The 57,671-nt window shown below is 34.9% G+C and carries 46 protein-coding genes and 1 tRNA gene (2 of these 47 cut by a window edge); 29 read left to right on the top strand and 18 right to left on the bottom strand.

What is annotated here, in order from left to right; translation table 11 throughout:
• A protein-coding gene (locus MG292_RS04705) for a carboxy terminal-processing peptidase (protein WP_264533861.1) crosses the window boundary here: on the bottom strand, positions 1-518 show its 5' portion. Its footprint begins 1,750 nt before the window's first position; 518 of the gene's 2,268 nt are visible here — the first part of the coding sequence; the start codon lies at positions 516-518; its stop codon lies beyond the left edge, outside the window.
• 183 nt (positions 519-701) lie between these two features.
• On the opposite strand from MG292_RS04705, the gene MG292_RS04700 reads away from it, so the two are divergent.
• The 3 genes from MG292_RS04700 to MG292_RS04690 all read left to right on the top strand — a co-directional run bounded on the left by MG292_RS04700 (position 702) and on the right by MG292_RS04690 (position 4,245).
• Entirely contained in the window at positions 702-977 is a 276-nt protein-coding gene (locus MG292_RS04700; RefSeq protein ID WP_264533862.1) for a hypothetical protein, read from the top strand.
• A gap of 27 nt (positions 978-1,004) precedes the next feature.
• Positions 1,005-2,117 carry a lipid-A-disaccharide synthase gene (gene lpxB / locus MG292_RS04695; protein WP_264533863.1) on the top strand — a complete coding sequence of 371 codons (1,113 nt, stop codon included), beginning with the start codon at positions 1,005-1,007 and terminating at the stop codon, positions 2,115-2,117.
• 94 nt (positions 2,118-2,211) lie between these two features.
• On the top strand, positions 2,212-4,245 hold the full coding sequence (locus MG292_RS04690; protein WP_264533864.1) for a ComEC/Rec2 family competence protein: 2,034 nt from the start codon (positions 2,212-2,214) through the stop codon (positions 4,243-4,245).
• 5 nt (positions 4,246-4,250) lie between these two features.
• Here the strand turns inward: MG292_RS04690 and MG292_RS04685 are convergent, their stop codons facing one another.
• Genes MG292_RS04685 through MG292_RS04670 form a run of 4 tightly spaced genes read right to left on the bottom strand, consistent with a single transcriptional unit; the run spans position 4,251 to position 10,121 of the window.
• A complete protein-coding gene (locus MG292_RS04685; protein ID WP_264533865.1) occupies positions 4,251-4,712 on the bottom strand; it encodes a thioredoxin family protein in 462 nt (153 codons plus the stop codon).
• 34 nt (positions 4,713-4,746) lie between these two features.
• On the bottom strand, positions 4,747-6,234 hold the full coding sequence (locus MG292_RS04680; protein ID WP_413614217.1) for a peptide MFS transporter: 1,488 nt from the start codon (positions 6,232-6,234) through the stop codon (positions 4,747-4,749).
• Positions 6,221-7,915: a peptide MFS transporter gene (locus MG292_RS04675; RefSeq protein WP_264533866.1), complete on the bottom strand. Its 1,695-nt coding sequence runs from the start codon at positions 7,913-7,915 to the stop codon at positions 6,221-6,223. The genes MG292_RS04680 and MG292_RS04675 overlap by 14 nt, the downstream gene beginning before the upstream one ends.
• A 34-nt stretch (positions 7,916-7,949) precedes the next feature.
• Positions 7,950-10,121: a S9 family peptidase gene (locus MG292_RS04670; RefSeq protein WP_264533867.1), complete on the bottom strand. Its 2,172-nt coding sequence runs from the start codon at positions 10,119-10,121 to the stop codon at positions 7,950-7,952.
• Between the two features lie 177 nt (positions 10,122-10,298).
• Here MG292_RS04670 and MG292_RS04665 point away from each other — a divergent pair, with 177 nt between their 5' ends.
• On the top strand, positions 10,299-11,615 hold the full coding sequence (locus MG292_RS04665) for a hydroxymethylglutaryl-CoA reductase, degradative (protein WP_264533868.1): 1,317 nt from the start codon (positions 10,299-10,301) through the stop codon (positions 11,613-11,615).
• 5 nt (positions 11,616-11,620) lie between these two features.
• On the top strand, positions 11,621-12,532 hold the full coding sequence (locus tag MG292_RS04660) for a GYDIA family GHMP kinase (protein ID WP_264533869.1): 912 nt from the start codon (positions 11,621-11,623) through the stop codon (positions 12,530-12,532).
• 35 nt (positions 12,533-12,567) lie between these two features.
• On the opposite strand, the gene MG292_RS04655 is transcribed toward MG292_RS04660, so the two are convergent.
• The 6 genes from MG292_RS04655 to MG292_RS04630 form a co-directional block, all read right to left on the bottom strand.
• A complete protein-coding gene (locus MG292_RS04655; protein ID WP_264533870.1) occupies positions 12,568-13,170 on the bottom strand; it encodes a hypothetical protein in 603 nt (200 codons plus the stop codon).
• A 176-nt stretch (positions 13,171-13,346) separates the two neighbouring features.
• Entirely contained in the window at positions 13,347-15,446 is a 2,100-nt protein-coding gene (locus tag MG292_RS04650) for a peptidylprolyl isomerase (RefSeq protein ID WP_280158235.1), read from the bottom strand.
• A gap of 147 nt (positions 15,447-15,593) precedes the next feature.
• Entirely contained in the window at positions 15,594-15,791 is a 198-nt protein-coding gene (locus MG292_RS04645) for a hypothetical protein (protein WP_264533872.1), read from the bottom strand.
• Between the two features lie 9 nt (positions 15,792-15,800).
• Positions 15,801-16,355 (bottom strand): LPS export ABC transporter periplasmic protein LptC, encoded by a 555-nt coding sequence (gene lptC, locus MG292_RS04640; RefSeq protein ID WP_264533873.1) that lies wholly within the window; start codon positions 16,353-16,355, stop codon positions 15,801-15,803.
• A 40-nt stretch (positions 16,356-16,395) separates the two neighbouring features.
• Positions 16,396-17,646, bottom strand: a complete 1,251-nt coding sequence (gene bamG, locus MG292_RS04635; protein WP_264533874.1) for a BamG family beta-barrel-assembly machinery protein — start codon at positions 17,644-17,646, stop codon at positions 16,396-16,398.
• Positions 17,639-18,373 (bottom strand): type III pantothenate kinase, encoded by a 735-nt coding sequence (locus MG292_RS04630; RefSeq protein ID WP_264533875.1) that lies wholly within the window; start codon positions 18,371-18,373, stop codon positions 17,639-17,641. The genes bamG and MG292_RS04630 overlap by 8 nt, the downstream gene beginning before the upstream one ends.
• Before the next feature lie 98 nt (positions 18,374-18,471).
• Here MG292_RS04630 and MG292_RS04625 point away from each other — a divergent pair.
• From MG292_RS04625 to acs, 10 genes are all read left to right on the top strand, one after another.
• Positions 18,472-18,544: transfer RNA gene (locus MG292_RS04625), tRNA-Phe, on the top strand.
• Positions 18,545-18,990: 446 nt separating this feature from the next.
• The gene (locus MG292_RS04620) at positions 18,991-19,410 is read left to right on the top strand and encodes an IS1/IS1595 family N-terminal zinc-binding domain-containing protein (RefSeq protein WP_264533876.1); all 420 of its coding nucleotides are present in this window, start codon (positions 18,991-18,993) and stop codon (positions 19,408-19,410) included.
• Positions 19,411-19,515: 105 nt separating this feature from the next.
• Complete coding sequence (locus tag MG292_RS04615; RefSeq protein WP_264533877.1) at positions 19,516-20,796, top strand: hypothetical protein; 1,281 nt, start codon at positions 19,516-19,518, stop codon at positions 20,794-20,796.
• Positions 20,797-20,828: 32 nt separating this feature from the next.
• Positions 20,829-22,391 (top strand): MFS transporter, encoded by a 1,563-nt coding sequence (locus tag MG292_RS04610; RefSeq protein WP_264533878.1) that lies wholly within the window; start codon positions 20,829-20,831, stop codon positions 22,389-22,391.
• Between the two features lie 32 nt (positions 22,392-22,423).
• The gene (locus MG292_RS04605) at positions 22,424-22,645 is read left to right on the top strand and encodes a DUF6814 family protein (RefSeq protein ID WP_264533879.1); all 222 of its coding nucleotides are present in this window, start codon (positions 22,424-22,426) and stop codon (positions 22,643-22,645) included.
• Between the two features lie 66 nt (positions 22,646-22,711).
• Positions 22,712-22,906: a hypothetical protein gene (locus tag MG292_RS04600; protein ID WP_264533880.1), complete on the top strand. Its 195-nt coding sequence runs from the start codon at positions 22,712-22,714 to the stop codon at positions 22,904-22,906.
• Positions 22,899-25,604, top strand: coding sequence for an ATP-binding protein (locus MG292_RS04595; protein ID WP_264533881.1), 2,706 nt, complete (start codon positions 22,899-22,901; stop codon positions 25,602-25,604). The genes MG292_RS04600 and MG292_RS04595 overlap by 8 nt, the downstream gene beginning before the upstream one ends.
• Positions 25,605-25,608: 4 nt before the next feature.
• Positions 25,609-25,974 carry a response regulator transcription factor gene (locus tag MG292_RS04590; RefSeq protein ID WP_264533882.1) on the top strand — a complete coding sequence of 122 codons (366 nt, stop codon included), beginning with the start codon at positions 25,609-25,611 and terminating at the stop codon, positions 25,972-25,974.
• A 29-nt stretch (positions 25,975-26,003) separates the two neighbouring features.
• Positions 26,004-27,902 (top strand): acetate--CoA ligase, encoded by a 1,899-nt coding sequence (locus MG292_RS04585; RefSeq protein WP_264533883.1) that lies wholly within the window; start codon positions 26,004-26,006, stop codon positions 27,900-27,902.
• 35 nt (positions 27,903-27,937) lie between these two features.
• Positions 27,938-29,845 carry an acetate--CoA ligase gene (gene acs / locus MG292_RS04580; protein ID WP_264533884.1) on the top strand — a complete coding sequence of 636 codons (1,908 nt, stop codon included), beginning with the start codon at positions 27,938-27,940 and terminating at the stop codon, positions 29,843-29,845.
• Positions 29,846-29,930: 85 nt separating this feature from the next.
• Here the strand turns inward: acs and MG292_RS04575 are convergent, their stop codons facing one another.
• From MG292_RS04575 to MG292_RS04555, 5 genes are all read right to left on the bottom strand, one after another.
• Complete coding sequence (locus MG292_RS04575; protein ID WP_264533885.1) at positions 29,931-30,635, bottom strand: glycoside hydrolase family 78 protein; 705 nt, start codon at positions 30,633-30,635, stop codon at positions 29,931-29,933.
• A gap of 4 nt (positions 30,636-30,639) precedes the next feature.
• Positions 30,640-33,978: an alpha-amylase family glycosyl hydrolase gene (locus MG292_RS04570; protein WP_264533886.1), complete on the bottom strand. Its 3,339-nt coding sequence runs from the start codon at positions 33,976-33,978 to the stop codon at positions 30,640-30,642.
• Between the two features lie 78 nt (positions 33,979-34,056).
• On the bottom strand, positions 34,057-35,208 hold the full coding sequence (locus MG292_RS04565) for a SusE domain-containing protein (protein WP_264533887.1): 1,152 nt from the start codon (positions 35,206-35,208) through the stop codon (positions 34,057-34,059).
• Positions 35,209-35,264: 56 nt separating this feature from the next.
• Entirely contained in the window at positions 35,265-36,869 is a 1,605-nt protein-coding gene (locus tag MG292_RS04560) for a RagB/SusD family nutrient uptake outer membrane protein (protein ID WP_264533888.1), read from the bottom strand.
• A gap of 11 nt (positions 36,870-36,880) precedes the next feature.
• Positions 36,881-39,799: a SusC/RagA family TonB-linked outer membrane protein gene (locus MG292_RS04555; RefSeq protein WP_264533889.1), complete on the bottom strand. Its 2,919-nt coding sequence runs from the start codon at positions 39,797-39,799 to the stop codon at positions 36,881-36,883.
• A gap of 222 nt (positions 39,800-40,021) precedes the next feature.
• Here MG292_RS04555 and MG292_RS04550 point away from each other — a divergent pair, with 222 nt between their 5' ends.
• From MG292_RS04550 to MG292_RS04515, 8 genes are all read left to right on the top strand, one after another.
• Positions 40,022-41,047 carry a LacI family DNA-binding transcriptional regulator gene (locus MG292_RS04550; RefSeq protein WP_264533890.1) on the top strand — a complete coding sequence of 342 codons (1,026 nt, stop codon included), beginning with the start codon at positions 40,022-40,024 and terminating at the stop codon, positions 41,045-41,047.
• A gap of 192 nt (positions 41,048-41,239) precedes the next feature.
• Positions 41,240-42,577, top strand: a complete 1,338-nt coding sequence (locus tag MG292_RS04545) for an MFS transporter (RefSeq protein WP_264533891.1) — start codon at positions 41,240-41,242, stop codon at positions 42,575-42,577.
• Positions 42,578-42,587: 10 nt separating this feature from the next.
• Entirely contained in the window at positions 42,588-43,241 is a 654-nt protein-coding gene (gene pgmB, locus MG292_RS04540) for a beta-phosphoglucomutase (protein ID WP_264533892.1), read from the top strand.
• Between the two features lie 81 nt (positions 43,242-43,322).
• Complete coding sequence (locus tag MG292_RS04535) at positions 43,323-45,626, top strand: glycoside hydrolase family 65 protein (RefSeq protein ID WP_264533893.1); 2,304 nt, start codon at positions 43,323-43,325, stop codon at positions 45,624-45,626.
• 143 nt (positions 45,627-45,769) lie between these two features.
• Entirely contained in the window at positions 45,770-46,678 is a 909-nt protein-coding gene (locus MG292_RS04530; protein WP_264533894.1) for an alpha/beta hydrolase, read from the top strand.
• An 11-nt stretch (positions 46,679-46,689) separates the two neighbouring features.
• Complete coding sequence (locus tag MG292_RS04525; RefSeq protein ID WP_264533895.1) at positions 46,690-48,525, top strand: glycoside hydrolase family 13 protein; 1,836 nt, start codon at positions 46,690-46,692, stop codon at positions 48,523-48,525.
• Positions 48,526-48,533: 8 nt separating this feature from the next.
• Positions 48,534-50,192: an alpha-amylase family glycosyl hydrolase gene (locus tag MG292_RS04520; RefSeq protein WP_264533896.1), complete on the top strand. Its 1,659-nt coding sequence runs from the start codon at positions 48,534-48,536 to the stop codon at positions 50,190-50,192.
• 198 nt (positions 50,193-50,390) lie between these two features.
• Complete coding sequence (locus tag MG292_RS04515; protein WP_264533897.1) at positions 50,391-51,617, top strand: BaiN/RdsA family NAD(P)/FAD-dependent oxidoreductase; 1,227 nt, start codon at positions 50,391-50,393, stop codon at positions 51,615-51,617.
• A gap of 22 nt (positions 51,618-51,639) precedes the next feature.
• Here the strand turns inward: MG292_RS04515 and MG292_RS04510 are convergent, their stop codons facing one another.
• Positions 51,640-52,116, bottom strand: a complete 477-nt coding sequence (locus MG292_RS04510; RefSeq protein WP_264533898.1) for a TspO/MBR family protein — start codon at positions 52,114-52,116, stop codon at positions 51,640-51,642.
• A 109-nt stretch (positions 52,117-52,225) separates the two neighbouring features.
• Here MG292_RS04510 and MG292_RS04505 point away from each other — a divergent pair, with 109 nt between their 5' ends.
• The 6 genes from MG292_RS04505 to MG292_RS04480 all read left to right on the top strand — a co-directional run bounded on the left by MG292_RS04505 (position 52,226) and on the right by MG292_RS04480 (position 56,859).
• On the top strand, positions 52,226-53,317 hold the full coding sequence (locus MG292_RS04505) for a diphosphomevalonate decarboxylase (RefSeq protein WP_264533899.1): 1,092 nt from the start codon (positions 52,226-52,228) through the stop codon (positions 53,315-53,317).
• A 2-nt stretch (positions 53,318-53,319) separates the two neighbouring features.
• Positions 53,320-53,538: a hypothetical protein gene (locus tag MG292_RS04500; protein ID WP_264533900.1), complete on the top strand. Its 219-nt coding sequence runs from the start codon at positions 53,320-53,322 to the stop codon at positions 53,536-53,538.
• Positions 53,538-53,840 carry a type II toxin-antitoxin system RelE/ParE family toxin gene (locus tag MG292_RS04495; RefSeq protein WP_264533901.1) on the top strand — a complete coding sequence of 101 codons (303 nt, stop codon included), beginning with the start codon at positions 53,538-53,540 and terminating at the stop codon, positions 53,838-53,840. The genes MG292_RS04500 and MG292_RS04495 overlap by 1 nt, the downstream gene beginning before the upstream one ends.
• A 12-nt stretch (positions 53,841-53,852) precedes the next feature.
• A complete protein-coding gene (locus MG292_RS04490; protein WP_264533902.1) occupies positions 53,853-54,791 on the top strand; it encodes a mevalonate kinase family protein in 939 nt (312 codons plus the stop codon).
• A 30-nt stretch (positions 54,792-54,821) separates the two neighbouring features.
• Positions 54,822-55,775 (top strand): geranylgeranylglycerol-phosphate geranylgeranyltransferase, encoded by a 954-nt coding sequence (locus tag MG292_RS04485; RefSeq protein ID WP_264533903.1) that lies wholly within the window; start codon positions 54,822-54,824, stop codon positions 55,773-55,775.
• A 160-nt stretch (positions 55,776-55,935) separates the two neighbouring features.
• On the top strand, positions 55,936-56,859 hold the full coding sequence (locus MG292_RS04480) for a pseudouridine synthase (RefSeq protein ID WP_264533904.1): 924 nt from the start codon (positions 55,936-55,938) through the stop codon (positions 56,857-56,859).
• Positions 56,860-57,018: 159 nt separating this feature from the next.
• Here MG292_RS04480 and MG292_RS04475 read toward each other — a convergent pair whose 3' ends face one another.
• On the bottom strand, positions 57,019-57,671 hold the 3' end of the coding sequence (locus MG292_RS04475) for a M3 family metallopeptidase (RefSeq protein ID WP_413614237.1). It continues 1,414 nt past the right edge of the window; 653 of the gene's 2,067 nt are visible here — the last part of the coding sequence; its start codon lies beyond the right edge, outside the window — the gene reads right to left on this strand; its stop codon occupies positions 57,019-57,021.

Raw genomic sequence — 57,671 nt, 5'->3', positions numbered from 1 at the left:
GACAATTTAATTTGCTTGCGCCATCTTTCATTTAACTCCGCTGCATTTTTTGCATAAGGCATTTTCTCATAATTCGTATTGAACGATTCGTCTACTTTATAATCAAATGGTTTACTCAATACTGATTTATAAATAGCTTTACTCTCCTCCATACGTTGCATTAAACGAGTATAAGTCAAATCAAAAAATGTCAAATCTTTATTCTGAATTTGATTATCCAATTCCAATTCGTATTTTGAAAACTCATCGATATCCGACTGCAAGAAAAAGCGTTTTGATGGATCTAAAGCCTCAATATAATCTTTGTAAACTCCTTTAGAAAATTCATCATCCATTGTTGCAGGACTATAATGCCCTTTTTCTAGAACAAAAGTTAATAGTTCTATCAAAAGTTTATCTTTTTCTGGATCAGAAGTATTGACAGTATTTAGCCTAAAAGCAAACAAAGTCAATGACAAAAAAGTAACACCTAAGAGTATTTTATAGTTTCTTTTCATAAAGGTAATTATAGTATTCATCAAGTTTTTTGTCTAAATTACTGTAAAAATAATACCAACAATTATAAGGACAACATAATTTTTTGTTAAAGATATAAAATTGTTCTTTTTACCAAAGATTAAATAGTTGAAGTTGGTATTTTTTGTTTTTCTTTGTTCAGTATTTTTGATGAAATTCATTTAATAAAACTAATTTATATCCTTTTGAAAAATAAAACCGACTTACTTCTTGGATTTGTAATTGGACTAATCACTTCTTTTTTAGGATGTTTTCTATTCATTAGCTTATTCACTGAGTATACTTTCGTTACTGGAATCGAATTATTACACGCAGATGGTAAATTAGGCAAGATAATCACTCTTGGGACCGTCTTGGATTTAATCGTTTTTTGGGCCTTGTTAAAATCATACAAAGAGTTCATGGCACGCGGTGTAATTTTGGCCGTTATCGTCTTAACCATTATCACTTTATTTGTATAACTTTCAGAAAAATACGCAATAAAAAAGATGAAATATTACATTATAGCAGGAGAAGCTTCGGGCGATTTACACGGATCCAATTTAATGAAAGCCTTATACCACGAGGACCCGAAAGCCGAGATTCGCTTTTGGGGAGGCGATTTGATGCAAGCTGTTGGCGGAACTTTGGTAAAACATTACAAAGAACTCGCTTTCATGGGATTTATTGAAGTGCTTTTCAATTTAAAAACCATTTTAAACAATATTACCATTGCTAAAAAAGATATTTTGGAGTTCCAACCTGATGTAATCGTTTTTATTGATTATCCCGGATTTAACTTGCGTATTGCCAAATGGGCAAAAACCATAAATATCAAAACCCACTATTACATTTCGCCTCAAATCTGGGCTTGGAAAGAAAATAGGATCACCGATATCAAGCGTGATGTGGATGAGATGTATGTGATTTTGCCTTTTGAAAAAGAGTTTTACGAAAACAAACACCATTACCCGGTTCACTTTGTGGGACATCCTTTGATTGATGCCATCCACAACCAACCATCAATTGATTCCCCTATTTTTAGAAAAGAAAACAACTTGAGCGACCAACCCATTATTGCTATTTTGCCGGGGAGTCGAAAACAAGAAATAACCAAAATGCTCTCCGTGATGTTAAGTGTAGTCAATGATTTTCCAGACTACCAATTTGTGATTGCGGGTGCGCCAAGTCAAGAATTTTCTTTTTACGAAAAGTTCATTACCAACTCCAACATCAAATTCATCTCGAATAAAACCTACTCGTTACTGCAAATAGCCACAGCTGCTCTAGTAACTTCTGGAACGGCTACATTAGAAACGGCTCTTTTTAAAGTTCCTGAAGTGGTATGTTACAAAGGAAGCTGGGCTTCGTACCAAATTGCAAAACGTATCATTACTTTGAAATATATTTCGTTAGTCAACCTCATCATGGATAAAGAAGTGGTAACCGAATTAATTCAAGACGACTGTACCACGAAACGCATCAAAGAGGAATTAGCTAAAATTCTAGAAGGCGACCAACGCACCCAACTATTAGCCCATTACGACCAATTAGAAGAAAAACTAGGTGGTATTGGCGCGAGTCAAAAAACAGCACAGTTAATTGTAACTAATTTAAAGTAGTTTTAAAATATATACTAAAAAACTTCCAAATTTAAAAGACTGGAAGCTTTTAAATTTTATATAGTTCGCTTTTAATTTTTTGTATTTTAGTAACATGAAAGTTTTGCAATTCCCCCTAGCAAGAGTTACATTGGTTTTTATTGTAGGTATTGTATTTGCCTATTATAAACAACCTAGTCCCAATCTTGTGTTCGCCTCTCTCTTTGTGGCTACCCTATTATTGGGTGGTGTTTATTTTTGGTGTACCAAAAAACCAAATCTTCTTCGTTATTTTGGCCTGACTGTTTACGGACTTGCTTTTGCCATTGGTGTAAGTACCCAAACCATTCATACTGATTCCTATCAAAAAAATCATTTCACCCAAATTCAAAACGTTTTTGAGCAACAACACGCCTTTACGTTAGTACTCAACGAAAAATTAAAAAGTAGTAATTCTAGTCAGCGGTATGTGGCTTTGGTAAGCCAAATAGACAAAACCCAATGTTCTGGAAAATTACTGCTCAATATCAAAAAAGACAGTTTGCATCATGTTTTTGTTATTGGCAATCGGCTCCAAATCCAAGGCAGTTTGTATCCCAACAGCAGTCCTAAAAACCCCAACCAATTTGATTATGGGAAATACCTAACGAACAAACAAATCTATGGCCAGCTGTATGCTGATGCCTCTGACATCAAAGTAAGTTCTCTGATTGAAAAAGATAGTTGGTATTATGCTGCCCAAATTCGGAACACCATCATTAACAATTTAAAAAAAGACGGTTTTCACTCCACTGAACTGAATGTAGCCGTTGCTTTACTGCTCGGTCAGCAACAAGACATTGACCCTGAAATTATCCAAGACTACCAATATGCAGGCGCAGTCCATATTTTATCCGTTTCTGGGTTACACATCGGATTTATTTTATTGTTTGTTACTTTTATACTAAAACCTGTCCCTAACAATAGAAAAGGCTCGTTGTTGAAATTGATTGTCATTTTATGCTCGCTTTGGCTGTTTGGAATCTTGGCAGGATTAGCACCATCAGTAGTGCGTTCTGTAACCATGTTTTCGTTTGTAGCCATTGGGCAACACCTTCGCCGAAGCGTGAATATTTACCACACTTTATTGGTGTCTATTTTACTAATTTTGTTAGTACAACCCGCTTTTCTATTTGATGTAGGATTTCAACTAAGCTATTTGGCGTTATTTTTTATCTTGTGGTTTCACCCTCTATTATCAAGCCTTTGGGAACCCAAAAACAAAATCTCAAAATACATTTGGGACATTCTTAGCGTTTCATTTGCCGCACAAATAGGAACACTGCCTTTGAGTTTGTATTATTTTCATCAGTTTCCAGGATTGTTTTTTATAACTAATTTGGTTATCATTCCTTTAACAGGATTCATTATGGGGTTAGGCGTGTTAGTAATGGTATTGGCATTTTTTGACCAATGTCCTTTTTTCGTATCCAAAGCATTGGAATGGAGTTTGTTTGTAGTGGACAAAATCATCCACACCATCGCAAATGCAGAACAATTTATCATTAAAGATATTCCGTTCACGCTAACTTTTCTCTTGAGTAGTTATGCGGTAGTTTTCAGTACAATTCTTTGGTTTAAGAAACCGCAATTTCAACGTTTGGTTGCTGTCTTAGTTTCGGTTATTGTAGTACAAATAGCTTTTTTATGGAACAAATGGCAAGTGACAAACCAACAAGAATGGGTAGTATTTAATTCAAAAAAGAACACCTTGATTGCCGAACGCAACGGGAGAACGGTTACACTTTACGCAAATGATAGCCTCCAAAAAGTCGGTGCAAAAAACAAGACACTCAACGCTTATCTTGTGGGTAATTTTAGTCATTTGGCCGCAGCCAAAGAATTAAAAAACACCATTTACTTCAACAAAAAGCGTATTTTGATTATAGATAGCACAGGGGTTTATCCGGAAAATCACCCTGATATTATTGTACTCACTCAATCACCTAAAATTAATTTAGAACGACTCATTCGAATAAGTCAGCCTAAAGAAATTGTCGCCGATGCGTCGAATTACAAAACCCTACAGAAACTTTGGAAAGCCAGTTGTGAAAAAGAAAAAATCCCTTTTCACTCCACAAGTGAAAAGGGATTTTATATCCTACGTTAAAGTATTTATTTTTTCTTCAAAATTCCGTCGGCAACTGCTAACCACGCCTTAGGCCCACCAGCAACATACCCTGTATTTCCCAAAGCTTGAAAGTTAATTTTACCAGCCGATTCTTGTACATTGCTAAAAAACACAGTTGGATATCCTTGAATACCGAAAATTTGTTGTAATTGTGCGTTTTGTTGTTTGATTTCGTTGGTTTGAGCTTTTGCTCTTGGATAATCCAATTCAACCAAAACCACATTATCCTTTGCCCAAGTAGCAAATTCAGGTGTTTTCAACACTTCTTTTTGCAAACGAATACACCAACCACACCAGTCACTTCCCGTAAAAAATAACAACAATGGCTTTTTAGTTTTCTTAGAAACTTCAATGGCTTTATTTACATTAGTTTCCCAATACAATTCTTGTGCTTGTAGAGAAATTGAACCTAAAACAAATACTAAGGTGATAATTATTTTTTTCATTTTGTTGTATATTTATGAAATCAAAATTAGTGATTTATTTCACTTCCTGCATTAATTTTTTTATCAAAGGTGTAATCACAATTAAAAATACACCTGCAATAATGGAATAAATAGCCAATTGATAATAGCCTTCGGTGTACGATTGCAATTTAGACACTAATGTATTCCCCGTATCTGAATTGGACATAGCAGCGCCTAATTTCCCAGCGGCTAATTGACCAAATGCGCTAGCCAAAAACCACAATCCCATCATCATCCCGAAGAGACGTTTTGGCGAAAGCTTTGTAATAATTGACATCCCAATAGGACCCAAACACAATTCGCCAACGGTAGTTACCAAATAAGCAAATGTAAACACATTCAAAGAAGCAACTCCTTTCACGTTGGCAAAAAATCGAGTGAGATAAAAGATATAAAACGAAGCGCCAAGGAATAAAAATCCGATTCCGAATTTGACAATAGTATTGGGTTCTATTTTTCTCTTCCCTAACCACAACCATAGCAACCCAATTAGCGGACTCAATACAATTACAAAAAAAGTATTGGAACTATTGTTAACTACATTGGGATCGATATGAAAGAACAGCAAACTATCATTCAAATTGTCTTTGGCAAAAAGAGATAATGAACCACCACTTTGCTCGTATATCGCATTGAATAAAAAGTAAAAAAAGATGAATAAGAACGCTGCAATTAATTTTTTTTGCAAAGCACTATTTTTCAAATTGACTGTCTCGAATACAAAATAGAGAACTGCTAATACTCCTATGGAGTACATAAAATAATCCGTGTAATCCGTGTTTTTTACCATTAAAAATATCAATGGAATACTCAACAACGAACCTATATAAACTAAAATTTCACGAATTTTTCTTTTATTTGAAGTCAGATGTAATAAAGGAGAATTGCCAATAGGTCCTAACTGTTTTTTGGTCAACAAAAATGTAATCAAACCCAAAAGCATCACAATCGCCGCCGATAAGAAACACCATTGCCAGGAATAATATTTACCTAAATAAATACATAATGCGCCTCCTAAAAGTCCGCCTACATTAATTCCAGCATAAAACATTCCGTAACCTGCATCGCGTCTGTTGTCATTTTCATGATACAATTCACCCACCATAGAAGAAATATTCGGTTTAAAAAAACCTGTTCCAATAATTGAAAACGCTATTCCATAATAAAACAAAGTTGCTGGAGAAAAAGCAATTAATAGATTGCCTAAAATCATCACGATTCCTCCAAACAATAACGATTTTTTGAACCCTAAAATTTTATCAGCAAAAATCCCTCCGATAAACGTGAACGCGTAGACAAAAGCTTGAATAGCTCCATATTGCAAATTAGCCGCTTCATCTTTTAAGAGTAATTGATCTACCATAAAATAGGTCAAAACTCCACGCATTCCATAAAAACAGAAACGTTCCCACATTTCTACTAAAAACAAATACCACAATTGCTTGGGGTATTTGCCTTCAAAGTTTTGAATTTTTTCTATGGTTAAATTATCGGACACCATGCATCATTTTTTTCAATACTGGAGTCAACGCAAACAAAATTAAGGATGCAATTCCTGTCAACACCACAAACACCATGAAGAATTCAAATAGATTGTGAATTTCAAAACCAGCAAAAATTGGATTATGATCGCTAATTTGATTATCGGCTAACAACTTCAATTGCTCTGCTGTTGGCGTAATTTTTTTATCTAAAATAGCTTGTAAATCAATCCCAAGATTTTTTGCTTTATCAAATTTATCTCCTGTCGCCGGCAAGATAGAACCTAATGTCCCCCCTAATGCATATCCAGAAGCATTCGACAAAAAGAAAACACCATATAATAAAGAAGCAAAACGCTTTGGTGATAATTTCCCAACTAAAGACAAACCTATTGGCGACAAGCACAACTCAGCACATGTATTTAAGAAATACAATAAAATCAACCATTTAACTGCTAATAAGCCTGAAGTTCCTAAGCCTTTAACTTGATTAGCAATCATAAAGAAACTCACTGTAATTAAAAATAAGCCTAACGCCAATTTGAATGGAGAAATAGGTTCTTTATCTTTAGCTCTTAATCTGTCCCATAACATACTAAATGGAACCGCTAAAATAACAACGAAAAGTCCATTAAAAATTTGCACCATCGAAGCTGGCATTTGCCATCCAAATAAAAACGTTCTGTCGGTTTGATTATCGGCAATAAAGGTCAAAGAAGAACCTGCTTGTTCAAAAGCGGCCCAAAAGAAAATGATAAAGAACGATACAATATAAATGACTAAGATTCGGTCTCTCTCTATTTTGGTCAACGAACTATCAGATAAAATTAATCCTGCTAAGGTAATTCCACTCGCATAAATTATTGGATAAATAATCGTCTTTACTACATTATCCCCTTCAACCGAAGAATGGAACAGGAAAAATAAGCCTACAAAACAAAGTGCAGCAATGAATAATGCTTTTGGAGTGAATACTGCTTTTTGCGCTTCTCCTTCTTCGTAATCTGAGGATTCATTTTTAGAAGGCAACCCGCCAATTGGTTTTCCTTCTGGCGAAACCACATATTTGTCTTTTAAAAAGTAAAATAAAATAGTCCCTAAAAGCATCGCAATCGAAGCGGCAAGGAATCCCCATTTGAACGCATGAATATCTCTAATTCCAGCGGAATCTTTAACATCTCCTAATAATGGACAAATAGATTGCCCTAAGAAAGCTCCAATGTTAATTCCCATATAAAAAATAGTAAATGCCGTATCCAATTTATTTTTTTCTTGTTTTGGGTACAAACTTCCCACCATAGAAGAAATATTCGGTTTGAAGAATCCATTACCTAAAATAATGGCTCCCAAACCACTGTACATAATGGTTGTTGCCAAAGGTAAATTATCACCAAAAACACTCGCACTGGTAAATAACAACAACTGACCAATGGCCATGATCAATCCACCCAACAAAATACAATTTCTATTGCCTAAAAACCGATCGGCAATAAACCCGCCTAACATTGGTGTTAAATAACAAAGCCCTAAGAAACCTCCATAAATTAAGGACGCATCTTCCTCGTTCATTACCAATGAATTCACAAGGAAAAGCACTAATAAAGTTCGCATTCCGTAGAAATTGAATCGTTCCCACATTTCTGTTCCAAACAATACCCAAAGCCCTTTTGGATGCGCTGTTTTCGATTGAGTTGCTGTCATAAATTTATTTTTTGGTTGTAATTATTGGTTCGTTTTATAAATTTTCCTTGATAAAATTAGTCATTTTGGTAAACAACTGGATTCTGGTTTTACCTCCGTAAATTCCGTGATTTTTGTCAGGATAAATTTGAGAATCAAATTGTTTGTTGGCTTGAATCAAAGCTTCCATCATTTGCATTGAATTTTGAACATGCACATTATCATCCCCTGAACCATGAATCAACAAGAATTTTCCTTTCAATTTATTCACATGGTTGATTGGCGAATTTTCATCATAGCCACTTGCATTCTCTTGAGGTGTTTGCATATAACGTTCCGTATAAATACTATCGTAAAAACGCCAGTTAGTTACCGGAGCCACTGCAATGGCCATTTTGAATACATCAGCCCCTTTCATAATACAATTCGACGCCATGAAACCTCCATAACTCCAACCCCAAATTCCAATTCGAGATTTATCTACATACGGATAATTTCCAATTACTTTAGCCGCATCGATTTGGTCTTCTACTTCGTATTTTCCTAACTCCTTTTGCGTTACTTTTTTGAAGGCAGCACCTTTAAATCCTGTTCCACGTCCGTCAACACAAGCTACAATATAGCCTTGTTGTGCTAACATTTGGAACCAATAATCATCATTTGAATTCCAATCGTTATTCACTTGTTGCGATCCTGGACCAGAATATTGGTACATAAAAACCGGATATTTTTTGGTTGGATCAAAATCTTTTGGTTTTAAAATCCAAGCATTCAATTCGTTTCCTTTAGCTGTTTTTAACACAAAGAACTCTTTAGCAGGCAAATTATATGCTTTTAATTTGGATGCCAATGCTTCGTTATTCTCAATTACTTGTACTTGCGCTCCTGTTTTAGCTTCATTCAAAGTGTAAGTTGTAGGCTGAGTAGCACTAGAGAAAGTATTGATAAAATATTGAAAATTTGGACTAAAAGTAGCAGCATTTGTACCAGTCTTTTTAGACAAACGCACTTTGTTTTTTCCATTCAAATTGATGCTATATACATCTCTATTAATCGACCCATTCTCAACTGATTGGTAGAAAACTGTATTTGTTTTTTCGTCAAAACCATAGTAATTGGTTACTTCCCAATTGCCTTTGGTCACTTGATTTTTTAATTTTCCCGTTTTATCATACAAGTAAATATGATTGAAGCCGTCTTTTTCACTAGTCCAAATAAAGCTATTGTCTTTCAAGAATGTTAGGTTGTCAGTAACATCTACATACGCTTTGTCTTTTTCATTCAACACCACTTTAGCAGCTCCTGAATTTCCATCAACGAACAACAAATCCAAATTATCTTGGTGACGGTTCAATACTTGAGCCGAAAGTACATTTGCTTCATTCGTCCATTGCATTCTTGCAATGTAAAAATCAGCATATTGAGATAAATTTACTTTTTGAGTTCCTCTAGAAGCTATATCATAAATATGCAAGGATACTTCGGAGTTTTTCTCACCTGCTTTTGGATATTTAAACGTTTCTACCGTTGGGTACAAATCCTTTTTAAAAATAGACATCGAGAATTCAGGAACTTGACTTTCGTCAAAACGAATGTAGGCTACTTTTTTACTGTCTTTGCTCCAATCAAACGCACGAACAAAAGCAAACTCTTCTTCATACACCCAATCCGTAATTCCGTTAATTACGCTGTTCTTTTTTCCATCAGTGGTAATGGCAGTAGTTTGTTTACTTGCAATATCGTACACATACAAATTGTTTTCTCTAGCAAAAGCAATCTTTTTACCATCTGGCGAAAAAGTAGGCTCTTGTACTTGGAAATCAAATAACTTAGATACGCTCTTAGTAGTGGTATCATACAAATAATAATCAGCGGTAAAAGAATGGCGGTAAATAGAATTCGAATTATTAGCTATCAAAATTAATTTCTCATCAGGAGAGAATGTGTAGCTGTCAATACCATCCGTTAATACGGAATGATTTTTAGTATCAATTAACGTACTTACTTTTTTTAAAGTAGCAAAGTCAAACAAATCAATTTGCATGCTTCGTGAAGGAGCATCATAATTCAAAACCGTGTATTGATTGGTATTTTTCATGGACTGCAATTCGTCCATTCCTTTGGCTCTAAAAGCGCCCGAATAAATTTCTTCAACAGTAATTTTTTGTTGTCCAAAAACTGCCATTGTGAACACAAAAAACAGAACAAAAGATAAGTTTGATTTCATAATTTAAATTTGGTTATAACAGACCCCAATTTTAGTGAAAAATTTACAATTATTTCACATTTGAGTTGTTAAATGTTAAACCAAAAAATAAATCCCTCATTTATTGGATACAAGGAGTTATAAAAAAAACGTTCTAAAAGTGTATCTTTGCTAGGAAATTATTATAATCAATTGAGAATGAACCAAGCCGTAAGTGGATTTTCTAAATTATCCAAAGAAGAAAAAATAGCCTGGATTGCCCAAACCTATTTTTCAACTCCAAAAGATGCTATTCAATTATTGAAAAACTATTGGAATTCAGATGAAAAAATCCAAAAACTACACGACGAATTCATCGAAAATACGATTTCTAATTTCTACATTCCTTTGGGTGTTGCGCCTAATTTTCTAATCAACGGAAAATACAAAACCATTCCGATGGCTATCGAAGAAAGTTCGGTGGTAGCAGCCGCTTCCAAAGCCGCTAAATTTTGGTCTACTCGTGGCGGATTTACCACCCGAGTAATTGACACGGAGAAAATTGGTCAGGTACATTTCATTTTCAAAGGGGAAACTGAAAAACTACATACTTTCTTTGCTGAAATCAAATCCGATTTATTTACAGAAACCGCGAGCATTACTAAAAACATGCAAGCTCGTGGCGGTGGTATCCTAGATATTGTTTTAAAAGACAAAACCGATTTAATTCCAAACTATTTTCAGCTTCATGTGAGTTTTGAGACTAAAGACAGTATGGGAGCTAATTTTATCAATTCGTGTTTAGAGCAATTTGCCAAAACCTTAAAAGAAAAGGCTAACCAATACGAATTGTTCTCGGAAACCGAAAAAGACATTCAAATCGTAATGAGTATTTTGTCAAATTACGTTCCCAATTGCATCGTCCGTGCTGAAGTTTCGTGTCCTATTGCCGACTTAGAAGAAAAACACATACCGAATCCGCAGGAGTTTGCCGAGAAATTTGTGCAAGCCGTTCGCATTGCCGAGGTAGAACCTTTCCGTGCCGTAACGCACAACAAAGGGATTATGAATGGAATTGATGCAGTAGTATTGGCAACCGGAAATGATTTTAGAGCCATCGAAGCAGGCGTTCATGCTTATGCATCTCGCAACGGACAGTATTCTAGTTTATCGCATGCCAAAATAGAAAATGGTGTTTTTAGCTTTTGGATGGAAATTCCCTTGGCTTTAGGTACTGTCGGCGGATTGACCTCTTTGCATCCATTGGTAAAATTAGCTTTGGAAATGCTCGAAAAACCTTCTGCTCAAGAGTTAATGCAAATTGTAGCAGTAGCAGGCTTAGCCCAAAATTTTGCTGCCCTGCGTTCGTTAACTACAACAGGAATCCAAGACGGACACATGAAAATGCACTTGAATAATATTTTAAATCAATTTGACGCAACAGAAGACGAACGTATAGCAGTACGAAAACACTTCAAGCACCAAACCGTTTCCCATAGCGCGGTAGTCGAATTTATGAACCAATTGAGAAACTAATTGGAATGCAAAAGACCTTCTATAGCAACGGCAAATTATTAATTTCAGGAGAATACCTCATTTTGGATGGCGCCAAAGGATTGGCTTTACCCACTAAAATGGGACAAAATCTCATTGTGGAAGATACAAGTACAGGTGCTATTCATTGGAAAAGTTATGATTTTAATGGAAGTGTTTGGTTTGAAGATACTCTCTCGTTTGAAGAAATTCAAGACAATAACATTACTACAGAATCAGTAAAAGCGACACTCATCAAAATTTTGCAGGTCGCTGATGCGATGAATCCAAGTGTGTTTTCTAATTCAGCTGGTTTTAGTATAACTACACAATTGAGTTTTCCACGAAATTGGGGTTTAGGCAGTTCGTCCACCTTGATTAACAATATAGCGCAATGGTTTCAAATAAACGCTTTTGAATTGTTGCATAAAAGTTTTGGTGGCAGCGGCTATGATATTGCTTGTGCGCAAAACAACAATCCTATTACTTATTCTATTGCAAATGGGAAACCCAAAGTAGAAAAAGTAGCTTTTAAACCTGAATTTAGTCAAAATCTCTATTTTGTGTATTTGAACCAAAAACGCAATAGTAAATCGGCCATAGCGGAATATCATTCCAATAAAACCTCCCAATTATCGAACTACATTGCTACGATTGATTCCTTAACTCAAGACATTCTTGCCGCAAAGAACATTGATGTTTTTGCGCAATTACTACACCAACACGAAAGCGTTTTAAGTGCGCTTTTAAAAACAGAAACAGTGAAAAATACCTTATTCCCAGACTTTGAAGGTGCTATAAAAAGTTTAGGCGCTTGGGGTGGCGATTTTGTTTTGGCAGTTTCAAAAGAAAATCCAAAACCATATTTTATTGCCAAAGGATATGAAACGGTGATTCCGTATTCAGAAATGATTTTGTGATTTAAAATAAATTAATTTTTATACTAAAATTAATACTATCTATAAACACCATCACTAACTTTTTCAAGAACACTCCATTTTCCGTTGATTTTTACCATAACTACTATGAATATGTCATCAATATATTTATTATCAGTTGTTGTGGATGTTACACTAAAAGCAACATATTTATGATGTTTGTAATAAATAGGTTTTGAAAACGAAAATACTTTATAATTCTCTTTAAAGTCGAAAACTTCATATTTCCCAGGATCTGGAAATTTTTCCTGTTTAATAAAAACAATATTTTTATGATTAAAATCATTGATCGTCCAATAATCCCCTTTTACCCAACGATCTTCAATATATTTATTTTCATACTTACATTTCATTTTTTCCCAATACTTCTCATTAAATAAAGGCTTTTCAACACCCTCATATCTTTCATATTTGGATGTAAATGGTTCAAAATAAATTTGTCCTTTAAATATATCAATAGTCACATTATTATTAATTTTCTCTTCAATTACCATAATAGTATCTGAATCTTTTAAATTAAGACTCGATACATAATCATTGATAGGAGTTAACTGAAAACTTACGGTTTTACAACTAAACAATAATTGACAAGCAATAAAAAGAAAAATAAAATTTTTCATATATAAGATTGTTTACACAGATTTTAAATTCGATTATTACTAAAATATTTATTTTTACTATCAAATATAATGAACAATAACCATATAAAATTATACTACACAATAAGCAAATAAATTTAAACCATAAAAAAAGCCAAGACAATGTCTTGGCTTTTTTGTATAGTGAATTTTACTTCTTAGTAATTGAACTTACTTCTATTGTCTTCAATAGTAGCATTGGCTTTCAATGCTGGAAGAATTCTACCCGCATCCCCTGCAGTTTGTTGTTTTAATTTAGCTACATAAGCAGCGTGGTTTTTCAAGGCTGGTGCTTTTACTGTACTTACATTTTTCACAACATACACACCCGTTACTCCTTCAATAGGTGCTGACACTTTATTAGCAGCCAGGGCAAAAGCTGTTCCTACTACTACTTTTGGCTCAGCCCCAACTAAACCTAAAACTGGATTTTCCATAGTAAGGTTAGCCGCTTGCTCTACTTTAGATCCCGCTGATTTTGCAATCGCTTCTAATGAAGAACCTGTCATTTTCGCTTTGATTAACTCTGCTTTTTTCTTATTTTTAAGGATTGGCTCCACATAGGATCTTACTTGAGAAACTGGCACTAAACCTGAATTATCTATTGATTTTACTCTCGCAATTACGTGACCAATATTAGCTAACTCAAATCGTTTGATTGATCCTACTTTAGAATCTTCTTCAAAAGCCCATCTTACAATAGCTCTTTGATTTCCTAAAGACGCAAATTGTTCTTGCATCCCTGTCACTGTTACAGCAGGAGCAATTGTTAATTTCATGTCTTTTGCCAATTTAGCAAAGTCTTTGCTAGCAGCATCCATCTCAAATTGAGTAGCTTGAGTAAATATTTTATCTGAAGTAGCTTCTGATGGCTCTACTTTTTGAGCTACAGTTGCTAAACGTACTCCGTCTTGTTTATCTGTAATTCTGATGATGTGGAATCCAAAAGGTGTTTCTACTAATCCAACTTTTCCAATTGGGTTACCAAAAACAAAATCGTTAAATGGTTTTACCATTTGGTTTGGGCCAAAATAACCCAAATCACCCCCTTGTTGTGCCGAAGAATCATCTGAGTTAGAAAATGCTAACATCATGAAGCTATCTGGATTAGCATTCACTTGTGCTAAGATAGCTTGGGCTTTTGCCAAGGCTTGTTCTTTAGTTCTTTTTTCTCTTTTGTTAGGTACTTGAGTCCCTTCATAACTAATTAAGATATGGCTTGCTTTGGCATTAACTCCTGCTCTTTTACCAAATGATTTAGAAATACAGTAGTAATTTCCAAATTTATAAGGACCATAAACCGCTCCAGGAGCTAAATTGAATAATTGATCTGCATCAATTGCTGGTAAATCTTTTTTGGCTACAAAAGAAGAGTCATAAGGCACATCAGAATTTGAGTTTACAAACTCAATGGCATTCGGAGCATTTTTAAATCCAGGCAAAGTATCGTTTTTACCTGTTTTTTGGTTGTATACCACACTTCCTGACAATAAAGACGTGATTTTTGCTCTCACCTCAGCCTCATCTTCTTTAGATGCTTTGTCTTCTATTAAAACATACTCAATTTCTCTTGATTCATCTGCTTTGTATTTTTTTTCATTTTTCTTCATGAAGTCTACAATTTCAGCATCAGTTACTTTAACTTGGCTGTCTTTGATAGTTGAATACAATCCCGCAACATAAGCAAAATTTACTTTATTAGCCTCCATTTCATATTTCAATTTCCCTTCGGCTTCAGTTGTATATAAAGCTGATTTTACCATGGTATTGTAAATTTGAAACTTTGCATTCAATTCTGCAGATTTTTCTCTTTCTTGTAAAAAAGCAGCTTGTTCAGGATTAGCCTTAAAATAGTCTTTAAACTTTGCTAAATCAAATAGTCCTGCAGCATTTAAAAATAAAGGATTACTTCCAATATTTTGATCTGCTTTTAAAACCTCGATCAAATGTTTCTCTCCAACTCTTAAACCTAATTTTTCAAATTCAGAGGTCAACAAAGCAATCGAAACTTCTTGGTCCCAAACTTGATTAGCAGCTTGAGTCGCTGTTATTCCTTGACCACTCTTTTCCACATTACTTACTTTAATTCTAAAGTCTTCAAAAGAAATGTCTTTATCATTAATAGTTCCCACATCTTTTGTATTTTGCCCAAGACCGCCTTTACCGATTAAATCTTGTATAATAAACGCAAATAAAGCCAATGCAATTGCACCAATTAATAATGCAGAACGTTTTCTAATTTTTGCTAAAACTGCCATTTTTATAGTAATTAATTTTATTTTCAGTTTGCGAAAATACAATTATCTAATTAATAATTATACTCGTCGCGTTTTATTTTGAAAGTTTTTTTTAATTTCTAAAAAAACTTCCAAAATATTCTTTCGTCTAACGCACTCTAATTCTATTTAATTTTTATTATTTCTTCGTGATTCGAATCGTTTAGCATAGCGCCTTCTAAAAGCAAATAGAAAGAAAGCTAAGCCAGCAAAAATTAAAGTTAAACCCGAATTACCAGCTGGATCATTCCATTTTACGATGGAATCAATCACTAAATAAACGCCTAAAATAAGGTACAAATACGGAGTGTATTTAAGGTATGTCATAATTAAATCTTATTGGTTTGAATCTACTTCACCTGTTATTCTTTGTGAATTGATTACTTTAAAATCTTTACTAAAATCTATTCCTTGGCCATTTGAAATTCCTTTAGGAGAAGTAAATTTAAATTTTCGTTCAGTAAAAAACCAAGCGTTTTTTTGATCATAGTACAATTGTTGTGTTTCTAACATCTGGCCGTCATCAGACACTATTTTTACCTTACCCTGCAAATCAATAATTCCAGTTTGTTTGTATGAAATTGCATAATCGGATGTAACTTGTGTTTTTTTGGCCTTCTTGTCATAAAAAGTAGCATGAATTCCTTTTGGAAACTCAGTAAAAGGAAAATCTACTACTGCATAATCCTTCATTTTATCACTAATTAAAATAGCCGTAATCTTTCCGGAATCCGTGTATTTCAAATTGATTTTATCCGCTTCGCTACTAGGTACAAAATCTGAAAAATTATCTTTCTGAATTTCTTTAAAATTACTCTCGCAACCTAGAATCAATAGAAAAAACACTATTGATAAACCTTGAATTAGTTTATTTTTGCTGAAAAAATTCATACTTTTTTAAACTTAATAAAAGCAGCTAAGCTAGTTTTAATTAATTGTACTTTCTTTTCTGAAACCATTTATCATTTAATGATAAACTCAAACAAAAATTCATGTAATTTTCTTGAACTAAGTTAGATTGTGTAGTCCCTTTTTTACCCAACTCTAAACCAATATTAGCATTGGAAAAAGAACCTGTAACCGGAAAACCAATTCCTAAAGTCAGACCTGTGTCTTGTATTGATTTTGAATTCACAACCAATCCTGTTTTTTCATATTTCAAGCCAGCCCTATATACCAAACGTTTACCATAACTAGCAAATGAACTATAATTAGGAATAAAATAACCTCCTACACTATATTTCTGATATTTTTCATAAGAAACATTATTAAATGAATTGTAGGTATTGGCTAATGAGGCAGCATCTCTAGTGCTTAGCTGTGCTGCAATTAACCATTTTTTAGACGCACCAATTCCTAAACCGACTGTGAGCTTACTCGGAATTTTTAAATTAGCATTGGTAACTACATCACTTGCCGCATCTACCAGTGTGGTATTGAACTGCGCATCAATCAAAACAGTTGAAATAGCACTAGTGTTGGTAGACTTCAAAGTACTTTCACGTGCATAATTCAAACTAGAGTACAAGTTTATTTTTTTGGTAAGACTCTTTTGAAATAGTAAACCCAAATTAAAATTAAATCCAGAAAGAATCGCATTATTGGTTTCTCTTGTCCCTACTGGAATACCCGATAAAAATTCCAAATTTGAAGTTTCTATTTTTCCAAAATTATAATGCGCATCGGCTCCAAAACTTAAAGAAGGTGAAATAGCATACCCTACACCAAAAAACACTTTGTTAAGCCCTCCTGAACCATCAAAACGTTTACTGTTTTGTGAAGCATCTGGAGCTATTGACTGTATTTTATAACCCACCGACGAAAAAGGAATCAATCCAAAACCAACACCCAATTTTCCCATGGGTAACCCAACAGCCAAATAGTCCAAAGTAACCCTTTGAACTCCTGACGAAGTGGATGCATTTTTTAATTGAGTGGTAGCTAGACTACCTCCTAAAGCAAATGTAGTTAACTTAAGTGAGGCAAAACTAGCTGGATTGTCCAAATTAATATGAATACTATCTTGTTCCACACCTATACCTGCCATAGATCGCATTTCTGCTGTTCCTTTATAGCGAACATCACCAATTCCAAAAAACGAATACGGAGAAGCAGTTCCTTCTTGTGCAAAAGATACGAATGAAAAAAGCAAACAAGTGCTTACTATAATTTTTTTAATCATTTTTGATTTTATATTGAAAGGTTTGGTTCAAACTCTCTAAAAGAAAATTTGAATTGGCAAATATGGTATTTTTTAATCGTTTAGCCAAAAATTCTGCGTCGCCACCCGTTAAAATTATGATAAAATTTGAATAGCGTGTGCGATACTCTTCTATAAAGCCATCTATTTCATGTGCCAAACCATTTACTACACCCGAATGAATAGAATTTGCTGTGGAATTCCCAATGAAATAATCCGGACATTCTGATGCTAATAAAGGGAGTTTTGCCGTATAATTGTGTAACGATTCATACCTCAACCGCAAGCCCGGGGAAATGGCTCCTCCTAAATACACATCGTCTTGACTGATGAAATCATAAGTAACACAAGTTCCCACATCAATTACCAAGCGGTTTTGAGCTGGATAACACAAAGTAGCGCCTGCAGCCAAAACCATTCGATCAATTCCTAAGGTTTGCGGGGTCGCATACGCATTCAAAAACGGAAAAGCATCCGTATGTGTTACAAAATGAATGGATACCTTAGTAGCTAGACTTGAAAAAGCTTCCTCTCCTAATTTTCCAACACTAGCCACTACCAAATGAGTGGTGTCTGGGTATTGTATTAAAATATTTTCAATTGCATTTTGCAACGCATTCGGTTCAAAAAGGAATTGTTCCAAAAAGGTATCGTTCTCAAAAACAGCACCTTTAATTCGGGTATTGCCTACATCTATTGTTAGAATCATATTTTATAGTTTGACCATGCGAAGATACGAATTGATTTTTTTTACTATTTGTTTTGGATAAATTAAAAATGGTTCTATATTTGCACCCGCATAAGCAAGGTACCTTAGCTCAGATGGTAGAGCAATGGACTGAAAATCCATGTGTCCCTGGTTCGATCCCTGGAGGTACCACAAAACCCACTCAAACGAGTGGGTTTTTTGTTTTTATACCTTTGTGTAAACCTATTTCAGGACAAGACAGCAACTTACATTATATATCGTCCCTACGGGACTTTTTTCAGCTATACAAGGCTTTTATTACCAAGATGCAACTCCTAACGGAGCCTGATTCTGTAAATAAATCCCCTGCACGCGAATCCTTTCGCCCCTACTACAGCGCGAAATGAAATTCGACGAAGTCAGTCCTTTCGCGAGTGATAACCAAAATAACGATTACCTAAAATCTAGTTCCCTCAAGCCCCCTACTCTTATCTGTTTTTCATTTCAATAGATTTTACTATCAATCATTCATTATTCGTCCTATAAAAATAAAGGTTTTGTAATTTTTTTTAAATTTTATTACAAATATTGAATTAGTATATTTGCTAATTTATTATATTTATGCAAAATTTATATATATGGAAATTGTATCCTGCCCAAAATGCCAAAATAACCACATCATCAAAAGTGGCATTATCAACAACAAACAAAGGTATTTATGTAAAAAATGTAACTATTTTTTTACGGTCAATAAAATGGGTAAAAAGATAGATGATTATTATGTTACCAAGGCATTACAATTGTACTTAGAAGGTTTAAGCTATCGCGAAATAGAGCGTATTATTGGGGTTTCGCATGTTACTATTAGCAACTGGGTAAAAAGCTTTAATATCAAAAAACCTTCTCATACTGACTACCATCCTACTTATAAGATATTTAATCATTTAGAACTCGTAGAGTATTTAAAAAATAAAGAATTGTTATCAGGAGCAGGTATGATTATTACCGAACTAGGTGATAAATTTATGCTTATAAAATGGGAGCGATTCAAAGATTAACTATATATTTTTACACTTATATATATAATAATTTTTTTTAATGTAAAAATATTTGAATTTGGCCCTGTTAAAATTAACCATTTTACTAACCAAACCAAATACATTATGAAAAAACGCTATTTCATCCTTTTAGCAGCTATTGCTTCTTTCAAAGGATATTCCCAAACTCCAACCGCAGCTGCCCCAGCGGCCAATGATTACAGTATCTCTTGGTACGGTTTCATTCGAACTGATTATATGTGGGACACCCGCAAATCTGCTCAAGTAAGAGAAGACCATTTAAATTTATACCCGTTAGACAAGTCTATCAATGCAGGAGATGGTAAAGATGCTAATGCCGTGGGGCAATCTAACTTTTTATCGGTAGTTTCCCGTTTAGGTGTTAAAGTAAAAGGGCCTGACGTATGGGGTGCTAAAGTAAGCGGAACACTTGAAGGCGATTTCTTTGGAAACTTCGAAAATGCTTCAACAAGCACAACTACTGTAGGTTTATTAAGACTACGTCATGCCTACGCACAATTAGATTGGAAAAAAACTTCCTTGACCATGGGACAAACTTGGTACCCAACTTTTATTCCTGAAGTTTTCCCTGGAGTGGCTAATTTCAGTACTGGAATTATGTTTAATCCTTTTGGATGGGCATCTCAAGTGAAATTAAAACAAAATTTAAGCAAAGATCTTTCGATTAGTTTTACTGCGTACAAAGAACGTGAGTTTACAACTACAGGTCCTGGAACTCAAAATTCAGCTTCAATCAACTCAGCTATTCCTTCTATTAATACTCAACTACAATACAAAGGCAAAAACCTTTTTATGGGAGCTGGAATCGAAGTTAAATCGCTACAACCAAGAACCGATAATGGCTTAACTGGTAGTGCTAAGAAAAACACAACAGAAAAAGCAAACAGCACAAGTATTTTCGGATACGGTAAATATTCTAATGATGATATCACCATCAAAGCATACGGAATTTCTGGAGGCAACTTATTCAATATGGTAATGCTTGGCGGGTATATAGGATCTACTGCAAACGGTATCGAATCCTATGAAGCTACCAAAACATCGGCTTTTTGGATTGATATTGCTAGCAATGGAAAATCAGTTGCTCCTGGTATTTTCTTTGGAAGAACTCAAAATAATGGTGCAGACAAAACCGGTACTGTTGCTTATGGAAGAGGTATTGGAGTTAATGGCGCCAGAATGGTTGACAATGTATGGAGACTTTCTGGACGTATTGACTTTAAGAAAAATAAATTTAGAGTATCCCCAGAGTTAGAACTAACATCAGCTGATTGGGGTGCTGCAGATGCTTATGGAAAAGTAACTGGAGCTTTAACAAACGTAAGTAATTTTAGAACAATGATTTCTTGTGCTTACACTTTCTAACACATATTAATTAACCAACCAAATATTAAATTATGAATCAACACAAAAAAAGCTCCTTATGGACTGTAATTGGAGCATCTTCAGTAGGTACCATGATCGAATGGTATGACTTTTACATCTTTGGTAGTTTAGCTACTATTATTTCAACTAAATTTTTCCCTTCAGACAATCCAACAGCTGCCTTCCTTTCTACTTTGGCAACATTTGCTGCAGGTTTCGTAGTGCGCCCTTTTGGAGCGTTATTCTTTGGTCGCCTTGGAGACTTAATTGGACGTAAATACACGTTCATGGTTACTCTATTATTAATGGGTGGGGCTACCTTCATGATTGGATGTATTCCTAGCTATGAAACTATTGGTTTTATGGCACCAACATTAGTATTAATTTTACGTTTACTTCAAGGTCTTGCTCTTGGTGGAGAATATGGTGGTGCTGCTACTTATGTAGCCGAACATGCTGGTCCAGGACAAAGAGGTTACTGGACTTCATGGATTCAAACTACGGCTACTATTGGTTTATTTGTTTCTCTTTTTGTAATTATGGCTACAAAAAGCTCCATGACTAAAGAAGCCTTTGAAGATTGGGGATGGAGAGTACCGTTCTGGGTTTCTATCTTAATGATCTTGGTTTCTTACTTAATTCGTAAAAACATGAGTGAATCTCCTGAATTTGCGAAAGTAAAAGCAGAAGGAAAAACCAGTAAAAACCCATTAAAAGAAAGTTTTGGACACAAATTAAACTTCAAATTTGTATTATTAGCTTTATTTGGACTTGTGATGGGGCAAGGTGTAGTTTGGTACACTGGACAATTCTATGCGATGAGTTTTATTGAAAAAACGATGGGACTTGCAGATCAAAAGGGAGATATTATGATGATTGCAATTTTAATGGCAACTCCATTCTTCGTGTTTTTCGGTTGGTTATCTGACAGAATTGGTAGAAAATGGTTAATGCTTGTTGGGATTTTGATCGCTGTTGTATCTTACAGACCCGTTTACAAAGCAATGTACGAAACTACAAGCATCAAAAACAAAACTGAAATCGTAGAAAAAACAGTTGTAGTAGCTGAAACAAAAGAAAATAAAGAGGCATTAGATTCTGTTTATACTACTACTAAAGAATTTACAGATGGTGCTACTTGGAAAGAAGTAAAAACCGTTGCCTTAGAAAACGGAGTAGCTAAAATTGTTGATGGAAAACCAAAAGTAGACAAAGTAACTACAATGGTTGTTAACGATTCTGACAAATGGATGGTAACTTTATTAGTTTTCTTCCAGATCTTTTTAGTAACTATGGTATACGGGCCAACAGCAGCTTTCTTAGTAGAATTGTTCCCTGCAAAAATCCGTTATACTTCGATGTCATTACCGTATCATATTGGAAATGGAATCTTTGGAGGATTATTACCAGCTATCGCTACATCATTAGTTGTAAGCGCAGGTAAATTAAATGATGCTGCAGTTGCTGCAGGAAATGAACCTGTGGTACAAGACGCTTATTTAGAGGGGCTTTGGTATCCAATTATTATCGGAGCTATCTGTTTTGTAATTGGAGCTATCTATGTTGATGGTAAAAGTACCGCTCATAAAGAATAAGTAATTTTAATTAAACTAAAAAACATCATATTATGAATGCAATAAAAAGAGTATTAGGCATTGTTTGGATTGCTACAGGAATTGCAGCTGCATATTTCCTTTTGATTGATCAAGCAATTCCAAAATTTGAAACAGGAAAACAGGAAGATTTAATTCCTGCCATTATATATACTTTTATCTTAGCTCCAATTATTGTGGGTGGTTTAGGCATCTTTGGATACTATTCACTTACAGGAGAGTTTGATGAGAAATAAAAATTAATATCATTTTTTATATACAATCGCTGTCATTTTTGGCAGCGTTTGTATATTTTTATAAGTATGAAAAAGAGACACGAACAAAAACTAGTTATACTTTCAATGCTAATGCTATTAGCCTTGAATATGCCTCTTTTATTACTTTTTGACAGCTCAAAGCCTATTCTTGGATTCCCTGTCATTTATATCTATGTATTTTCTACTTGGTTATTCACGATTGGCACTACCTACCTAATTATTAAACGTTATTATGAGTAGTTTGGGTCTTTTGTTTATAGTAGCATTATACATGCTTATTCTTTTTTACATTGCTTATTGGGCAGAGAAAAGAGGTCATTCCAAATGGTCAAATAACCCTTATATTTATTCCCTTTCTTTAGCCGTATATTGTACCGCTTGGACCTACTACGGAAGTATTGGTGTTGCTGCCAACTCAGGTTTAGGCTACCTCCCTATTTATTTAGGACCTATCATAATTATTCCAACATGGTTAATTATCTTAAAAAAAATTATCCGTATATCAAGAGTAAATAAAATCTCGAGTATTGCTGATTTTATTTCGTTGAGATATGGCAACGACAGGTTTTTAGGCGCATTAGTTACTACGATATGCATCTTTGCTATTGTACCCTATATTGCCTTACAACTTAAGTCAATTTCTGACACCTTTCATATTGTTACCGAAACTGAATCCAGTTCCAATATATTTTACGACACCACTACTTATGCGTGTATCGCATTAGCTTTATTTACTTCCTATTATGGAACGCGCTACGTAGATGCTTCCGAAAAAAGACGCGGAATCGTCACTGCCGTAGCAATGGAGTCTATTTTAAAACTTGTTTTCTTCCTCATTATAGGTATTTATGTAACTTATTTTGTATTTGATGGATTTGATGATATATATACTAAAGCATCTGTGCTAGAAAATTTTCATAAAAAAAATTCAATAGGAGGCTTATCTGGTAGTATCAATTGGTTTTTTCTGTGCATTTTATCTATGTTCGCTATTTTCCTTTTACCAAGACAATTTCATACAGCTATTGTCGAAAATAACAAAGAAATTCATATCCGAACAGCCATGTGGTTGTTCCCTTTATATTTATTACTCTTCAATATTTTTGTATTCCCAATAGCTTGGGGTGGCAACATCTTATTTCATGGAAAAAGTCTAAATTCAGACACCTACTCCTTGTTAATTCCTCAATTTTTTGAGAATAATACTCTTACTGTACTTGTTTTCCTTGGAGGCTTCTCAGCAGCGATTTCAATGATAATTGTTTCGTCAATTGCATTAGCAACCATGTTAAGTAATAACTTATTAATCCCTTATGGATTTGTAGGGTCTTTACAAAATAAATCACAAGAAAAAAACAACCAACGCATTATTCGAAGTAGAAAAATCGGAATCTTTTTATTGATTATTTTGGCCTATGCCATTTACCGAATCTTTATTTTAGACTACTCATTAGTCTCTATTGGACTGGTTTCATTTGTAGTAATTGCACAATTAGCTCCTGCTTTTTTTGGTGCTCTTTTTTGGAGAAGAGGCTCTAATAAAGGGGCTATTACTGGAATTATTATTGGTTTTATCGTTTGCTGTTATACCTTATTAATCCCATACGCTTTAGGAATTACAAATTCAACTAGCTTATTCATACAGCAAGGCCCTTGGGATATTGAATTACTTAAACCATTCCAACTTTTTGGTTTGGATTATCTTCAACCTATTCCTCATGCCTTATTTTGGAGTTTATTCTTTAATTTAATGAGTTTTGCTGCTGTTTCTGTGAGTTTTAGAGGCAATTATAGAGAACGCAATTATGCCGAAATGTTTGTCGACATTGACAAATACATTACCAATCACGAGGATGCTTTTGTCTGGAAAGGTACCGCATATGTATCCGATATTGAACGCGTTTTACAACGGTTCTTAGGGGAAGAAAGAACCAAACGTGCGCTATCCATTTTCAACTTAAAATACAATATTGACAAAAATGTAGCTACTGCCGATGCTCGTTTTATCAAGTTTGCCGAAAATTTATTGACGGGGCATATTGGCACGGCTTCTGCCAAAATATTAATTGCTAGTGTAGTGAAAGAAGACGAAATTAGTTTGCCTGAAGTATTACGAATTTTAGAAGAATCGAAAGAAAACATAATCATCAATAAAAAACTTACAGACACTTCTAATGAATTGCAAAAAATATCCGAACAGCTAAAAATTGCTAATGAAGAACTTGTGAAAAAAGACATTCAAAAGGACGAATTTTTAGATACGGTTACACACGAATTACGTACACCAATCACTGCTATACGTGCCGCAAGTGAAATTTTGCACGACGACGAAGAGGTGCCATTTGAAATGCGCAAACAGTTTTTGCAAAATATTATTTCTGAATCCGATCGTTTGAATCGTTTGATTGATAAAATTTTGGATTTAGAGAAATTTGAAACCGGAAAACAAAAAATATATCTCTCTAGAAACAACATCGTAAAGACAGTCGAAAAAACTTTAGACTCTCTGAAACAACTCATCAACAACAAAAAAATACAGATAGAATTTGAAGATGCCGGCAAAGAAATCAGAGCATTTTATGACGAAGAGCGCATCATTCAAGTCATTCATAATTTATTGTCTAATGCCATCAAATTTTCAGCTGAAAAAGACGGTTTAATTAGCATACAAATTATAGAAAATGAATCTAATGTTGCCGTAACAATTCACAACAACGGCAAAGGAATTAAAAAAGAAGATTTTGAAGCCATTTTTGATAAATTTTACCAGTCGAGAAATCAAAATGTAAAAAAACCTATTGGTAGCGGATTAGGATTAGCCATTTGTAAACAAATTATAGAACATCATAAAGGCGCTATTTGGGCCGAAAACAATGTAAAAGAGGGAGCCACTTTTGTCTTCACATTACCCAACTACAACACAACAGAAAACAACTAAGAGGATGAAAAAAATAGTAATTGTAGACGACGAACCCAATATCGTAATGGCTTTAGAATATACTTTCAAAAAAAATAATTTTGAAGTATTCATTGCCCGTGATGGGAAAGAAGCGCTGGAAATCATAGAAAAACAACTACCAGACGTCATCATTCTCGATGTAATGATGCCTATGGTAGATGGATATGCTACTTTAGAAGAAATAAAAAAAGACGACCGTTTAGCGCATTGCAAAGTCATTTTTCTTTCAGCAAAAAACAAAGACAAAGACATTGAAAAAGGTTTAGCATTAGGAGCAAACTTGTATGTCGTCAAACCTTTTTCTGCTAAAAAATTAGTAGAACAAGTACACGAATTGATTGAAAACTAATCCCATTTCTTATTTTAAAATACTTTACCATGAATTATAAAAACACCTACGCCGCAAGCACTGAAAATCCAGAAACTTTTTGGAAAGAACAAGCCCATAATATTCATTGGTTTACACAACCAAAAACAATTCTATCTTCGGATGAAAATGGGTATCCGCTTTGGTACAAAGACGGAGAATTAAACGTGTGCTATTTAGCATTAGACAAACACATTGAAGAGGGTTTTGGTGACCAAGTGGCTTTAATTTATGACTCACCCGTGACTCAAACTGTTAAAAAATATACTTTTTTAGAAGTAAAAACCGAAGTTGCAAAATTAGCCGGAGGTATGCAATCTTTGGGATTGAAAAAAGGAGATACTGCAGTTATTTATATGCCTATGATTCCACAAGCCGCATTTGCCATGTTGGCTTGTGCGCGAATTGGCGTTACTCATTCAGTAGTTTTTGGAGGATTTGCTCCTCACGAATTAGCCATTCGAATTGATGATTGCAAACCTAGAGCTATTATCACCGCTTCTTCTGGGATTGAAATCGACCGATTGATTGCTTACAAACCGTTGGTTGACGAAGCCATTCAATTAGCAGAACACAAACCTAAAAAAGTAATTATTCTGAATAGAAAATTAGGTGCCAAAGTGCCGTTCAAGAAATACGATGTGGATTATGATGCTTTGGTTTACGGATCTGAAGAAGCCGAGTGTGTACCGTTGAACTCCACACATCCTTTGTATGTTTTGTATACATCCGGAACTACTGGTAAACCAAAAGGGATTGTGCGTGATTCTGGCGGGTATGCCACTGCTTTGAAATATTCCATGCAAAACGTGTACAACGCCAAAGAAGGCGAAGTATTTTGGGCTGCATCGGATGTGGGTTGGGTTGTAGGGCATAGTTATATTGTATATGGCCCACTAATCAATAGAAATACAACTATTATTTTTGAAGGAAAGCCAATCAAAACACCGGACGCGAGTACGTTCTGGAGAATGATTGAAGAGCATAAAGTAAGCGTTATGTTTACGGCTCCAACGGCCATTCGTGCTATTAAAAAAGAAGATCCAAACGGAGAATTCATAAAAAAACACGATTTAAGTTCGTTGAAAATTCAGTTTTTAGCCGGAGAACGTTGCGATGTAGCCACTTTAGAATGGTACCAAGAACATATTCCGGTTCCGGCAATTGACCACTGGTGGCAAACAGAAACGGGTTGGCCAATTGTAGCCAATATGATGGGAATTGAATATTTACCAATCAAACCAGGATCTGTTGGAAAAGCAGTTCCAGGATACGATATTAAAATTTTTAGTGAAAACGGAACTGAAGTAGGACCTAACGAAGAAGGATATGTAGTGATCAAATTGCCTCTACCTCCAGGAACCTTATTGGATTTATGGAAAGACAACCCAAGATTCAAAGCAGGTTATTTGGAAAAATTCCCAGGATACTATTTTTCAGGTGATGGCGGATTCAAAGATGATGATGATTATATTTTTATTACCGGTCGTGTGGATGATGTAATCAATGTAGCGGGTCACCGCCTTTCTACTGCCGAAATGGAAGAAATTGTTGCTTCACATTCGTCTGTGGCAGAGTGTGCCGTTATTGGAATTAATGACGAACTTAAAGGTCAAATTCCATTGGCACTAGTAGTAATAAAACACGGAGAAGATATTGAACATTTCCAATTGGAACAAGAAATCGTAAAATTAGTGCGACAACAAATCGGGGCAGTAGCTTCGCTACGAAATGTGGTAATTGTGCAACGTTTACCAAAAACCCGTTCGGGTAAAATTCTTCGCAAACTAATGCGAAGCATCACTGATGGTGAAGAATACCAAATCCCATCTACTATTGATGACGAAGCTATTGTAGGTGAAATCATTGAAGTATTAAAAAAATATAAAATTGGAATTTATAGTAAATAAAAATAACCGAATAACAACATATTAAATAGAATACCATGAGTTATTACAAAATTGAAAATCTAGAAGAATATTTTAAACATTACAAAAAATCAATTCGTGAACCTAAAAAATTCTGGGACAGAATTGCTTCTGAAAACTTTACTTGGTACCAAGAATGGGACAATGTAATTGATTTTAATATGGCTGAAGCCGAAATCAAATGGTTCACCAATGCCAAAGTTAACATTACCAAGAACTGTATTGACCGCCATTTGGCTAAAAGAGGAGATAAAACGGCGATTATTTTTGAACCAAACGATCCATCGGAAGCAGCACAACACATTTCGTATAATGAATTGTACGAACGAGTCTCAAAAATGGCCAATGTGTTGCGAGAGCAAGGCATTAAAAAAGGAGATCGTGTTTGTATTTATTTACCAATGATTCCAGAATTAGCCATCTCATTATTAGCTTGCGCTAGAATTGGAGCCATTCACTCTGTAGTTTTTGCAGGATTCTCTGCCTCTGCGGTGGCTTCAAGAATCAATGATTGTGAGTGTAAAATGGTCATTACCTCTGATGGAAGTTACCGTGGTAACAAAGACATTGACTTAAAAGGCATTGTTGATGAAGCATTAGAAAAATGCCCTTCTGTTGAGAAAGTATTGGTTGCCAAAAGAACCAACACCAATGTCAACATGAAAGAAGGTCGTGACCAATGGTTGCAACCCCTTTTAGATGACGCAATGAACACCAACGTCGCTGAAATCATGGATGCTGAAGATCCATTATTTATCCTTTATACTTCAGGTTCTACAGGGAAACCAAAAGGAATGGTACACACCACAGCAGGATATATGGTATATACTGCCTATACTTTCAAAAATGTATTCAGTTACGAAGAAAATGACATTTTCTGGTGTACTGCCGATATTGGTTGGATTACAGGACACTCATACATTCTATACGGACCTTTATTAAACGGTGCAACTACCGTAATTTTTGAAGGAGTTCCTTCGTATCCAGACTTCAGTCGTTTCTGGGAAGTGATTGAAAAACACCAAGTAACTCAATTCTATACTGCCCCAACAGCTATTCGTGCTTTGGCAAAAGAAAGTATAGAATATGTTCAAAAATACCCTCTACAATCATTAAAAGTAATTGGATCAGTAGGAGAGCCTATTAATGAAGAAGCTTGGCACTGGTACAACGACCACGTGGGTGGAAAAAGATGTCCAGTAGTCGATACGTGGTGGCAAACCGAAACAGGTGGAATTATGATTTCGCCTTTAGCTTTTGTAACACCCACAAAACCAACCTATGCTTCACTTCCATTACCGGGTATTCAACCGGTATTGATGGATGAAAAACGCAACGAAATAGAAGGCAATCAAGTGACTGGAAGTTTGTGCATTAAATTTCCTTGGCCTAGTATTGCTAGAACCATTTGGGGCGATCACCAACGTTATAAAGAAACCTATTTCAGTGCTTTCCCTGGAAAATATTTTACAGGAGACGGTGCGTTACGTGACGAAGTAGGTTATTACCGAATTACAGGTCGTGTGGATGATGTGGTGATTGTTTCTGGACACAATTTAGGAACAGCACCAATTGAAGATGCTATCAATGAACACCCAGCAGTAGCCGAGTCAGCTATTGTAGGTTTCCCTCACGACATCAAAGGAAATGCGTTGTACGGATTTGTTATTTTGAAAGAAACAGGGGAGTACCGTGATAGAGATAACTTGAGCAAAGAGATTAACCAACATATTTCAGACCATATTGGACCAATTGCCAAATTGGATAAAATCCAATTCGTTTCAGGTTTACCAAAGACACGTTCTGGAAAAATCATGCGTAGAATTTTGCGTAAAATAGCCGAAGGTGATTTCTCTAATTTTGGAGATACTACCACTTTATTGAATCCTGAAATTGTAGATGAAATTAAAAATGGGAAAATTTAGTTTTTAGTTTATGTGTTAATTGTAGTTGAAAAAAGCTACTCCTTTCGAGGAGTAGCTTTTTTGTTTGTAATACTATTTAAAACAATTAATTAGTTCTAAAATTCCAAACTTGACCTCTTGTTTCACCCCCTTTATTGTCTTTAACCACTATTCTCCAATAATACTGTGTAGCTGCTTGTAATGAAGTAGCCTCAAAAATTGAAGATGTACTATTTTCTAAAACTTTTACGGTTGGTGGATTTACAGTTCCTAAGTAAACATCGTAAGTTAAAACATCCGCTACATCAGCATCAGAAGCAAACCATTTTAAGGTTGCTATAGTTCCCGTAATAGTGGTATTTGTTTCTGGCTGGATTATTTCCGGCAAAAAAGGTAAATGATTCGTTACACCTATTCCTTCAGTATAAAAACTATACGTTCCTGAATAAGCACTAGAAGCATTTTTACTATCAATAGCTTTTACTCTCCAATAATAGGCTTTCCCCTTATCTAATGTAAAAGTTTGAGTACGCGAAGATACATCAGCAGTACTTACAATTTGTACAAATTGATTATCTGTTGCAATCTGAATCTGATACGTTATGGGATTGTTTTCTGCATCCGTTGATGTACCCCATTCAAAATTCACTACGTTATTAATGCACAATAAAGCATTTGTTGGAGCTACCAAAGTTGGAACAGTTGGTGCTGTATTTGCCGGTTCAGGTGTTGGAGTTGGCCCATCAGAACCTCCACCTCCACATGAGATAAACAAAAGGGATATACAAAAAAAACATATACTATTTCTCATCTTTTTACTCTTTTACAATTGTTAAACTAATTGGAGTTTCTAAATGTACTTTTGCAAAATATATTCCGGCTGATTCCTTTTCTAAATTAAGCTGAACCTTCCCATTTATTACGGAATACGTATCTTTTGAAATCAATTGTCCATTCAAATTATATAATTCAACGGCTATTTCTGTTTGAAGAGTTGGTACAGCTATTTCAATTAATCCATGTGTCGGATTTGGGTAAGCTACACAACCATGTAATGGATCCATAATACTCGTTGCAAAAACTCCTTCACATGTTTTAGCGGTTTTTATCTCAAGAAAATCCCCTTGTTTTACTGGCAGATTAAAACTTGTTGCAGTAGTTTGAAATTGAGGTAATCCATTTACAAATACTTCAAAAGGGGCAGTCCCTTCGGATATTTGGACTGAAGCCACATTAGAAGATACGGTTGTTTTACCTGTTAAAGAAGAGCCTCTTGCAATAGTCAAGCTATAACACTGTTCAAAGGTTTTACCAGGAATTGTAATACAAACTGAATAAGTCCCAGGGGCTAAATTAGAAAGAGTCAAGCTATTATTGGTGAAATTATACGATGTTCCATTGATAGTAGCAACATAATTATACGTTTGAGCACCCGTAATAACTATTTCTCCATTATTTTTATTCAAACATGATTCAGCTTTAGCTTCAACATTAAAATTATCTGATGGTAATGTAAAAGGTGCGTTAGCTCCAAAAGCTTGTTTGTTCCCATAAATTTTAAATTGTCCTGGTAAAACCGTAATTGGATCATTAACATTAATCACATTCAAACTCGAATTGTCCATTAAATTAAACCATTCTCCAGCATACGGAAATCCTGTTGGTACACTTTTACTTGTGACATCAAAATTTGCGATAATTATAACATCTTTCAAACTTGTTGCTGGTAAATTGGTATCGGTAATTTTGATGGTTTGCAATAATGAACTCACATTAGTTATTGTCGCAGTTCCTGAAAAAACAGGCTCTTCTGTTTTTAGACGAATCATTTTGGCCCAATCCGAATAGATTTTAAATCTATTAGCATTAGCTAACCAATTATTCGTCCATTGCAATTGTGGTTTGGTATCTAACTTACAATCACCTGTTGCAGCATCTGAAGAAGTATTTACCGTCCCATTATTACAGGTAAAAATTGAATCGTCATACCCTAGTTCTCCAAAATGCCAAATCATTTTTGGTCCAGGAACCAATAAAGAAACTGCTCCAATCGCTGACATTCTTGACAAAGCTGTGTTTAATGTTTTAACATTATGAGCTGAGTTAGCACTATTACCATATTGAATATTTTTATACATCAAACGTTCTTCGTCGTGACTTTCTGCATATCCTATCAATCTGTGATTGGCAAATCCTCTACTAGCACTATTCATTCTGGAAATATTTGATACATATCCCATTGAAAGTTCATTATATTCATAGTTCATTTTACCCCACAACATTATTCCTTTGCTAGGCGACTCAGTTATTCTATAATTTGCCCATTCTTTCTCTTCTGCATCCGTTCCTAAATGTTCAAAAATGGTATAATGAGTAGGGTCTAAACTCCAAGAATAATCGGCATAGGTTTTTAACACTGCAACACGATCTGCTCGATAAGCATTAGTACAGGTTTCATCTCCAGCGGTGCATTCTTGCGTAAATCCTTTAGTCAAATCCCAACGGAACCCATCAATTTTAAATTCCTCAATCCAATGTTTTATGACACGTTTTGTGTAATTTTGAGTTCGTAATTGTTGATGATTAAAATCTTCCCCTACACTGTAACTATGCTTAGCCACGGTATTAAAATATGGATTTTCAGTCGAAGGACTCCCCCAACCGTCGCCATCAGGGTCATTCATCCACATTCGAATCATTGGATTTCTACCAAAAGCATGATTCAAAGCCACATCTAAAATGACCGCAATACCTTTTTGATGGCATTTATCAATTAATTCTTTCAGTTTGTCAGATGTCCCATAAAACTTATCTAAAGCCAAATGAAAAGCTGTATTGTATCCCCAACTTTCATTACCTTCAAACTCCATTACAGGCATAAGTTGAATCGCATTAATTTTCAAATTTTTAAAATAATCTAATTTATCAATCACTGCCTGAAAATTTCTACTAGCGTCAAAATCTCGAACTAACAATTCATAAACAACCAATTTTTCTTTAGCTGGTTTTACAAAATTAGTAGTAGCTGTACTCCAATTATAAGGTGTTTGACCTGTTTGTAACACTGTAACTTCACGTTCCTGTCCTGTTGGGTAAACAGGCAAATTAGGGTAGGATGCAGAGGGGATAGAGGGATCGTCATAAGGAGACAAAACCAAAGTAGAATAAGGATCGGCAGTTTTTACCATAGCAGGTGTACCAGCTATTGGGGTGGCATCTACCACCCAATATTGATAGGTATATTTTGTTCCTGAAGTCAAACCTGTCAATTCCAACCAAAATTTATCCGAATTGGTATCCTTTTTCATAGCATAGGCATTAGTGGGTTGCCAATTATTAAAACTTCCCGCTACATATACAAAATCTTTAAAAGGAGCATCTAAAACCAAAGTAGCTTTTGTCGCATCGTTAGGATCATAATTAATTCCTTCAACTAAATTAGATGGTAAAGCTTGACTGTTATTTCCAGGATTGACAATAACCGAAAACTTTTTCGTAATGGTTGTAGTTCCTTGAAGCACTTCTAATTCATAATTCTGATTACTTATAATATTAGTTTGTGTATAAGAATAATTTGAAGTCGAAACGTTGGTATTAATACTCACTCCATTCGATTTCAAATTATAACTTGCATTTCCGTTAGTGTTAGTTGCTGTTATAGTAAAACTAGAACCTGAATTTAAAATAGTAGCGCTATTTGGGGTTGGAGCCGTCAGATTAACTTGAAAAGAGCCTACTTCAACTAAAATATCTTGTGACTTTTTATCGCCAGTACCATCTTTAGCTTTGATCAGGAAACCTATTTTTCCAATTCCTGTAGTATTATAATATGTCGTGGGAGTGAAAGTCTTGGTATATGTATCGTTTGCTTGATTGTAGGTGAATTTACTAGCCTCATTAGAATTATTCCAATCTCCATTCAGTGGATTCCCTTTGGTAGTCACTCCATCGAGACCAAATGCCCAAGCCCACATATACAAACTATTACCTGTAACTCCCCAAGTAGCTTCATTGATACTACTTCCATTGATTGTAATTGTAATTGATGTGTTTTCCTCAAAAGCGGCAGGACTCACACTATAAGTTGCGGTTTGTTGCTGAGCAAATGCAGTAAAACCTTGTACAAATAAAAAAATTAGTAGAATTCTTTTCATTATTGAGTTGTTTGGTTAGTTAAAACAAAAAAAGCACTTAATTATACAAATTAAGTGCTTTTTATCGAATACTACATTTTATTGTGGCATTAATCGTAAGTTATAATTAGCAGAGTTTCTGATATCTAAAACTACTTTATAAGTACCAGCAGTAGGTACTTTCATATTACCACCACCGAGTTTAATTTTATATTGTCCACCTGTAGTAGTATTTTCAGTATTTCCTGAAAGGGTTCCCATTTTTACTGACCAATCATCTTTCAAACGAATTAAAAATTCATCAGCAGCTAATGTTAATGTAATCGTATACATTTGATAATATGGAGAACTTGGATTTGTGTCAAATGTCAATGGCGTCCCTGCACCCCATCCATTTGGTGTAGCAGCACCAATAATTGATACTTGTCTTTGATCCATGGTATAGGTACCTGCTGCCCAATTGACTGTGAAGAAATAAGTTCCTCCTGTAGAAGGCTTAATGTTATTTCCTCCTAAAACCCCTGAAAAAGCTCCTGATCCATTCGATTCTCCCCTATCTCCATTCCATGACGGAACCGGAGAAAATTTGAATTCTGGTGTAGCATTAGCAAACCATACAAATCCCTCATATATACCATTATTTCCAGCTGAAAATAACTTTGCAACAGCTGCATCTCCTGGAGACCAATCTGAACCATACCCACTGGCTCCTTGGTAATTTCCAGGAACATAAATTCTTGAAAACTCATCGTAAGTATCGAATGCTGTAGCCGTAATTGTAATCTCATTTGAAACCACAGTATATGCATCTACCGTTGATGATGATTGATTCAATGGACTCCCAACTACACGTAGTTTGTAAGTTTGAGAAGTTCCAATTGGACCACCAGCACCTAACAAAGCTGCATTCAATTGCCTGTTTGTTATCGCTTTCTCTAAATTAACAGAGGCATTAACAGCAAAATCACCTAATGGAAAAGTTCCTGGAGTTGCAAAGTTTCCTGTGCTTTTTATTACTTGCAAAGTATATCTTGCGGCAGCAGAATATCCAAAAGTAGATGAAGTCCACTTTACAGTAAACGCGGTTGCAGAAGCAGTAGAAGCCGATAAAGCATAAGTACCACCTGTTGGAGCAGAGAGAACAATGGCGTCTCCTTTTGCTGCCACTGGATCCAAAAGATCATCTGAACAAGAAACTAAACTTGATAGTATTCCTGCTACTAAAATTAAACTTAAATATATTTTTTTCATAATTATTAATTTATTTCCAACGGTAAAAAAATTAGTACCAATGGATTTTTTAAACATTAATATCCTGTATTTTGAGTCAAATTAGAATTGGTATTCAATTCAGTTTGAGGTATTGGGTATACATTGAATTTAGAATCAATACTAGCTCCATTCAATGCATTTCCTTTCCACTGCCATAATTTTGCGCTTCCAGTAAATTTATTAGCACGAATTAAATCCTGTCTTCTATGACCTTCCCAATACAACTCTCTAGCTCTTTCATCTAATATAAAGTCTGGTGTAATATCAGAGTCATTTGCAATAAGAGGAGCTCCAGCTCTAGCTCTCAAAGTGTTAACATACCCTCTGGCTACTGACTTTGATGCAGAAGCCACATTATTAGCTGCTAATTCTGCATACATTAAATAAGCATCTGCCAATCGAAATAATGGGAAATCAGTATCTGTATGTGTCAAATTACTTCCATTTGCTCCTGCGGAAGTTTTATTTGAATATTTTTTAACTTTTAATCCTCCATTTCCAAAGAAATCAGAAACCGAATTAATAGTTAGAGAAGAGGTTGATGCAGCATCAAACATTGCTCTTCTATCGGTTGCTCCTGATAAATCAGAGAATAAATTAGCAAATTCTTTTCTAGCTGCTAATCCATACCAGCCACCATCAATTCCCATATCTGAATTCCATCCTCCTGTTGAAGCATGAATAATGAAAGTAGTCCCTCCCCAAGTTTTAGTATTTACACCATTAAAACGTATTGGAAAAATAATTTCAGCTCGTACTGCAGTTCTATCATTATCTGCCATGAATAAATTGCTGTAAGGAACATTTGCAATTGAGTATGAAGAACCAATAACTGAATTGATTGCAGCAAGGGCTTCAGCATCTTTACTAGCTCCTGTGTACACCTTGGCATTTAAATATAACTTAGCCAATAACATTTTAGCCGCTACTTTATCTACTCTCCCGTATTCATTAGTTCTAGCGTCTTTTAAATCAGCATCTATAGCATTCAATTCTGACACTAAATAATTAAATACATAGGTTCTATCTTTCTCAACTGGTTTAGTTCCAACCAAATCATTTTCAGTTGCAAAAGCAACTTTTCCAAACAGATCAATACCATGATAGTACGAAAGTGCTCTTAAGAAACGAACTTCAGCTCTAAAAACTTTAATTTCTGCTTTTAAAGCATCACTCACACCTCTTGAAGCTAATTTCTCGTCAGTTGTAGCACGTAAAAACTCATTAGCTAATCCAACTTGATAAAAAACTCTTGCATAAAATGCTTTAACAAAACGGTTATCAGCATTCCATGTATGGTTATTTAATTCAGGAAGTGTTGGGTCTCCCCATGAAACCATTGCTTCATCAGTAGGTAACTCCTGTAGTTGCCAATACCCTCTAAGATATTGACCGAAACCTTCATCTATTCCTTGAATATCAGCACTCCCATCAGGTCCATTCTGACCTGTAACAGCTAAACCTGCATAGATTTTAGCTAAAAATTGTTTGTAAGAACTCGGATTAGAGTAAAATGCTTCTGATGTAAAATCATCATCATCTTTTGGGGTTACATTCATATCATTGGTACATGACATAAAAAATGCAACTAATCCAAAAAATACAAATAATTTAAAATTAATTGATTTTATCTTTTTCATAATAGTTTATATTAAAAATTATAGTTTAACCCTAATAGGAACATTCTTGCACGTGGATAAATTGTACTATCTATACCTCCAAACACCTCAGGATCCATTCCTTTATATTTAGAAATTGTTAGTACGTTTTGAACCCCTGAGTATAAACGTAAAGAGGATGACTCTACATTAAATGGAGATTCTATTAAGTAACCAATCGTTACATTGTCTAATTTTAACCAAGATGCATTTTTAACATAATAATCTGATTCAGCTCTTTTTTGAGTAAATAAAGTATTACTAAAGTCTACTGTTGTATTATTAATTGCATTAACATTATTATCTGAAATACTTTGAGACAAGAAACTTCTACTTGCATTTACATTATCAAAAATATAATTTCCTAAACTTGTTCTCCAAGCCATTGAGAAATCCCATTTTTTGTAGTTGTAGTTTGTCATGAATCCCATTGTAATATCAGCATTTGGTTTTTTAAATGCATGTTTATCCAAAGAGGTAATTTGACCATCTCCATTTCTATCAACATACACTCCTTCTAAAGGTTTTCCTGCGGCATCATACACTTGCTCGTATAACCAGAATGTATTAGGTGCCAAACGCTCTTGATGAATTTGTGTGTACAAGTCCAAACCAACTGAACCTTGTGCAAAATTCAATCCGCCTAAATCTTTAATTTTAATATCATTATAAGCAATGTTATAATTAAAACTTAATGTAGAATTTTTAGTTTGAATTGCTTTATAATTAACATTTAACTCGGCCCCTTTTGAAGTTAATGACCCAATATTTTGAAACCCAGCAGTTCTAAAATTTTGTAATGAACCTTCTGGCACATAAGCAATCAGATCATTAGACGTTTTACTGTAAACATCTAAAGTACCTGTAACTTTATCATTAAATAATCCAAAGTCTAAACCTGCGTTAATAGTAGTGGTTTCTTCCCATTTCAAATTACGGTTGTATCCTTCTGGTCTTCCTAATTGGTAATATTGATCTCCAAATTGGTAGGTAGCGCCCGAAGTTGCAGCACTTAAATTATATCTTTGAAAATAATCGTATGCAGCAGCCCCAATATCTTGCTGTCCTGTAACACCCCATCCTAAACGTAATTTCAATTCAGAAACTGTTTTAGAATTTTTCAAAAATTCTTCACTAGAGATTTTCCAAGCGAACGCAGCTCCAGGAAAATTACCCCAACGATTTAACTCAGAAAATCTTGAAGAACCATCACGTCTAAAATTCACTGTAAGTAAATATTTATCACTCAAATCAATATTTAATCTTGAATAATAGGCTTGTAAATTAACTCCTGGACTTGTAACAACATCTGGTTTTTGCTCAGACAAAGGAAGCAACTTATTAGTTGAATAATAACTTTCTGACTCGAAATTTTGGTACGAATACCCTGCTGTTAAATCCACTTTAACTTGACCAAATTTTTTATTATAATTCAAATACGAATCTAATAATGTATTGGTTGAATTACCCCACGTATTTTGGTCATAACCTAATTTAGCCGCATTATATATCCCAGATCTAGAATTAGGACTCACCAAGTTAGTTCCTTTGCCTTGGCTTCTGTCGTATCCTAAATTAACAACTGCTTTTACATCTTCAAAAAAATGTAATTTATATTCCGTTTGAATATTACCATAGAATCTATTACTTCTTCCTCTATTTTCTTTCTGTTGCAATAAAGCAACAGGGTTTGAAGCTCCATAAACAGTATAATTATTTGGTGAATTCAAAGTATAATACTCCTTATATCCACTAAACGGAGAATTTGGATCGTAATTAACAAAAGTCGGGTTAAACGAAATTGCTGCACCAATAGCCCCTTCATCAGCATATCTATTTTTTTCTGTTGCATAATTGGCATTCACCTCAAATTTCAAATGATTATCCAAAAACGATGGAGTCATCGATAAAGCAATCGTATTTCTTTTAAAAGAAGAAGTCTCTAAAACTCCATCTATAGAAGTATTACCTACAGATAATCTTGTTGGTATTGCTTTCAATAAATTCCCTCTGAAAGAAACATCATTAGAAAATGTAATACCATTGCGGTAAATTGCATCTTGCCAATCTGTACTTCCAGTTCCTAGCAAAGACACTCTAGAAGGCACATAAGTTGTAATTAAGTTTCTAAACTCATCTGCAGAATAAACATCTACTTTTTTTGCAATAGTATTTAAAGTAGTTAATGAGTTATAAGAAACTTTTATTCCATCTTGTTTAGATCCTTTTTTGGTTTTAATCAACACAACTCCATTAGACCCTCGCGAACCATAAATAGCTGTAGCCGAAGCATCTTTCAAAATAGAAAACGATTCAATATCATTCGGGTTAATTGATGACAATCCATTATTAACTGGTAAACCATCAATAACTACTAAAGGATCATTGGAAGCTCCTAACGAAGCTCCACCTCTAATTCTAATTGCAGCTCCATCTCCTGGACGACCACCTTGAGTAACTACTACACCTGCAACTCTACCATTAAGCAAGTTTTCAGTATTTGTAATAGCTCCTTTATTAAAGTCTTTTGCAGTGATAACAGCTACAGAACCTGTTGCATCTTTCTTTTTAACTGAACCATAACCCACCTGAACTACCACTTCTTGTAATTGATTTTCAGATTCTTGAAGTTTGATTGTTAAATTGGTTTGATTAGTAAAAGTAACCGTTTGTGCATTGTATCCTACAAATGAAAATACAACTGCATCTCCCTGCTTGATTTTTGACAGCTTGAATTTTCCATCAAAATCTGTAGTAACATTTTGTTGTGTTCCTTTTACAACTACATTCACACCAGAGATTGGCTGATTCGATTTAGAATCAACAACAACACCACTTAATGAGCTCTGAGCCAATAAGCCTGCAGGTAGGAGTAGTAATAAAACGAACAACTTTTTGTAAATTGCTTTCATACTTGTTTGTTTAAATTAATTGATTATTATGCTTTCCTTTTACTTCGAGTAACAAACATAATAAAAACGATAACGTTTTCGATATATACTACAACGATTTCTTTTTACGAAAACGTGATAGTGTTGAAAAGTTTATATCATCATGAAATTAAATCGGATATTTTTGCGATTAAAATAAATTAACAATACTTTTATTGTATCTAACTCATCCTACCACCTTAAATGAAAAGAAAAGTAACGCTAAAACAAATTGCTAAAGAACTTGATGTTTCCATATCTACGGTATCAAAATCATTAAGAAATAGTCATGAAATAGGTGAAGAAACCCGATTGAAAGTACAGGCCTTTGCTAAGTTATACCATTACAAACCTAATAATATTGCCCTAAGTTTAAAAAACAGAAAAACCAAAACTATTGGAATAATTATTCCTGAAATAGTGCACTATTTTTTCTCTACAGTCATCAATGGAATTGAACATGTTGCTAATGAAAACGGATATAGTGTAGTTATATGTTTATCAGATGATTCCTTTGACAAAGAAGTCTTGAATATGGAGATGCTTGCTAACGGTAGTATCGATGGCTTTATTATGTCTCTTTCTAAAGAAACTCAGTACAAACGTGATTTTCATCACATTAGCGAAGTAATTAGTCAAGGTATGCCCGTAGTTATGTTTGATCGAGTGACTGATGAAATTCTTTGTGATAAAGTCATCATTGATGACAAAACAGCTGCATATGAAGCAGTACAAAGTTTAATCGAAAAAGGAAAAAAGAAAATAGCTTTAGTTACCACGGTAGATTATGTGAGTGTAGGAAAGCTTAGAACAGATGGTTATATAAAAGCTTTATTAGATTACGACATCCCATTTAATGAAAATCTTATAATTAAAATTGAAGATATTGATACCTGTGAAATTACAATTGGAAAACTGTTAGAAGACAAAGCCATCGATGCCGTTTTTGCTGTAAATGAATTATTTGCTGTTACTATAATTAAAATGGCAAATAAAATGGGCCTTAACGTACCTAGAGACTTAGCTGTTATTGCATTTACTGATGGTATTATTTCCAAATATTCGACCCCTACAATTACTACAGTAAGTCAAAATGGAAAAAAAATGGGAGCTAAAGCAGCAAAGATGCTAATCAAACGATTAGAATCCGAAGACTATGATGAAGGTGAAGAAAACTATACTACTGAAGTAATTTCAACACATTTGATTGAAAGAGAATCCACAAGTTAAATTTAATTTGTTAATTTGTTCGTTACTACAACCTTGTAGTTCACTTTTTTTGTTTAAAATTCATTTTTTGAATTAAATGTAAATTTTATATCTCTATATTTGGAGCATCAAAACTTTTACTTTTACTTCGAAAATTATAGTTAAGTTTTGATAAGCATAGCGCTTATCGTATTAATTTTAAAAATTACGATAATGGAAAAGCGTAGATTAAGTACCTTTGAAATCTGGACTATGAGCTTTGGTTTCCTTGGGATACAAATGGGATTTGCATTACAAAATGCTAATGCAAGCCGAATTCTTCAAATTTTTGGTGCCGATGTTCATGAACTCTCTTGGTTTTGGATTATAGCTCCGCTAATGGGACTTATTGTACAACCAATTATTGGTTACTATAGCGACAAAACTTGGGGAAGATTTGGGAGAAGAAAACCCTTTTTCTTTACGGGAGCTATTCTTGCTTCTATTGGATTAATCCTAATGCCTCAAGCTGAAATTTTCATTGCCGTACTCCCTGCATTATGGGTAGGGGCTGGAATGTTAATGATTATGGATGCTTCGTTTAACATTGCTATGGAACCTTTCAGAGCTTTAGTAGGAGACAATTTAAGAACCGATCAAAGAACAGCAGGATTCAGTGTCCAAACCGCTTTAATTGGTTTTGGAGCTGTAATTGGATCTTTACTTCCATACACTTTAAGCAACTGGTTTGGAGTTTCCAATAAAGACGAAGCCGGAGGAGTCCCATACAACTTAATTCTATCTTTTATCATTGGAGCTATCGTATTAGTAGGATCAGTGCTTATCTCGGTTTTAAGTACTAAAGAATATTCGCCAGCCGAATTAGCGCAATTTTCAGATGAAAAAATAACTCCAAAAAAAGAATCCAGTCTTTTAGATGTAATTGATGATTTCAGACAAATGCCTACCACTATGAGGCAATTGGCTTTTGTACAATTCTTCTCTTGGTTTGGATTGTTTGGCATGTGGGTATTTACCACTCCTGCCATTGCCCACCATATTTATGGTTTACCTATAAGCGATAATAAAAGTGAAGCCTATCAAAATGCTGGAGACTGGGTTGGTGTTCTTTTTGGAGTATATAATTTAGTGTCTGCATTTTATGCATTTGCCTTGCCTTATATCGCAAAACAAATAGGCCGAAAATTAACCCACGCCATCTCATTAATCATTGGAGGTTTGGGGTTAATTTCGATGTATTTTATGCCCAATGAAAACTGGTTGATTCTTTCTATGATTGCTGTTGGAATTGCTTGGGCTAGTATTTTATCAATGCCTTTTGCCATTCTTGCAGGCTCCATTTCGCCTTTTAAAATGGGGGTTTATATGGGGATTTTCAACTTTTTTGTGGTGCTACCACAAATCGTAAATGCCTTACTAGGTGGTCCACTTGTAAAATATGTATATCATGACAACGCCATATTTGCTATTGTAACCAGCGGAGTTAGTTTTATTATTGCCGCACTTTTAGTTACACGAGTTAAAGATGTTGATGACGTAATAAAAAAATAAAATTTAATTAATGACTAAAAAAGCATTCCTATTCGACCTTGACGGTGTAATTGTCGATACGGCTAAATACCATTATTTAGCCTGGAAAAAAATCGCAACCGACTTAGGTATCGAATTTACACACGAACACAACGAATTATTAAAAGGGGTTAGCCGCGTACGCTCACTCGAAATCATTTTAGGCTTGGGACAAGTTGAAGCTTCGCAGGAGCAAAAAGACCAATGGTTAATTCAAAAAAACGAAGATTACTTATCTTATTTGGTGGATATGGATCAGAGTGAAATTCTTCCTGGAGTGATGCCAGTATTAGAATTTTTAAAAGCCAATCAGCAACCCATCGCTTTGGGTTCAGCAAGTAAAAATGCACGACCTATTTTAGAGAAAACAGGAATTCTATCTTATTTTGATGCCATTGTGGACGGTAATGACGTAAGTAACGCCAAACCAGATCCTGAAGTTTTTCTTCAAGCAGCACAAAAATTAGGTGTTTCCAATGAAAACTCGATTGTTTTTGAGGATTCGGTTGCTGGAATTCAAGCCGCAAATATTGCCAATATGACCAGTATTGGAATTGGAGAGGCAACCATTTTAAACGAAGCGAAATACATTTTTAAAGACTTCACTTATATTGATGAAGCTTTTTTAAATTCACTTATAAAATAAATTTTGTTTCAAGTTTCAGGTTTCAAGTACCTACTTAACTTGAAACCTGAAACTTGAAACTTTTTTAAAACAAAAAAAAGAATGAACCAAGATTATATTAAACCAGACAACTGGTCGATTATTGAAGAAGGATTTGATGTAGAACGAGTAAAATCATCCGAAAGTCTTTTTAGTATTGGAAACGGTGCTATGGGGCAACGTGCCAATTTTGAAGAAACCTATTCAGGCGAAACCTTCCAAGGAAGTTATATTGCCGGAATCTACTACCCAGACAAAACCAAAGTGGGCTGGTGGAAAAATGGCTATCCAGAATATTTTGCCAAAGTATTGAACGCTCCTAATTGGATTGGAATCGATATCGAAATCAATGGGGAGAATTTAGATTTGCACAACTGTACTTCGGTTCGTAATTTCCGTCGTGAATTGAATATGAAAGAAGGTTGGTACCAACGTTCTTTTGAGGCTAGTTTACAAAACGGAACCGAAATTGCAGTGAACGTAAAACGTTTTCTATCTTTAGATTTGGACGAAATAGGAATCATTAATTATGACATTTCTCCTTTGAACAAAGACGCCAAAATTGTATACAAACCCTATATTGATGCAGGTGTAACCAATGAAGATGCCAACTGGGAAGAGAAGTTTTGGGAACCATTAGAGGTAAAAAAAGGGAATAACGAGGCTTTTGTAACCGCTCAAACGTTCAAAACACATTTCAAAGCAACTACTTTTATGCACAATAGTATTTGGGCCAATGGAAAAAATGAAAACATTTCGCCTGTTGCTATTGATGCTTCTTCTGAGAAAATCCAATACAGTTACGAAACCGTAATTGCCAAAGGTCAAACGTCTGCGATTCAAAAAATTGGTGGATACACTGTTTCGATGAATCATGCTAACACGCAAACAGCAGCGGAAAATGTAATTAAATCGGCTTTAGCCAAAGGATATGAAGCCCTTTTAGAAGAGCAAAAAGTTGCTTGGGCTAAAATCTGGGAAATGTCAGACATCACCATCGAAGGCGATGTCAAAGCGCAACAAGGAATTCGTTTCAATATTTTCCAATTGAACCAAACCTATTTAGGAAAAGATTCTCGTTTGAATATTGGACCAAAAGGATTTACCGGAGAAAAATACGGCGGCTCTACTTATTGGGACACCGAAGCGTATTGTATTCCTTTCTACATGGCAACAAAAGACCAAGAAGTAGCCCGTAATTTATTGACCTATCGCTACAATCAATTGGACAAAGCTATTGAAAATGCAGCTAAATTAGGGTTTACCAATGGCGCCGCTTTGTATCCAATGGTAACCATGAACGGAGAAGAATGCCACAACGAATGGGAAATCACATTCGAAGAAATTCACCGAAATGGAGCGATTGCTTTTGCCATTTTTAACTATTACCGTTATACGGGAGATTACAGCTATATTCCTGAAAAAGGATTGGAAGTATTGATTGGTATTGCTCGTTTTTGGCACCAAAGAGCTACTTTCTCAACAAACAAAAATCAGTATGTGATTTTAGGCGTTACAGGACCAAATGAATATGAAAATAATGTCAATAATAACTTCTATACCAATTATATTGCTAAATGGTGTATTGATTATGCGGCGGAACAAATTCAAAAAGTATCTTTAGAATACCCATCCGATCACAAACGTATTATCGAAAAAGTAAATTTATCGAATGCTGAGTTGCAAGAATGGAAAAAAGTAGCTGATAACATGTACTTCCCTTACTCAGAAAAATTAGGAGTATATCTACAACAAGACGGATTTTTGGATAAAGAATTAGTTCGCGTGAGCGATTTAGATAGAAGCCAACGTCCAATCAACCAAAAATGGTCTTGGGATAGAATCTTACGTTCGCCATACATTAAACAAGCCGATGTATTGCAATGTTTTTACTTCTTTGAAGATCATTTCTCTAAAGAACAATTAAAAAATAACTTTGAATTTTACGAGTCCTTTACAGTTCACGAAAGTTCGCTATCGCCTTGCGTGCATTCTATTCAAGCCGCTGTTTTGGATAAAATGGAAATGGCATACACCTTCTATTTAAGGACCTCTCGTTTGGACTTAGACGATTATAACAAAGAAGTAGAAGAAGGATGTCATATTACTTCTATGGCAGGTACTTGGATGAGTATCGTAGAAGGATTTGGTGGCATGCGTGTAAAAGACAACACCTTACATTTTGCACCTAAAATTCCAAAAGAATGGCAAGGGTACTCCTTCAAAATTAATTTTAGAAATCAAATTGTAAAAGTAACTGTGAACCAAAAAGCAACTCAAATTGCTTTAGAAGGCAACTCCCCTATTACTGTTGTGGTGAATGGAAAAGAAGTTACTGTGGAGGCTAATGGTTTAGTGAACATATAACCAAAACAGACTGGGTTAAAATCAAGAATTAAAATATAGGCCGAACCTACGGTCTTTGAAGTAAATCAAAGTTCCGTAGGAACGACTCACTATTTAACAACGGATTTTAATCCGTTGAATGACACGGTAAAAATAAAATCACTATGAAAAAAATCATCGTATTTCTTATCACATCTATTGCTTTTGGACAAATACCTCAAGCAAGTACGGGGAAAGTACATCGTCTTGAAAACTTTAAATCGAACTATGTTGATTCAAGAAATATTGATGTTTGGTTACCTGAAGGTTATTCAGGTGCTCAAAAATATGCTGTTTTGTACATGCATGATGGGCAAATGTTATATGATGCAGCAACAACTTGGAACAAGCAATCATGGGAAGTTGATGAAGTCGCTGGTGAATTATTATTTAAAGGAAAAACCAAACCTTTTATTGTGGTGGGTATTTGGAATAATGGACAAAAACGACATCCCGAATATTTTCCGCAAAAGCCCTATGAAAGTTTAAGTCTAACTCAAAAAGATTCGATAACGGCTCAATTACAAAAAGCAGGAAGAACGAAAGAAATCTTTCAACCCATCTCCGATTTGTATCTAAAATTCTTGGTGACCGAATTAAAACCCTACATCGACAGCCATTTTGCTACTTTAACAAACAGTGAAAACACATTCATTGCGGGCTCTAGTATGGGCGGACTAATCTCCATGTATGCTATCTGCGAATATCCTGAGGTTTTTGGAGGAGCAGCTTGTATTTCTACCCATTGGCCGGGAACATTTAGCACTCAAAACAACCCTATTCCAGATGCTTTTATCAATTATATGGAGTTGCATTTGCCAAATCCGAAAACGCATTCCATCTATTTTGATTATGGCAATAAAACACTAGATGCCTTATATCCTGATTTACAGAAAAAAGTAGATCTATTAATGCAAAAAAAAGGTTTTACAAACACCAATTGGACCACCCAATTTTTTGAAGGTAAAGATCATTCCGAAAAATCTTGGGCAGAACGGTTACATATTCCTTTGCAATTTTTATTAAAAAAATAAATGTTACTTCTATGAAAAAATTACTCTTTTTATTATTGACTACAACATTTGCATTTGCTCAAATAGACCGAGTTGAACCTCCTTTTTGGTATGCCAATATGAATTTATCAGAAGTGCAAATTATGTTCTACGGAAAAAACATTGCACAAAATGAAGTAAGTGTTTCTAATGGAGTAGTCATCAAAAACATTCAAAAAACGGAAAATCCAAACTATCTTTTTGTAACTGTTGATACCAAGAATATTCCTGCTCAAGACTTGCTTTTTTCGTTTTCGAAAAATAAAAAAGTAACATTTACCCAAAAATACAGTTTAAAATCAAGGAGAGAAAATTCACGTTTCCGCAAAGGATTTGATAGCTCCGACATGATTTATTTATTAATGCCCGATCGTTTTGCTAATGGTAATCCGAACAATGACAGCACCCAAGAAACGATTGAAAAAGCCAATCGTACTAATAAAGACGGACGCCACGGGGGTGATATAGAAGGGATTATCAAAAACCTAGACTACATCAAATCATTGGGGACTACCGCACTTTGGCCTACCCCACTTTGCGAAGACAATGACGAAAAAGGATCGTATCATACTTACGGTCAATCTGATGTATATAAAATTGATTCTCGTTTTGGAACCAATGAAGATTATGTTCGATTGAGTGCCGAATTGCACCAACGTGGTATGAAAAACATAATGGATTATGTGACCAACCATTGGGGATACCAACATTGGATGATGAATGATTTGCCTACTTATGATTGGATTCATCAATTTCCTGGTTTTGCGCAAACTAATTACCGAATGACCTCTCAGTTTGATCAAAATGCTTCCAAAACAGATGCTCAAATCTGTATGGATGGATGGTTTGTCAAATCCATGCCTGATTTGAACCAATCGAATCCTTTGGTGTTAAATTATTTAATTCAAAATGCCATTTGGTGGATTGAATATGCCGACTTAGATGGGTTCCGAGTGGACACCTATTCGTATTGCGACAAAAAAGGAATTGCTGCTTGGACCAAAGCCATTACAGATGAATATCCACATTTCAATATCGTAGGAGAAGTTTGGATGCACGATCAAGCTCAAATGGCCTATTGGCAAAAGGACAGTAAAATTGGAGCTATTCAAAGCTATAATTCCAATCTGCCTTCGGTGATGGATTTTACGCTGCACGATGCTATTAACGGAGGTGTTTTTAACGAAAACAAAGCCAGTTGGGACAAAGGAATAATTAAAGTATATGAAAATTTTACCAATGATTTCTTGTATCCAAATACAAACAACATCTTAGTTTTTGCCGAAAATCATGATACCAACCGCTTCAACCAAATCTACCAAGGGGATTTCAAAAAATACCAAATGGCGATGAGTTTAGTGGCTACCATTCGAGGAATTCCACAATTGTATTATGGTTCTGAAATTGGAATGAAAGGGGATAAAAATGTTGGGGATGGTGATATTCGCAGGGATTTCCCAGGCGGATGGAAAGGCGATTCCAACAATGCTTTTTCTAATGAAGGTCGTACCAAAGAGCAACAACAATTTTTTGATTTTACTGCCAAATTATTCAATTGGAGAAAAGGAAAATCGGTAATCCACAACGGGAAAACCACCCATTATGTTCCTGAAAATAATGTCTATACTTATTTTAGATACAATGATGCTGAAAGCGTAATGGTAATCATCAACAATTCAGATGAAAAACAAGATCTGGCTGTTGCTCGTTTTAAAGAAAATACGCAACACTATTCAACAGGAAAAGACGTAATTTCTGGACAAAGTATCAATATTAAAAACAACATCACTATCGAGGCTAAATCGGCTTTGATATTGGAACTTAAATAATTATTATCATGAAAAAAAATGTTTTACTACTAGCCCTTTTGGCTGTTTTCATTTCATCAAATGAAACACAAGCTCAACATAAAAAAACAAACCAAACAGCTCCATTTGTTTGGGAAGGCGCCAATTTGTATTTCTTGTTGACGGATCGATTTAATAACGGAGATCCCAATAATGACGTCAATTTTAATCGAAATAAAGAAACTGGAAAATTACGTGGTTTTATGGGAGGTGATATTAAAGGGATTACCCAAAAAATTGAAGAAGGGTATTTTGACCAATTAGGAATCAATGCTATTTGGATGACCCCTTTAGTAGAACAAATTCACGATGGAACGGATGAAGGAACCGGATATAGTTATGGATTTCATGGCTATTGGACTAAAGATTGGACTGCTTTAGACCCCAACTTTGGAACAGCCGAAGATTTAAAAACCATGGTTGAAAAAGCACACCAACATGGAATTCGTATTGTTTTTGACGGAGTTATCAATCATACGGGGCCAGTAACCCCTCAGGATGCGGTTTGGCCAGAAAGTTGGGTACGAACAAGCCCAGCTTGCGACTACAAAAACTACGCAAATACAACCGCTTGTACCTTGGTAGCCAATCTTCCTGACACACGTACTGAAAGCGAGCAAAATGTAGAACTACCAGCAGCTTTAGTAGAAAAATGGAAAAAAGAAGGACGTTACGAACAAGAAGTGAAAGAATTAGATGCTTTCTTTGCCCGAACAGGCTACCCAAGAGCACCTAAATATTACATCATCAAATGGTTAACCGATTATATTAGCGAATATGGAATAGACGGCTACCGTGCTGATACTGCCAAACATATTGAAGAAGGCGTTTGGGCTGAATTCAAAAAGCAATGCAACTATGCTTTTGCTACTTGGAAAAAGAACAATCCTAAAAAAGTGCTAGACAACAATGCTTTTTATACTACTGGAGAGGTTTCAGGGTATAACATCAGTGGAGGATTGTACTATGATTTTGGTGACAAAAAAGTAAATTATTTTGCCAATGGATTCAATAGTTTAATCAATTTTGAATTTAAAAATGAAGCCAAAAAAGATTATGAAAGTTTGTTCTCTTACTACTCAAACACATTACAAAAAGAATTAAAAGGATTTGGTGTATTGAATTATGTTTCGTCTCACGACGACGCTACTCCTTTTGACGGAAAAAGAGAAAAAACCTTTGAAAGTGCTACAAAATTATTACTAACTCCAGGAACGGCTCAGGTATATTATGGAGATGAGTCAGGACGAAATTTAGTTATCGAGGGAACACAAGGCGATGCAACTTTGCGTTCATTCATGAATTGGGATGATATCAAAAACAACCCAACTACTAAAAAAACCTTGACACACTGGCAAAAATTAGGACAGTTTAGAAAAAATCACCCTGCAGTAGGAGCTGGTATTCACCTACAAATTTCGGCTACTCCTTATGTGTTCAGTCGTACTTTTACTCAAGGAAAATACAAGGATCAAGTGGTCGTTGGATTGAATTTAGTGAAAGGCAAAAAAACAATCCCAACAGGAACTATTTTTAAAAATGGAGCCAAAGTAAAAGATGCGTATTCTGGAAAAGAAGCTGTTGTTGCTAATGGAAAAGTAACAATTGATTCGGAATTTGATTTGGTTCTTCTGGAATTGAAAAAATAAAATCGAATTAAGTTATATAAAGAGTCTCTCTAAAAAGCACAAAATTTGTCATTCCGAATTTATTTCGGAATCTATAAATAATAATTATTCTTATTTATAGAAACTAAAACTCCTAAATCTTCGGAAAAGTTTGACAGAAAGAAGTCTTTTTAGATGGGCTCTTTTTTTATTCTTAACTTTGTCATTCAAAAACAAAAAATGAATCAAGACTTTGATATTATAATTGTAGGTGGTGGAGCTGCTGGATTTTTCTCGGCTATCAACATTGTAGAGCGCAATCCAAAACTCAAAGTCGCGATTTTAGAACGGGGAAAAGAAGTGCTTTCCAAAGTTCGTATCTCAGGAGGAGGACGTTGCAACGTAACCCACGCTTGTTTTGAACCCAACGAATTGGTCAAATTCTATCCTAGGGGCGAGAAAGAATTGCGTGGTCCATTTCATCAATTTTGCTCTGGCGACACCATTGAATGGTTTGAAAAACACGGAGTCGAACTGAAAATTGAGGACGATGGCAGAATGTTTCCTGTTTCCAATTCTTCTCAAACCATCATCGATTGTTTTTTAAATGCCAGTCATCAATTAGGTATAACCATTGTAACGGGACAAAGTGTACAATCCATTTTTTATACCGAAGGCTCGACAGGAAATTATTGGAAAATCGATACGCAATCCGAAAGCTTCTTAGCCGAAAAACTCATCTTAGCTACAGGAAGCAATCCTAAAATTTGGGATTTATTACATACGTTTGGGCATGCCATTATTACACCTGTACCTTCCCTATTTACCTTTAATATCAAAGACACCCGAATTAAAGAATTACCTGGAATTGCGACTCAAGTAACCGTTAAAGTTAAGGATACCAAACTAGAATCGACAGGCTCTTTATTGATTACCCATTGGGGAATGAGCGGCCCAGCTATATTAAAATTATCTGCTTGGGGAGCGCGTATCTTACACGATAAGAATTACCAATTTAAAATAGAAGTCAATTGGCTAAATGATATAGATACCGAAGATGCCGAAACCCTTTTGAAAGAACTCAAACAAGAACATGCCAAAAAAACGGTAGTCAAAAAGTCGCCTTTAGAATTGCAAAATCGGTTATGGGAAAGTTTGGTTCTAGCCTCGGGAATTGGCAATGAAACCAAATGGGCGGATTTGTCCAAAATTCAATTACAAAACCTAGCAAATCAACTAACAAAAGGCATTTTTCAAGTTAATGGTAAAAGTACTTTTAAAGATGAATTTGTTACTGCGGGCGGAATTGATTTAAAAGAAATCAATTTCAAAACCATGGAAAGCAAATTACACCCTAACCTTTATTTTGCTGGCGAAATAGTCAATATTGATGCTATTACAGGTGGATTTAATTTCCAAAATGCGTGGACATCTGGGTTTATTGTTGCTAATGCAATTTCAGAATAATTCTATCTGATAGTTTATAAAGTTACTGGTTCAACCACCAAATACTAGCCGTTAATACCGAAGCAAAACTCACCCAAGCTAAATACGGCAATAGTAAATAGCCTGCCGTTTTACTGATTTTAGTAAATTGGGAATAGGTTTCAAAAATCATGAGCCAAAGTAAAACAACCTCAATGGTGGCTAATATCAGGTTATGCAATCCAAAGAACAAATACGACCAAAGTGCATTCAAAACCAATTGGATGGTAAAGAATTGTAAGGCTTTAGTAACCGCTTCTTTATGGGTTGTTATTTGATTCCAAACTAAGCCTGCAGCAATTCCCATCATAATATACAACGAAGTCCAAACAGGTGCGAAAATCCAATTAGGCGGATTAAAACTCGGCTTTATTAAAGTAGGATACCAAGTCGTTATTGAAGTACGCGTAACCATTCCAGAAACATATCCCACAACCAAACAAATAACGACAACAATTGCAATACGAGTAACTTTATTCATTTTACTTTTTTTATTTAGAATCAAATTTACTCAAAACTTTCAATTCTATAGCCAAAATAAACTCAAAACCAATTCAGCAAAAAAAGTATCTTTGCTAAAATTTTCATTCATGGTAACAGCAAACGATTTTATTCCAAGCCCCTATACAAATTCTATTGAAGAAGGTGTTTTTCAATGGAGTGCGCCAAGTAATATTGCATTGGTAAAATATTGGGGCAAAAAAGAAAATCAAATTCCCGCCAATCCTTCAGTGAGTTTTACCTTAAATAATTGCAAAACAATTACGCAATTGGCTTTCGCCAAAAAACAAAATACAGTCCAATCGAATTTTTCTTTTGATTTGCTTTTTGAAGGGAAACCAAAGGAAGATTTTAAACCAAAAATTCAGAAATTTTTGGAGCGAATTGAACCCTATTTACCTTTTTTAAAAGACTATCATTTTACGATTGACACTCGAAATACATTTCCGCACAGTTCTGGAATTGCTTCTTCTGCATCGGGCATGGCAGCTTTAGCGATGAACTTGATGAGTTTAGAAAAGGAATTGAATCCTGCAATGACTGAAGATTATTTTTACCAAAAAGCCTCTTTCTTGGCACGTTTAGGATCCGGTAGTGCTTGCAGAAGTGTAAAAGGACAAGTTGTTGTTTGGGGGAAACAAGCTAATATTCCTGGAAGTTCTGATTTTTTTGGAGTTGAATTCCCACACACTATTCACGATAATTTCAAAAATTACCAAGACACCATTCTTTTAGTAGACAAAGGTGAAAAACAAGTTTCGAGTACTTTAGGGCACGATTTAATGCACAATCATCCTTTTGCCGAAAGGCGATTTGCACAAGCACATGAAAATTTAGACCATCTGATTTCAATTTTTGAATCAGGGAATTTAGAACAATTCATTGCTATTGTTGAGAGTGAAGCCTTAACACTACACGCTATGATGATGACTTCGATGCCATATTTCATCTTAATGAAACCCAATACATTGGAAATTATCAATCGTATTTGGAGTTTTAGAAATGAAACTAAAATACCTGTTTGCTTCACTTTAGATGCTGGCGCCAATGTTCACGTTCTCTACCCAAATCAAGTGAAAGAAAAAGTCTTGCAATTTATTCAGGACGAATTAGTTGGCTATTGTCAAAATGGTCAGTATATTTGTGATGAAATTGGAATTGGTAGTCAATTAATTGTATAATAATGGATATTCAATTAGAAAAAATAGAATTGATGAAAAAGTTGTTAGAGACTAACGACGAATCGGTAATTGAATCAATAAAAAATATATTTTCGACTAGTAAAAAAGATTGGTGGGAAGAATTGACTGAAGAGCAAAAATTTGAAATTGAAGAAGGAGAAAAACAGATTGAGCGAGGGGAGTTTGTTCTTTATGAGGATATAATGAAAAAATACAGGTAATGAAAAGAGAGATTATCTTTTCGAAAAATGCTGAAAAATCATTACTTAGTTTATTAGAGTTTTTAGAATTAAAATGGTCTGTAAACGTTAGAAATCAATTTATTTCAAAACTTGATGAGTCAATTTACTTAATTAGAAAAGAACCTTCTCTATTTCCAAAATCACAATATAACAAAAATCAATATAAATGCGTGTTATCAAAACAAACCACGATTTATTATAAATACAACGCTAAAGCAGTTTGGATTTTGGCCTTATTTGATACAAGACAAAACCCAAAAAAAATCAAAACAATAAAGTAGTTAGCAAACAACATGAAAGGACCTTTATTTTACTCAAAAATATTACTCTTTGGTGAATACGGAATTATCCAAGACTCCAAAGGACTTTCTATCCCTTATAATTTTTATAACGGTGCCTTAAAAACGGATAACAATCCTTCCGAAGAAGCTATTTCTTCTAACGGGCATTTGAAACGTTTTGTAACTCATTTAAAAACATTAGCTGTTGAACAACCTAATCTGGTTCAGTTCGATTTAGCTACTTTAGAGAATGACGTGAACAATGGTATGTACTTTGACTCAAGCATCCCACAGGGTTATGGCGTGGGAAGTAGTGGTGCTTTAGTAGCTGCGATTTACGACAAATATGCCCAAAATAAAATCACCGTTTTAGAAAACTTGACGCGTGAGAAATTATTGGAACTGAAAACTATTTTCTCTCAAATGGAAAGTTTCTTTCACGGAAAAAGTTCGGGTTTAGATCCTCTAAACAGTTATTTAAGTATTCCTATTCTAATCAACTCAAAAGACAATATTGAAGCCACAGGGATTCCAACGCAAAGCTTTGATGGCAAAGGAGCCGTTTTCTTAATCGACTCTGGAATTGTTGGAGAAACAGCCCCAATGGTCAATATTTTCATGGAAAACCTGAAAGATCAAGGTTTCCGTAACATGCTGAAAACACAATTTGTAAAATACACCGATTCTTGTGTAGAAAATTTCTTAGGTGGCGATATGAAATCATTGTTTGCCAATACTAAAAAATTATCAAAAGTAGTTTTGAATCACTTCAAGCCTATGATTCCGGAACAATTCCACGGAATTTGGCAAAAAGGAATTGACACCAACGATTACTATTTGAAATTATGTGGCTCTGGTGGAGGCGGTTATATTTTAGGTTTCACCGAAGATTTAGAACGCGCCAAAGCCTCTTTGAAAGACTACAAATTAGAAGTGGTGTACCAATTCTAGTACAATACATTTAACGACAAAAACAATACAATGTTAAGCAGAGCGAACAAATTGGTGATTAAAAAAATTATCAGCTTGTTCTCTGTAGTGAGAGGATATAATATTCCCGTTATCATCTTGGCACAGTATCTATCAGCCATTTTCATATTGGCTCCCGAAAAAAGAGCCTTGAATGTATTGCTCGATTTTAATTTGTTTATTTTGGTTTTTGCTTCAGCATTGACCATTGCATCGGGTTACATCATTAATAATTTTTACGATAGCCAAAAAGATTTAATTAATCGTCCCAACAAATCGATGTTGGATCGATTTGTAAGTCAAAAGACAAAGTTAAGCGTCTATTTTTCACTCAATTTCATTGTGGCTTTAATGGCATTATTTGTTTCTTGGCGTGCCTTGCTGTTCTTTTCGGTATATATTTTCCTAATTTGGTTCTATTCTCATAAAATCAAAAAACAACCGCTAATTGGTAATTTAATGTCGGCTTTTTTAGCGGTTTTGCCTTTTTTTGCGATCCTTTTGTATTATTATAACCAAATCCCATTTGAAGAAATTGAAAACTACAGCAATCAACTGGCAGTCATTTTTGCACACGCCAGCTTTTTGTTTTTGTTATTGCTCATACGAGAAATGATTAAAGATTTAGAAAACTTAAAAGGCGATTTGGCCAACAATTACAAAACGATTCCAATTGTTTATGGAGAACGTGTTTCCAAAAATATAATTTCTGGATTGACCTTTTGCACTGTGATTCCTGTCTATATTTTAATTGAAATTTATGATGTGGGTTATATGGACACGTACTTTTACAGCTGCCTAATTGTATTGATTTTCTTTTTATTATCCTTACAAAAAGCAAGCAGTAAAGAAGCATTTCTCCGATTGCACAACCTACTTAAATTTTTAATTGTTGCTGGAGTATTTTGCATCATTCTAATCAATCCGTCCGTTTTGTGGCACGGAAAACGACTACTACTCCCCTAGCCCCGATAGCAGCGGCATCCTTTTCCTTTTTTCTTTAAAAAGGAAAAGATAGAGCAAATAGCGGGAAATCGCTCCAAATAGACATTCTCAAGAATTTTAATACTATCTTTGCCAATTGAAGGACAAGGCTGTCCGAATGCAGCAATAAATTACAACTATTATGAGTACTACAAGAGGAGGCGGAAGAACCAATAGTTCTAGACCTAATTCAAATAAGCCGACCCGAGCCAAAGGCGAACGAAGCGGAGCTAAACCTGCCATGCAAAAGCGTGCGCAAGGGCCTAAAAAGGCTAAAATCAATACCAAAGTAGCCGAAGTGGAAGCTAATAAAACGGCTAAGAAACCCAATCAAGCGCCAAAAAGAGCTAAAGCAGCAGACGAAATTCGTTTGAACAAATACATTGCTAACTCAGGAGTATGTTCGCGTCGTGATGCCGATATTTACATCCAATCAGGAAACGTAAAAGTGAATGGCGTTCCTGTGACAGAAATGGGATATTTAGTTAAGCTAAATGATGTAGTCAATTTTGATGGTGTCACATTGACTCCAGAGAAAAAAGAATACATCTTGTTAAACAAACCAAAAAATTTCACAACTGCCTTAGACGAAGGGCAAGAATTTCGTAATGTATTAGAGTTAGTTCGTGGAGCTACTACAGCAAAAATAAGCGCTGTAGGAAGAATGGACAAAAACACTACGGGATTGTTATTGTTTACCAATGATACCGATATGATTAGAAAATTTACCTTACCTAATCAGAAATCATCAAAAATTTACCAAGTTTCGTTAGATAAAAACTTGAAATACGAAGATTTAGAAAAAATAAGCAAGGGTTTAGTATTAGACGGTCACCGCGTATTTGTTGAAGAGGTAAGTTATATCGAGAACGAACCTAAAAGCGAAATCGGGCTAAAATTACGTACTGCAAATGTAAAAGTGGTACGCTCTATTTTTGAACACTTTGATTATAATGTGTTGCGAATAGACCGTGTCGCTTTTGCCGGTTTAACAAAAAAGAATTTACCTCGAGGCAATTGGCGTTATTTAACTGATCAAGAAATTATCAATTTGAAGAACATTTAAGTTGCTCCAATCAAATCATAAAAAAACCTGCAAATTACTTTGCAGGTTTTTGTTTTTTAGATACTATCAATAAACAGACTCTCAAATAGTACTTTTTGTCAGGGATTAAACTGCTGCTTTGAATTTGTGCTAATCTGTGAAATCTGTGTTTTAATTTGGCTATCCTTTTATCTTTTTAACCGGAGCTTCTTCTTTCTTGTCCAAGCCTCTTTTTCGCAACAAAGGTTCAATACTTGGCTCAGCCCCTCGGAAACGTTTATACAAAACCATTGGGTCTTCTGTTCCTCCTTTTTCCAATACATTTTTACGGAAAGACTTCGCTTTTTCTGGATTGAAAAGTGTAGTGATTTTAAACGCTTCAAAAGCATCGGTATCTAACACTCCTGACCAGATGTAGCTATAATATCCTGAAGAATACCCTCCTGAAAAAATATGACTGAAATACGTACTTCTATATCTTGGAATAATAGATTCAATCAAGCCAATTTTAGTCATGGCTTGTTTTTCAAAGGTGTTGGCGTCGATGGTGATGTCTTTAGTTTGTGAATGGTATGCCAAATCCAATAAGGAAGCTGCCAGATATTCGGTAGTACCAAAACCTTGGTCAAACGTGCCTGATTTTTTCAATTTAGCAATTAATGCATCTGGAATGACTGCACCTGTTTGATAATGTTTAGCGAACATTTTAAGCACTTCAGGTTCTGCAGCCCAGTTTTCCATAATTTGCGAAGGCAGTTCCACAAAATCTCTTGGAACACTAGTTCCCGCCAAGCTCTTATAGGTCACATTTGAAAGTAACCCATGCAATGAAT

It is taken from the genome of Flavobacterium keumense (assembly GCF_029866485.1).
Taxonomy (GTDB): Bacteria; Bacteroidota; Bacteroidia; order Flavobacteriales; family Flavobacteriaceae; genus Flavobacterium; species Flavobacterium keumense.
The sequence above is the reverse complement of the archived record's forward strand: the minus strand, read 5'-3'. Positions and strand labels throughout refer to the sequence as shown.

Bases quoted from the DNA above. Each gene is read 5' to 3' on its own strand.
- MG292_RS04500 (WP_264533900.1), top strand. From the start codon at position 53,320: ATGGATATTCAATTAGAAAAAATAGAATTGATGAAAAAGTTGTTAGAG.
- MG292_RS04490 (WP_264533902.1), top strand. From the start codon at position 53,853: ATGAAAGGACCTTTATTTTACTCAAAAATATTACTCTTTGGTGAATAC.
- MG292_RS04610 (WP_264533878.1), top strand. From the start codon at position 20,829: ATGAATCAACACAAAAAAAGCTCCTTATGGACTGTAATTGGAGCATCT.
- MG292_RS04525 (WP_264533895.1), top strand. From the start codon at position 46,690: ATGAAAAAATTACTCTTTTTATTATTGACTACAACATTTGCATTTGCT.
- bamG (WP_264533874.1), bottom strand. From the start codon at position 17,646: ATGATTAAAAAAATTATAGTAAGCACTTGTTTGCTTTTTTCATTCGTA.
- MG292_RS04480 (WP_264533904.1), top strand. From the start codon at position 55,936: ATGAGTACTACAAGAGGAGGCGGAAGAACCAATAGTTCTAGACCTAAT.
- MG292_RS04570 (WP_264533886.1), bottom strand. From the start codon at position 33,978: ATGAAAAGAATTCTACTAATTTTTTTATTTGTACAAGGTTTTACTGCA.
- MG292_RS04660 (WP_264533869.1), top strand. From the start codon at position 11,621: ATGCAAAAGACCTTCTATAGCAACGGCAAATTATTAATTTCAGGAGAA.
- MG292_RS04530 (WP_264533894.1), top strand. From the start codon at position 45,770: ATGAAAAAAATCATCGTATTTCTTATCACATCTATTGCTTTTGGACAA.
- MG292_RS04545 (WP_264533891.1), top strand. From the start codon at position 41,240: ATGGAAAAGCGTAGATTAAGTACCTTTGAAATCTGGACTATGAGCTTT.
- MG292_RS04510 (WP_264533898.1), bottom strand. From the start codon at position 52,116: ATGAATAAAGTTACTCGTATTGCAATTGTTGTCGTTATTTGTTTGGTT.
- MG292_RS04600 (WP_264533880.1), top strand. From the start codon at position 22,712: ATGAAAAAGAGACACGAACAAAAACTAGTTATACTTTCAATGCTAATG.
- MG292_RS04690 (WP_264533864.1), top strand. From the start codon at position 2,212: ATGAAAGTTTTGCAATTCCCCCTAGCAAGAGTTACATTGGTTTTTATT.
- MG292_RS04685 (WP_264533865.1), bottom strand. From the start codon at position 4,712: ATGAAAAAAATAATTATCACCTTAGTATTTGTTTTAGGTTCAATTTCT.
- MG292_RS04630 (WP_264533875.1), bottom strand. From the start codon at position 18,373: ATGATTCTAACAATAGATGTAGGCAATACCCGAATTAAAGGTGCTGTT.
- MG292_RS04495 (WP_264533901.1), top strand. From the start codon at position 53,538: ATGAAAAGAGAGATTATCTTTTCGAAAAATGCTGAAAAATCATTACTT.
- MG292_RS04555 (WP_264533889.1), bottom strand. From the start codon at position 39,799: ATGAAAGCAATTTACAAAAAGTTGTTCGTTTTATTACTACTCCTACCT.
- MG292_RS04620 (WP_264533876.1), top strand. From the start codon at position 18,991: ATGGAAATTGTATCCTGCCCAAAATGCCAAAATAACCACATCATCAAA.
- MG292_RS04615 (WP_264533877.1), top strand. From the start codon at position 19,516: ATGAAAAAACGCTATTTCATCCTTTTAGCAGCTATTGCTTCTTTCAAA.
- MG292_RS04675 (WP_264533866.1), bottom strand. From the start codon at position 7,915: ATGACAGCAACTCAATCGAAAACAGCGCATCCAAAAGGGCTTTGGGTA.
- MG292_RS04550 (WP_264533890.1), top strand. From the start codon at position 40,022: ATGAAAAGAAAAGTAACGCTAAAACAAATTGCTAAAGAACTTGATGTT.
- MG292_RS04645 (WP_264533872.1), bottom strand. From the start codon at position 15,791: ATGACATACCTTAAATACACTCCGTATTTGTACCTTATTTTAGGCGTT.
- MG292_RS04485 (WP_264533903.1), top strand. From the start codon at position 54,822: ATGTTAAGCAGAGCGAACAAATTGGTGATTAAAAAAATTATCAGCTTG.
- MG292_RS04505 (WP_264533899.1), top strand. From the start codon at position 52,226: ATGGTAACAGCAAACGATTTTATTCCAAGCCCCTATACAAATTCTATT.
- MG292_RS04605 (WP_264533879.1), top strand. From the start codon at position 22,424: ATGAATGCAATAAAAAGAGTATTAGGCATTGTTTGGATTGCTACAGGA.
- MG292_RS04595 (WP_264533881.1), top strand. From the start codon at position 22,899: ATGAGTAGTTTGGGTCTTTTGTTTATAGTAGCATTATACATGCTTATT.
- MG292_RS04560 (WP_264533888.1), bottom strand. From the start codon at position 36,869: ATGAAAAAGATAAAATCAATTAATTTTAAATTATTTGTATTTTTTGGA.
- pgmB (WP_264533892.1), top strand. From the start codon at position 42,588: ATGACTAAAAAAGCATTCCTATTCGACCTTGACGGTGTAATTGTCGAT.
- MG292_RS04665 (WP_264533868.1), top strand. From the start codon at position 10,299: ATGAACCAAGCCGTAAGTGGATTTTCTAAATTATCCAAAGAAGAAAAA.
- MG292_RS04680 (WP_413614217.1), bottom strand. From the start codon at position 6,234: ATGGTGTCCGATAATTTAACCATAGAAAAAATTCAAAACTTTGAAGGC.
- MG292_RS04650 (WP_280158235.1), bottom strand. From the start codon at position 15,446: ATGGCAGTTTTAGCAAAAATTAGAAAACGTTCTGCATTATTAATTGGT.
- MG292_RS04585 (WP_264533883.1), top strand. From the start codon at position 26,004: ATGAATTATAAAAACACCTACGCCGCAAGCACTGAAAATCCAGAAACT.
- MG292_RS04520 (WP_264533896.1), top strand. From the start codon at position 48,534: ATGAAAAAAAATGTTTTACTACTAGCCCTTTTGGCTGTTTTCATTTCA.
- MG292_RS04575 (WP_264533885.1), bottom strand. From the start codon at position 30,635: ATGAGAAATAGTATATGTTTTTTTTGTATATCCCTTTTGTTTATCTCA.
- MG292_RS04565 (WP_264533887.1), bottom strand. From the start codon at position 35,208: ATGAAAAAAATATATTTAAGTTTAATTTTAGTAGCAGGAATACTATCA.
- MG292_RS04655 (WP_264533870.1), bottom strand. From the start codon at position 13,170: ATGAAAAATTTTATTTTTCTTTTTATTGCTTGTCAATTATTGTTTAGT.
- lptC (WP_264533873.1), bottom strand. From the start codon at position 16,355: ATGAATTTTTTCAGCAAAAATAAACTAATTCAAGGTTTATCAATAGTG.
- MG292_RS04535 (WP_264533893.1), top strand. From the start codon at position 43,323: ATGAACCAAGATTATATTAAACCAGACAACTGGTCGATTATTGAAGAA.
- MG292_RS04515 (WP_264533897.1), top strand. From the start codon at position 50,391: ATGAATCAAGACTTTGATATTATAATTGTAGGTGGTGGAGCTGCTGGA.
- MG292_RS04670 (WP_264533867.1), bottom strand. From the start codon at position 10,121: ATGAAATCAAACTTATCTTTTGTTCTGTTTTTTGTGTTCACAATGGCA.
- MG292_RS04590 (WP_264533882.1), top strand. From the start codon at position 25,609: ATGAAAAAAATAGTAATTGTAGACGACGAACCCAATATCGTAATGGCT.
- acs (WP_264533884.1), top strand. From the start codon at position 27,938: ATGAGTTATTACAAAATTGAAAATCTAGAAGAATATTTTAAACATTAC.
- lpxB (WP_264533863.1), top strand. From the start codon at position 1,005: ATGAAATATTACATTATAGCAGGAGAAGCTTCGGGCGATTTACACGGA.